This is a genomic window from Pedobacter segetis (assembly GCF_016623585.1).
Lineage (GTDB): Bacteria > Bacteroidota > Bacteroidia > Sphingobacteriales > Sphingobacteriaceae > Pseudopedobacter > Pseudopedobacter segetis.
Window position 1 is genome coordinate 1 of record NZ_JAEHFY010000026.1, and the last position, 48,078, is coordinate 48,078.

At 36.7% G+C, this 48,078-nt stretch carries 36 protein-coding genes and 1 pseudogene; 19 read left to right on the forward strand and 18 right to left on the reverse strand.

Annotated features, from left to right (window positions below):
* Window positions 1-270: 270 nt before the first annotated feature.
* From I5M32_RS14980 to katG, 14 genes are all read left to right on the forward strand, one after another.
* Window positions 271-2,121 carry a glycoside hydrolase family 13 protein gene (locus tag I5M32_RS14980; RefSeq protein ID WP_200587790.1) on the forward strand — a complete coding sequence of 617 codons (1,851 nt, stop codon included), beginning with the start codon at window positions 271-273 and terminating at the stop codon, window positions 2,119-2,121.
* A 20-nt stretch (window positions 2,122-2,141) separates the two neighbouring features.
* Window positions 2,142-2,801 (forward strand): beta-phosphoglucomutase, encoded by a 660-nt coding sequence (gene pgmB, locus I5M32_RS14985; protein ID WP_200587792.1) that lies wholly within the window; start codon window positions 2,142-2,144, stop codon window positions 2,799-2,801.
* Window positions 2,802-2,856: 55 nt separating this feature from the next.
* Window positions 2,857-5,175, forward strand: coding sequence for a glycoside hydrolase family 65 protein (locus tag I5M32_RS14990; protein ID WP_200587793.1), 2,319 nt, complete (start codon window positions 2,857-2,859; stop codon window positions 5,173-5,175).
* Window positions 5,176-5,311: 136 nt separating this feature from the next.
* Window positions 5,312-6,991 carry an alpha-amylase family glycosyl hydrolase gene (locus I5M32_RS14995; RefSeq protein WP_234461981.1) on the forward strand — a complete coding sequence of 560 codons (1,680 nt, stop codon included), beginning with the start codon at window positions 5,312-5,314 and terminating at the stop codon, window positions 6,989-6,991.
* 10 nt (window positions 6,992-7,001) lie between these two features.
* The gene (locus tag I5M32_RS15000) at window positions 7,002-8,378 is read left to right on the forward strand and encodes an MFS transporter (RefSeq protein ID WP_200587795.1); all 1,377 of its coding nucleotides are present in this window, start codon (window positions 7,002-7,004) and stop codon (window positions 8,376-8,378) included.
* Between the two features lie 170 nt (window positions 8,379-8,548).
* Entirely contained in the window at window positions 8,549-10,432 is a 1,884-nt protein-coding gene (locus tag I5M32_RS15005) for an alpha-amylase family glycosyl hydrolase (RefSeq protein ID WP_200587797.1), read from the forward strand.
* Window positions 10,433-10,543: 111 nt separating this feature from the next.
* On the forward strand, window positions 10,544-11,077 hold the full coding sequence (locus tag I5M32_RS15010) for an RNA polymerase sigma factor (RefSeq protein ID WP_200587800.1): 534 nt from the start codon (window positions 10,544-10,546) through the stop codon (window positions 11,075-11,077).
* A 120-nt stretch (window positions 11,078-11,197) separates the two neighbouring features.
* On the forward strand, window positions 11,198-13,159 hold the full coding sequence (locus I5M32_RS15015; protein ID WP_200587802.1) for a T9SS type A sorting domain-containing protein: 1,962 nt from the start codon (window positions 11,198-11,200) through the stop codon (window positions 13,157-13,159).
* A 69-nt stretch (window positions 13,160-13,228) separates the two neighbouring features.
* Window positions 13,229-14,242: a FecR family protein gene (locus I5M32_RS15020; protein WP_200587804.1), complete on the forward strand. Its 1,014-nt coding sequence runs from the start codon at window positions 13,229-13,231 to the stop codon at window positions 14,240-14,242.
* Entirely contained in the window at window positions 14,242-17,505 is a 3,264-nt protein-coding gene (locus I5M32_RS15025; RefSeq protein ID WP_200587806.1) for a SusC/RagA family TonB-linked outer membrane protein, read from the forward strand. The genes I5M32_RS15020 and I5M32_RS15025 overlap by 1 nt, the downstream gene beginning before the upstream one ends.
* 11 nt (window positions 17,506-17,516) lie before the next feature.
* Entirely contained in the window at window positions 17,517-18,947 is a 1,431-nt protein-coding gene (locus I5M32_RS15030) for a RagB/SusD family nutrient uptake outer membrane protein (protein ID WP_200587808.1), read from the forward strand.
* A gap of 10 nt (window positions 18,948-18,957) precedes the next feature.
* The gene (locus I5M32_RS15035; protein WP_200587809.1) at window positions 18,958-19,569 is read left to right on the forward strand and encodes a hypothetical protein; all 612 of its coding nucleotides are present in this window, start codon (window positions 18,958-18,960) and stop codon (window positions 19,567-19,569) included.
* A gap of 3 nt (window positions 19,570-19,572) precedes the next feature.
* Window positions 19,573-20,715: a cytochrome-c peroxidase gene (locus tag I5M32_RS15040; RefSeq protein ID WP_200587810.1), complete on the forward strand. Its 1,143-nt coding sequence runs from the start codon at window positions 19,573-19,575 to the stop codon at window positions 20,713-20,715.
* 146 nt (window positions 20,716-20,861) lie between these two features.
* On the forward strand, window positions 20,862-23,117 hold the full coding sequence (gene katG, locus I5M32_RS15045; RefSeq protein ID WP_317193142.1) for a catalase/peroxidase HPI: 2,256 nt from the start codon (window positions 20,862-20,864) through the stop codon (window positions 23,115-23,117).
* Between the two features lie 171 nt (window positions 23,118-23,288).
* Here the strand turns inward: katG and I5M32_RS15050 are convergent, their stop codons facing one another.
* On the reverse strand, window positions 23,289-24,233 hold the full coding sequence (locus I5M32_RS15050; protein WP_200587811.1) for a Smr/MutS family protein: 945 nt from the start codon (window positions 24,231-24,233) through the stop codon (window positions 23,289-23,291).
* A gap of 279 nt (window positions 24,234-24,512) precedes the next feature.
* Window positions 24,513-26,786, reverse strand: a complete 2,274-nt coding sequence (locus I5M32_RS15055; protein WP_200587812.1) for a PAS domain-containing sensor histidine kinase — start codon at window positions 26,784-26,786, stop codon at window positions 24,513-24,515.
* A gap of 304 nt (window positions 26,787-27,090) precedes the next feature.
* Between I5M32_RS15055 and thrA the strand changes: the two genes are divergently transcribed.
* The 3 genes from thrA (at window position 27,091) to thrC (ending at window position 32,044) form a co-directional block, all read left to right on the forward strand.
* Entirely contained in the window at window positions 27,091-29,547 is a 2,457-nt protein-coding gene (gene thrA, locus I5M32_RS15060; RefSeq protein ID WP_200587813.1) for a bifunctional aspartate kinase/homoserine dehydrogenase I, read from the forward strand.
* Window positions 29,548-29,737: 190 nt separating this feature from the next.
* Window positions 29,738-30,664: a homoserine kinase gene (locus I5M32_RS15065; RefSeq protein ID WP_200587814.1), complete on the forward strand. Its 927-nt coding sequence runs from the start codon at window positions 29,738-29,740 to the stop codon at window positions 30,662-30,664.
* Window positions 30,665-30,736: 72 nt separating this feature from the next.
* Window positions 30,737-32,044, forward strand: a complete 1,308-nt coding sequence (thrC, locus tag I5M32_RS15070; RefSeq protein ID WP_200587815.1) for a threonine synthase — start codon at window positions 30,737-30,739, stop codon at window positions 32,042-32,044.
* A 2-nt stretch (window positions 32,045-32,046) separates the two neighbouring features.
* On the opposite strand, the gene I5M32_RS15075 is transcribed toward thrC, so the two are convergent.
* Window positions 32,047-32,394, reverse strand: coding sequence for a type II toxin-antitoxin system PemK/MazF family toxin (locus I5M32_RS15075; protein ID WP_200587817.1), 348 nt, complete (start codon window positions 32,392-32,394; stop codon window positions 32,047-32,049).
* Window positions 32,384-32,626, reverse strand: coding sequence for a hypothetical protein (locus tag I5M32_RS15080; RefSeq protein ID WP_200587819.1), 243 nt, complete (start codon window positions 32,624-32,626; stop codon window positions 32,384-32,386). Before I5M32_RS15080 ends, I5M32_RS15075 begins: the two co-directional genes overlap by 11 nt.
* A 279-nt stretch (window positions 32,627-32,905) precedes the next feature.
* Here I5M32_RS15080 and I5M32_RS15085 point away from each other — a divergent pair, with 279 nt between their 5' ends.
* Together I5M32_RS15085 and I5M32_RS15090 are read left to right on the forward strand one after the other, a co-directional pair.
* Complete coding sequence (locus I5M32_RS15085) at window positions 32,906-34,657, forward strand: thiamine pyrophosphate-dependent enzyme (protein WP_200587821.1); 1,752 nt, start codon at window positions 32,906-32,908, stop codon at window positions 34,655-34,657.
* 6 nt (window positions 34,658-34,663) lie between these two features.
* A complete protein-coding gene (locus I5M32_RS15090) occupies window positions 34,664-36,163 on the forward strand; it encodes an FMN-binding glutamate synthase family protein (RefSeq protein WP_200587823.1) in 1,500 nt (499 codons plus the stop codon).
* A 364-nt stretch (window positions 36,164-36,527) separates the two neighbouring features.
* Here I5M32_RS15090 and I5M32_RS15095 read toward each other — a convergent pair whose 3' ends face one another.
* The 14 genes and pseudogenes from I5M32_RS15095 to I5M32_RS15160 form a co-directional block, all read right to left on the reverse strand.
* Complete coding sequence (locus I5M32_RS15095; protein WP_200587825.1) at window positions 36,528-36,956, reverse strand: hotdog fold thioesterase; 429 nt, start codon at window positions 36,954-36,956, stop codon at window positions 36,528-36,530.
* Window positions 36,953-37,474: a DinB family protein gene (locus tag I5M32_RS15100; RefSeq protein ID WP_200587827.1), complete on the reverse strand. Its 522-nt coding sequence runs from the start codon at window positions 37,472-37,474 to the stop codon at window positions 36,953-36,955. The genes I5M32_RS15095 and I5M32_RS15100 overlap by 4 nt, the downstream gene beginning before the upstream one ends.
* A complete protein-coding gene (locus tag I5M32_RS15105) occupies window positions 37,455-38,657 on the reverse strand; it encodes a sensor histidine kinase (protein WP_200587829.1) in 1,203 nt (400 codons plus the stop codon). Before I5M32_RS15105 ends, I5M32_RS15100 begins: the two co-directional genes overlap by 20 nt.
* 198 nt (window positions 38,658-38,855) lie before the next feature.
* On the reverse strand, window positions 38,856-39,761 hold the full coding sequence (locus tag I5M32_RS15110) for a prohibitin family protein (protein WP_200587831.1): 906 nt from the start codon (window positions 39,759-39,761) through the stop codon (window positions 38,856-38,858).
* A gap of 12 nt (window positions 39,762-39,773) precedes the next feature.
* Complete coding sequence (locus I5M32_RS15115; protein ID WP_200587832.1) at window positions 39,774-40,007, reverse strand: DUF6358 family protein; 234 nt, start codon at window positions 40,005-40,007, stop codon at window positions 39,774-39,776.
* Window positions 40,007-40,324 carry a rhodanese-like domain-containing protein gene (locus I5M32_RS15120; protein ID WP_200587834.1) on the reverse strand — a complete coding sequence of 106 codons (318 nt, stop codon included), beginning with the start codon at window positions 40,322-40,324 and terminating at the stop codon, window positions 40,007-40,009. The genes I5M32_RS15115 and I5M32_RS15120 overlap by 1 nt, the downstream gene beginning before the upstream one ends.
* 91 nt (window positions 40,325-40,415) lie before the next feature.
* Complete coding sequence (locus I5M32_RS15125) at window positions 40,416-41,831, reverse strand: hypothetical protein (protein ID WP_200587836.1); 1,416 nt, start codon at window positions 41,829-41,831, stop codon at window positions 40,416-40,418.
* Between the two features lie 87 nt (window positions 41,832-41,918).
* Window positions 41,919-43,721 carry an outer membrane protein assembly factor BamB family protein gene (locus I5M32_RS15130; protein ID WP_200587838.1) on the reverse strand — a complete coding sequence of 601 codons (1,803 nt, stop codon included), beginning with the start codon at window positions 43,719-43,721 and terminating at the stop codon, window positions 41,919-41,921.
* 25 nt (window positions 43,722-43,746) lie between these two features.
* Window positions 43,747-44,127, reverse strand: a complete 381-nt coding sequence (locus I5M32_RS15135) for a hypothetical protein (protein ID WP_200587840.1) — start codon at window positions 44,125-44,127, stop codon at window positions 43,747-43,749.
* A 680-nt stretch (window positions 44,128-44,807) separates the two neighbouring features.
* Window positions 44,808-45,249, reverse strand: a pseudogene (tnpA, locus tag I5M32_RS15140) (IS200/IS605 family transposase).
* A 266-nt stretch (window positions 45,250-45,515) separates the two neighbouring features.
* Window positions 45,516-46,427, reverse strand: coding sequence for a hypothetical protein (locus I5M32_RS15145; protein ID WP_200587842.1), 912 nt, complete (start codon window positions 46,425-46,427; stop codon window positions 45,516-45,518).
* Window positions 46,428-46,598: 171 nt separating this feature from the next.
* Window positions 46,599-46,937 carry a HepT-like ribonuclease domain-containing protein gene (locus tag I5M32_RS15150; protein ID WP_200587844.1) on the reverse strand — a complete coding sequence of 113 codons (339 nt, stop codon included), beginning with the start codon at window positions 46,935-46,937 and terminating at the stop codon, window positions 46,599-46,601.
* A complete protein-coding gene (locus I5M32_RS15155) occupies window positions 46,927-47,229 on the reverse strand; it encodes a nucleotidyltransferase family protein (protein ID WP_200587846.1) in 303 nt (100 codons plus the stop codon). The genes I5M32_RS15150 and I5M32_RS15155 overlap by 11 nt, the downstream gene beginning before the upstream one ends.
* Window positions 47,230-47,428: 199 nt before the next feature.
* Window positions 47,429-47,953: a 2'-5' RNA ligase family protein gene (locus tag I5M32_RS15160; protein WP_200587848.1), complete on the reverse strand. Its 525-nt coding sequence runs from the start codon at window positions 47,951-47,953 to the stop codon at window positions 47,429-47,431.
* Between the last annotated feature and the right edge of the window lie 125 nt (window positions 47,954-48,078).

The following is a 48,078-nucleotide window of genomic DNA, read 5'->3' on the forward strand; positions in this document are numbered from 1 at the left end:
GGATCTTACCCTAAGCGGAGTTTAGGGGATGTCACCCTGAGCGAAGTCGAAGGGGCGTTGGGCTTTATGCTTCGACTCCGCTCAGCATTACTACGGCTCTGTTCAGCATGACTTTCGGCTCCGCTCAGCATATCAATCTGAGCGGAGTTTAGGGGATGACCTGCGGCTTTGATGGACAGAATTTAAGATTCCAATAACATGATTTACTGCCTTGTTTAGGAATAAAATGCCTTAGCTAACAAGAAAAAAATATTACAAGAAAATCATTAAATGAAAAAAATATTCATCATTCTATTTCTCTTTATCAGTTATTCTGGCTTCTGTCAGATACCTGATTTAGAGCGAGTAGAACCTATGTTCTGGTTTACTAAAATGCACAATCCAAAATTGCAGCTTTTGGTACACGGAAAAGATATTGCAAGCCACAAAGTAAAACTGAATTACCCGGGAGTGCAGTTGGTAAAGGTTAATAAGGTAGAAAGCCCTAATTACCTTTTCTTAGATTTATTGGTATCCCCATTTGCAAAGGCCGGGGAATTTACCATCAATTTTACCGAAAAGGGTAAAAAAAGCTTGAGCTATAATTACCGATTAAAAGATAAAGAGAACAGCCCCAACCGCATACAAGGCGTTACGCAAAAAGATTTTATTTATTTATTGATGCCAGATCGTTTTAGCAATGGCGATACAAGTAACGATGTTGTTAAGGGTTTAAAAGAAGCTACCGTAAACCGTGATAGTATGTATTACCGCCATGGTGGCGATATACAGGGCGTTATCAATCACTTAGATTATTTGAAAGATTTAGGGGTTACCACCATTTGGATGACACCCGAAATAGAAAACGATATGCCGCAAGCTTCTTATCATGGTTATGCGGTAACCGATCATTATAAAATAGACCCTCGTTTTGGCACCAACCAACTTTATAAAAAGTATGTAGAAGATTGCCATGCAAAGGGTTTAAAAGTGATTAAAGATATTGTTCATAACCATATTGGTTCTAACCATTGGTTTTATAATGATTTACCGATGAAAAATTGGCTAAACCAATGGCCTGTTTATACGCAGACTTCTTATCGTGATCAGCCGGTTATGGATCCACATGCTTCTGAAGCTGATAAAAAGAAAATGCTTGACGGTTGGTTTGTGCCTACCATGCCCGATTTGAACCAACGCAATCCTTATGTTCAAAATTATTTAACGCAAAACCATATCTGGTGGATAGAATATGCCGGGATTGATGGTTTGCGCCTAGATACCTACCCTTATAATGATCCCGAGTTTATGGCAGATTGGGAATTAAAGCTTCATGCAGAGTTCCCTCGTCTATCTATTTTTGGTGAAACGCTGGTTTCTTCTGTTGCCAGTCAAGCATTTTTTACTGGCGGAAATACAGTTAACCGTGGCTTTGATACCCATTTGCCAGGCGTTACCGATGCAGTTTTAAAAGATGCCATTTACGAAGGCTTGAACGGTAAAAACGGTTGGGTAGATGGGATCAATCGCATTTATGCAACCTTGGCGCAAGATTTTCTTTATAAAAACCCAAACAACAATTGCATCTTTTTGGATAACCATGATATGAGCCGCTTTTACGCTATGGTAAACGAAGATTTTGCTAAATATAAAATGGGCATCACAATGCTATTGACCATGAGGGGCATCCCAGAAATGTATTATGGTACAGAGATTTTGATGAAAAATTATGCTAACCCAGATGGTTTGGTTCGTTCTGATTTTATGGGAGGTTGGGCAACTGATAGTTTAGATAAATTTACCGAAAAAGGGCGCACCCCTAAAGAAAACGAAGCATTTGATTACGTGAAAACATTGGCCAATTATCGGCAAAAAAGTGAGGCTTTGCAAAGCGGTAAATTGATGCAATATGTGCCAGAGAACGATTTATATGTGTATTTAAGGTATATCCCAAATCGTCCAAAAGGTACAGTAATGGTTGTTATCAATAATACAGAGAACAATAAAACCTTAGATACCGCAAGATTTGCAGAGCAGTTAAAAGGGATCACAAAAGGCAAGGATATTTTTACCGGTAAGATAGCAAACATCAATCAATTACAAATACCTAAAATGAGCGCAACAGTTTTAGAACTTAATTAATCTAAAACAAACAAGATATAATGGAAAAACATATAGAAATAAAAGCCTTACTGTTTGATTTGGATGGCGTGTTGGTAGATACGGCTGTTTATCATTACCAAGCTTGGCTGCGTTTGGCAAAAACAATGGGTTTTATCTTTACCGAAAAGCAAAACGAAGAACTAAAGGGCATTAGCCGTATGGATAGTTTAGATAAGATTTTACGTTGGGGTAACGTAGCTAAAAGCGATACCGAAAAACAAGAATTAGCCACAAGAAAAAACGATTGGTATGTAGAATTGATCAATAAAATGACCGAGGAAGAATTATTGCCCGGAGCCGTTGATTTTTTGAAAGCGGCACATAAAGAAGGTTATCAGATGGCCTTGGGATCGGCAAGTAAAAACACAAGCATCATTTTAAAGAACACAAAGATTGCCCATTTTTTTGATGCGATAGTGGATGGAAATAGCGTTTCAAAATCTAAACCAAACCCAGAGGTTTTTTTAAAAGGAGCAGAATTGTTGAACGTTAAACCCAATCAATGTATCGTTTTTGAAGATGCCGAAGCAGGAATTGAAGCCGCAAAACGTGGTGGTATGAAAGCGATAGGAATTGGCGATAAAAATATATTATTACGGGCAAATAAAGTGGTTAATGGCTTAAATGAATTAACCATCAAAGATTTAAAAGAATTATAAATGTTTAGGAGATAAGAGGTCTCATATCTCATATCTCACATCTCTATACTAAGCAATGAAAGATTACATTAAAAAACACGAGTGGAACATTATCGAAGAAGGTTTTGATCCACATTTCAATAAAATATCAGAAAGTATTTTTAGTTTGGGAAATGGCCGCATGGGCCAAAGGGCAAATTTTGAAGAAACTTACACTGGCGAAACCCTAAGCGGAAATTACATTGCAGGCGTTTACTATCCAGATAAAACCCGTGTGGGATGGTGGAAAAACGGTTATCCAGAATATTTTGCAAAAGTACTGAACGCTGCCAATTGGATAGGGATTAAAGTGCAAATTGGAGATGAGGTTTTAGATTTGGCAAAAGCAACCGTTAACCAATTTACAAGAGTTTTAAATATGCAAGAAGGCTATTTAGAACGTAGTTTTACCGCAGAACTAGCTAGTGGCAAACAGCTAAAAGTTAAAGCAACACGTTTTTGCAGCATTGCCGATGATGAAATTGCTGCCATAAAATATAGCATAACGCCTTTAAATTTTGATGCCGATTTTACGCTTGTTCCATTTATTGATGGCGATGTAAAAAACGAGGATAGCAATTATGATGAGAAGTTTTGGGATTTTGTTATCGATGAAGTTTCTAACAACGAGGCGTATTTAACCTTGAGAACTAAAAAAACTGATTTTGAGGTTTGTACGGGAAGTTTTATCCAAATATATAATGTAGGTAAACCTGTTGCTTTTAAATCTGAAATTATAAAAAAGGATAAATATGTTGCACAGAAAATAAATATATCGGCAAAGAAAAATCAAGAAATAAGCTTGATCAAGGTTGTCGCAAATCTTTCGTCCCAAAATTACGCTAAAGAAGAGCTTTTAAGCCAAACAAAAATTGCTGTTTCAAAAGCTTCGGCTAAAGGATTTGAGCAATTAAAGCAAGAGCAAAAAGAAGCTTGGGCCAGCAAATGGCAAGAAAGCGATATTGTTATTGATGGGGATGTTGCTGCTCAACAAGCCATTCGTTTCAATATTTTCCAACTTTTTCAAACCTATACTGGTAAAGATGATAGGCTCAATATAGGGCCAAAAGGTTTTACGGGGGAAAAATATGGAGGCTCTACCTATTGGGATACAGAAGCTTATTGTGTGCCTTTTTATTTGGCAACCGCACCGCAGCAAGTCAGCAAAAATTTATTGATCTATCGCTACAAACAATTGGATAAAGCGATTGAAAACGCTCAAAAATTAGGTTTTACAGATGGTGCGGCATTATTCCCGATGGTTACCATGAATGGTGAGGAATGCCATAACGAGTGGGAAATTACCTTCGAGGAAATCCATAGAAACGGGGCAATTGCTTTCGCTATTTATAACTATATACGTTATACTGGCGATGAAAGCTATTTATCAGAATATGGCCTAGAAGTTTTGATTGGTATTGCCCGTTTTTGGAAACAACGTGTAAACTGGAGCAAAGCAAAAAACAAGTTTGTGATGTTGGGTGTTACAGGGCCAAACGAGTACGAAAACAACGTTAATAACAACTGGTACACAAATGTTTTGGCAACTTGGTGTTTAAAATATACCATTAAAGCAGCTCAAATTGTAGAAAAAGCCCGCCCTGCCCTGTATAAAAACATCGTACAAAAATTAAAATTCGATAAGCAAGAATTTTCTGATTGGGCTTCAATTATAGATCACATGTATTACCCAATTGATACCGAAAAAGGGATTTTCTTACAACAAGATGGTTATTTAGATAAAGAACAGGTTTTGGTAAAAGATTTGCCAAAATCGCAAAGGCCGATCAATCAAAAATGGAGTTGGGACCGGATTTTAAGATCTTGCTTTATCAAACAAGCCGATGTTTTACAAGGGATTTATTTCTTTGAGGATGATTATGATCTGGCAACCATCAAACGAAATTTTGATTTTTATGAACCCCGTACCGTTCATGAAAGCTCGCTTTCGCCTTGTGTTCACAGCATTTTGGCTGCCAAACTAAACAACGAAGCAAAAGCTTACGAGTTTTATTTACGCACCGCCCGTTTAGATCTAGACGATTATAACAACGATACCGAAGACGGTTTGCACATTACCTCTATGGCAGGCACATGGATGAGCGTGGTTGAAGGTTTTGCGGGGATGCGTGTAAAAGATGGGCAATTGCATTTCGACCCGTTTTTACCAAGCAATTGGAAATCTTTTTCTTTTAAGGTTAATTTTAGGGGTACAAATCTCAAAATTAAAATCAGCGATAAAAGTTTCCAGATAGAGAACAACCACGATAGGGATTTAAAAATTTCTGTTTATGGGCAAAACCATGTTTTAAAGGGCTTAAAAACTTTAGAAGTAGATAATAGGGAATTAGTTTAATAAGATGTTTTTAAAATCGGTAAAAATGCGGGCAAAAATAATTTCGGCTAAAAATAGTTTCAGCAAAAACTTATCTGCGTTTTTTTTATTGATGATATTACCAACTTTAATTTTCTCTCAAACAAAATCTAAAATAATGGGCGATAAAAAAATAGTGATCTATCAATTGCTCCCACGCCTTTTTGGCAACACAAATACCACCAACAAAACTTACGGCTCTTTAGAAGAAAACGGCACCGGGAAATTTAACGATATTGATGAAAAAGCCCTAAACGGTTTAAAAGAACTAAGCGTAAACTATGTTTGGTACACAGGCATTATTGCCCACGCAAGTTTAACAGACTATTCTAAATTTGGTATCCCTAATAGTGATGCCGATGTGGTTAAGGGCATTGCCGGATCGCCCTATGCCATTAGAGATTATTATGATGTGGATCCAGATCTGGCCGTAAACGTACCTAACAGGATGCAAGAGTTTGAAAACTTAGTTCAAAGAACACATGCAGCCGGCTTAAAGGTAATTATTGATTTTGTACCTAACCACGTGGCCAGAGGTTATCATTCTAACGTAAAGCCAAAAGGTGTTGAAGATTTTGGCGAGAATGATGATACCACAAAAAGCTTTAGCCCAAAGAATGATTTTTACTACCTAAACGGCCAAAATTTTATGGTCCCGGATATTGATAAGGTACCAAACCCAACAGATTCTTTAAAAGATTACCAATTTAACGAGAGCCCTGCAAAGGCAACCGGCAACAATTCTTTTTCGGCAAAACCAAAAGACGATGATTGGTACGAAACCATCAAGCTTAATTATGGGGTAGATTATCAAAACGGAGAAAAAACCTATTTCGATCCTATTCCTCCGGTTTGGGTAAAAATGAAGGATATTTTGGTGTATTGGAGCAAAAAAGGGGTAGATGGTTTCCGTTGTGATGTGGCAGAAATGGTTCCGGTAGAATTTTGGCAATGGATGATACCTCAAGTAAAAAAAGAAAAGCCCGATCTGATTTTTATCGGCGAAGCCTACAACCCCAAAGTTTACAGCCAATATTTAAACCAGGGTGGTTTTGATTATCTGTATGATAAAGTGGGATTGTACGACGCGTTAAAAAAACTCATCAGAAACCAACCTGATGCCGATGTGGCAGCTATTTCACAAGCAAAAAATGAGGTGCAAGGTTTTGATGATAAAATGTTGCGCTTTTTAGAAAACCATGATGAAGAACGCATCGCATCAAAGGGTTTTGCAGGAGATGCCAATTTTGCTTTGCCTGCCATGGTGGTTACCGCAACCTTGGGCAAAAGCCCTGTGATGGTTTATTTTGGGCAAGAAGTTGGCGAGCCGGCAAAAGGGATAGAAGGTTTTGGCAAGGATGATAACAGAACAACGATCTTCGATTATTGGGGAGTTCCAAATCATCAAAAATGGATGAATAATGGTTTGTTTGATGGTGGTCAGCTTGATGAAAATCAAAAAGATTTACGAGAATTTTACAAAAATCTCCTAAAAATAAGTTCACAGAACGAAGCCATATCTAATGGCGATTTTTATGAAGTTCCACAACAAGAAATCAATAATAACAGGGTTTATGCTTATTTCAGATACACCAATGATCAAAGATTGCTGATCATCTCAAATTTTAACAGAACAGAAAGCTTTGAAGGGAAAATTAACCTTCCTTCTATTGTTTTAAATAATAACCAGCCCAAAAACCCAGTTGATTTATTGTCTAATAAAAATTTAGAAATGCCTGCGGGCGATGCTTTGAATATAAAATTAGCACCAAATTCTTCACAGATCATTCAATTTTAAATCGTTAAAGATGAACTTAAAAACCGCCTTTCAAAATCCTAAACTTTCGTTGATACAGATCATCAACATGAGTGTCGGTTTTTTTGGGATCCAATTTGGATGGGATCTGCAAAGGGCAAATATGGGCCGTATCTACGAGGGTTTGGGGGCAAACCCAGATCAAGTGCCGCTTTTGTTTTTGGCCGCACCGCTTACAGGTTTATTGATCCAGCCCATTATCGGGTATTTAAGTGATCATACTTGGCACCCAAAATGGGGCAGAAGAAGACCATATTTTATGGTGGGTGCAATCATTAGCAGTATAGCATTGATATTTATGCCCAATAGTGGCACATTATGGATGGCAGCAGGTTTACTATGGGTTTTAGATGTTTTCGGGAACGTTTCTATGGAGCCTTTTAGGGCATTTGTAACCGATAAATTGCCAGATAGCCAAGTAAACCGTGGTTTTATTATGCAAAGCATGATGATTGGTTTGGGTGGTAGCGTGGCATCTGCATTGCCATGGTTAATGAAGAACGTTTTCCATTTAACAAATACCGCAGCAGAGGGATTCATCCCAGAAAACGTGAAATATTCTTTTTACATCGGTGCTTTTTTCTTCCTTGCGGCCGTTTTATGGACAGTTTTTACCACTAAAGAATATCCTCCCACAGAAGAAGAACTAAATAACCAGAAATTAGAAGGCAAAAAAGGTTTCTTGGGCGGTGCTAAAGATATTTTTAAGGCTTTAGCCGATATGCCAAAGCGGATGCAGATTGTTTCTTTGGTACAGTTTTTTACATGGCCGGGTTTGTTTCTGATGTGGTTTTATTATACCACCGCGGTAGCCGTAAACGTATTTGGCGGCACCAATGCCAGCGATCCAATTTACGCCGCAGGGGCAGATTTTGGAAGTTTAACATTGGCGTATTATAGTGTGGTTACTTTTTTGTTTGCTTTGGTGCTGCCCATTATTGCCGATAAACTGGGAAGAAAAACCACCCATGCCTTATGCTTGCTTTGTGGTGCGATAGGTTTGATAAGTGTGGCTTGGGTAACAGATAAAAATATGCTCTATTTATGTATGACAGGCGTTGGGATTGCTTGGGCAAGCATTTTATCTATGCCTTATGCCATGTTGAGCGGTTCTTTGCCAAAAGCTAAAATTGGCATTTACATGGGGATATTCAATTTCTTTATTGTATTGCCAGAGATCATGGCTTCTTTGGGTTTTGGTTGGCTCATGAGAAATGTGTTAAACAATGATCGACTTTTAGCGGTGCAATTAGGTGGAGCACTAATGGTTTTAGCAGCCTTAATCTGTTTTATTTTTATTAAAGAACCAAAAACGACCGATAAAATAGTAACAGCAGAGCTAGAAATTGAAGAAGGAAGAGCAATCTAGTTTTTTATCGCGTTAACGATAGGAACGACAGCTTTTTTTGCCCTAGCCTTAATGCAGGTAGCAAAAAAACTATAGTGTATAGCGTAGCCTGTCCCGAATTCATTTCGGGATTAAAGCGCCCAGATTTTTTTTAAGAATAGTTGTAATCATCAACCCATAAAATTATAAACATGAAAAAGATATTCTATTTATTTTTGATCAGCATTAGCTTAACCACCGCTTGTAAAAAAGATAATGGAGGGTCTGGAGGGACTTTGCCAAGCCCGCCAACCGCAGATTTACCATCTGGTGCAAAAGACGGTGTAGCCTTTATTAATGGAGGCAAATCTGCAATTATCACTTTGATAGCCCCCAAAAAAACATCTGTTTCTGTAATTGGGGAGTTTAACAATTGGCAAACCAATTTAAACCCGATGCAATTATCAAAAGATGGCAAAACATGGTTTGTGCAGATTGATGGCCTAAACCCCGATACGGAATATGCTTATCAGTTTGAAATTGATAATAAATTACGGGTTGCCGATCCTTATTGCGAAAAGGTTTTAGATCCCGATAACGATAAATATATCGGCACAAGTACCTATCCTAATCTTAAAGCGTACCCAACTGGCAAAACATCTGGTATTGTAAGTGTAATGCAAGCCAACCAACCGGTTTATACCTGGAAGAACACCAATTTTACCCGGCCTGCAAAAAACAACTTGGTTATTTATGAGCTATTGGTTCGCGATTTTACTGCCGATCATAACTACGCATCAACTTTAACTAAATTAGATTATCTAAAAAATATGGGTATAAATGCCATTGAACTGATGCCCGTAAATGAGTTTGAGGGGAATTTAAGTTGGGGCTATAACCCGTCTTTTTACTTTGCGCCAGATAAATATTACGGTACAAAAACTGCGCTCCAAAATTTTATTGATGAATGCCACGGGAAAGGCATAGCCGTAATCTTAGATATGGTTTTAAACCACTCTTTTGGGCAATCGCCAATGGTACAAATGTATTTTAGCAATGGCGCACCAACTGCAGATAGCCCTTGGTTTAACACGGTAGCAAAGCATCCTTATAATGTAGGTTTCGATTTTAATCATGAAAGCCAAGAAACTAAGTACTTCAGTAAAAACGTAATGAAATTTTGGATGCAGCAATACAAAATTGACGGTTTTAGGTTTGATCTTTCCAAGGGCTTTACCCAACACCAATCATCAGACGATGCAGGTTTTGCAGCTTACGATGCCAGCCGTGTAGCTATTTGGAAAGATTATCACAACTTTATAAAAAGCGTGGACGATAATAATTTTTACACCATTTTAGAGCATTTTGCCGATACCAAAGAAGAGACCGAACTCACAAATGACGGGATGATGGTATGGAATAACCTTAATTACAACATGAACGAAGCTACCATGGGCTATTTGGGCAAATCGGATTTTTCTTGGGGTTTTTACACCAACCATGGTTTTGCAAAACCAGAAGGGGCGGTGTCTTACATAGAAAGCCATGATGAGGAGCGTTTAAATTTTAAAAACATTACCTATGGGAATGCAAGCGGCAATTATGTGATCAAGAATAATTTGCCAACTTCGTTAAAGCGAGAAGAATTGGCGGCAGCGTTTTTCTTTGCGATCCCTGGTCCCAAAATGGTTTGGCAATTTGGCGAGCTAGGTTACGATATCAGCATAGATCAAAACGGGAGAACAGGGGAAAAACCCATTAAATGGGAATATTTTCAAGACCCCAACAGAAAGGCTCTTTACGATGTTTATAGTAAAATGATCAGTCTGAAAGAAAACAATGCCATTTTTAACACTACTGATTTTAATTCTAACCTAAGCGGAGCGGTAAAATATATTAAACTAAACAGTGCGGATAATAACGTAATTGTTGTAGGCAACTTTGATGTTGTGCCACAAAAGGCTTTGGTAGATTTTGGTTCTTCTGGTAGTTGGATAGATGCTTTTGGCAACGCTATCAATCTAAATACCAATATCTACGATGTAACTTTAGCACCCGGAGAATACCATGTTTACAGTAAAACAGCTTTAAAATAGAAATAGCGATATTTTTTAGGTTTTTATTTTATTGAATTGATAAAAATAGATTTGTATTGTTGTAATTTTTTAAATGATTAGCTACATTGCATTTTACTGTTTTATATTTCGATGGATTCCTCACTTTGGAAGCAAATTAAATCTGGCAATGCAATAGCTTTTAAAACCGTTTACCAAAACAGTTATCAGGATTTGTACGCTTTTGGATTTAGGGTTACCGCCGATAAAGAAAAGGTAAAAGACTGCATCCATGAAATGTTTTGCGAGATCTGGCAAAAAAGAAATACCATTAGCGATGTAGAGAACATCAGAAGTTACCTAAAAACCTATTTAAAAAGAAAGCTTTTAAAAGATTTGGTAAATGATCATCAAAGCTTAGAAATATCAGATTTTGATCAATTGCCAATTGGGCAGCAACATTCTTACGAGTATCTGTTGATACAAAGCCAAACAGACTCAGAATCTAAGGATAAAATTTACCACGCCCTCAATCAACTCACTTCCTCCCAAAAAGAAATCATCAACCTAAAGTATTTTGAAGGTTTTTCTTATGAGCAAATTGCAGATTTATTAGAATTAAGCACCCGCACCATATATAATCATGTTTATGAGGCCTTGTGCAAACTTAAAAAACACCTTAAATAAGTAATCCCACTTCTCTTTTAATCGTTTTTTTAAAAAAAGTGAAATTTCTCTGGTAAAAACAAAGGTTTTTCTGCACTACTGTTTAAACACCTTCAATTTTAACTTTTAAATAGAACTTTAATGAAAAAACTACTACTTTCTTTAATTTTGGTTACCGTTTTTGTACACGCAAAAGCCCAATGGGCTGGCGAAACCCCAATTGTAACTTCGAGTAATACCACTTCTAAAACTGGTTTAATCTCTATAAACGATGGGAGCAATAACATGATCATTGCTTGGGTTGATGCCAGAAACTCTGCAACCACAGGTAACGATATTTATATACAAAAAATCAATAACGATGGTACATTGCCATGGGGAACAGAAAAAGTTGTATGTAATGCCATTGGATCACAAACCAATATGAACTTGATCAGTGATGGTGCAGGTGGCGCAATAGTAGTTTGGGAAGATCCAGTAACCAGTTCTACAAATAAAGATATTTATGGGCAGCATATTACTGCTTCTGGTGCTACAGGTTGGGCAGCTAACGGTGTGATTTTAACCAATAACACAGGTAATACCACTAAAAAATTTAGCCCCATTGCAGAGAAAGTTTCGGCTACAGAGTTTATGGTAGTTTGGAAAGATGATAGGGATGGTACACAAGATCTATATGCACAAAAATGTTTAATAAGTACAGGCGCACCACAATGGGCTGCAGATGTTTCTATTCATGGCAACCAAGCAAATATCCAAACCGGTCAAGTTTTACTTAAAGATGGTTTAGGTGGTTGTTTTGTTGTTTGGGCAGATCCTAGGTTAGCCACAAATAATTCAGATATATACGCACAAAGAATAAAAAATGATGGTACGTTGTTATGGGGCGCTTCTGGTACGTTAATTTGCGGATCTACTTCTAATCAGCTAAATTCTTCAATATCAACTGATAACAAAGGAGGGTTTATAGTAACTTGGGGCGATTTAAGAGCAGGAAGTACAGATGGCAATATATACGCACAAAGACTTAATAGTAATGGTGTAGCAGGATGGGCTACAAATGGAGTTCTTATATGTTCAGCTGCTAATTCTCAATTATACCCAAAAATTGTTACTGTTGATTCTAGCTTTGTAATTGCTTGGACAGACCCAAGAATTAGTAATTCAGATAATAACATTTATGCACAAAAGATTGATACATCAGGCGTAACAAAATGGGATGCAACCGCTACTGCAGAAGGTGTTCCCGTAGTTACTGCAACCGGCAATCAAGGTATTACCGGCGATTTTACTTTGGATACAGCAGGTAACGGAAAGGTAATTATATCTTTTTCTGATAAAAGGGGAGGTACCGATTATGATATATATGCCCAAGAGTTAAAAGCTGATGGTTCTTCTGTTTTTGGTACAAATGGCGTAATTGTTTCAAGTGCAACAGGGGATCAACGTTACCCAACCTCAATCGTTAATGGAAATGGGGGCCTATTAATGGCTTGGGGAGATTCAAGAAATTCATCGAACGGAGATATTTATGCTGCCAACTTAAAATCAGACGGTACACTACCCGTAAAATTCACAACGATCACCGCTTCTTTAAACAGCAACCAAACTGTTCTGGTTAAATGGGGAATCGCATCTGAGATAAATACCCAAAAATATATCGTTGAAAGAAGAAACGATAAAGCAGATTTCCAACAGATTGGCGAAGTGGCCGCCAAAAATCTATCAAATTATCAGTTTACAGATCATAACCCTTTATTGGGCACAAATTATTATAGAATCAAAGCGGTAGATTTTGATGCCACGCTCTCATTATCCGCTATCGCTACTATCAAAACATCAAGTTTAGCACAAACATTGGCAACCGTTTATCCCAATCCAATCGCAAACGTTTTAAATATCTCCTTATCGGGAGCAACATCAAATAACTATCATTTAAAGATATTTGATTTAAAAGGAGCGATCAAGCTGGATAAAAACGTTGACGTTGATAACGGAAACATCACACTAAAAGTAGATGGTTTAGAGACTGGCGTATTTACCCTTCAACTATTGGGTAATGATGGAAATGTTAAATTGGTGCAAAAAATTGTGAAGCTTTAAAAAGGATTTTAATTAAAAGAGCAGGAATTTTTCTGCTCTTTTACCAATAAATTTAAACATTATCATACTTTGGATTACAAACACTACACCGCAGAAGATTTTGCTTCTGACGAGTCTTTTATCAATTACTTCTTAAGCCAAAACGCCGAAGATGTAGAATTTTGGGAGGCCTGGAAAAGCCATCACCCAGAAAAACTGGATGAGGTTTATAATGCCCATCAATTATTGGAAGTATTAAAGTTTAATCTGCCAGAAGCAGAGCTAGAACAAGAATTTCTAAAAATGGATCAATTTTTATCGGTCCCAAACCAAAGTGCAGATTTTACCAAAAATTATCATTTTAACCAATTTAAAGTTTTCTTGGTGCTATTGGCGGGTTTTGTTTTGATGGTTGCCAGCTGGGAAATCTTTAGATGGAACAAAGAGAATACCATTATGCGTACAGAAATGATAGTGCGGCATAATCCTTTTGGGCAACGAAGCATTATCCAGTTGAGTGATGGTACACAGGTTTCTTTAAATGCAAATAGTACGCTCACCTTCCCAAAAGAATTTGGAAATAATAGCAGGAAGGTAGAGCTTGACGGGGAGGCTTTCTTTGAGGTTAGCAAAGATAAATCTAGGCCATTTACCGTAAAAACAGCCAATTTGTTTACTACGGTTTTAGGCACCAAGTTTAATGTAAACAGTCATGATATTAACGGAACAATACAAGTTGCATTGGTAGAGGGAAAAGTTAAGATTACCGAGGATAAAAAAAATGGGAGCATTTTACTGCTGCCCAACCACAAAATAAGCTATTCTAAAAAAGCTAAAACCTTTGCCAAATCGGGCTTTGATATAGAACAAACGGTAGCATGGAAAAACGGAGAGATCGTTTTCAAAAATTCTTCTTTTGAAGATGTTGCGCAAAAATTATATCAGGCCTATGGCATTAATCTACAAAAAGAACAATTAGATCAAAATTGGCATTTTACCGGGAAATTTATAAATACAGACTATCTGAGTATTATAAAAAGTATATGCTATGCAAAAAAATTAAACTATCAGGTCCAAAACGATACCATCATCATCAAAAGATAATGAGAAAAAAAAGTACATACAGTACCACTATGTTTGTGGTCTTATTTTTATTAATGGCTTTTGTACTTCCTTCTTTTGCACAAAAGAAAATAAGGATAAACGTTAGGCAAGCAACGCTAAATAATATTTTTTCTTTGGTAGAAGATCAAAGCAACCTGGCCTTTGCTTATGATCCCTCAGATATAAACGTAAACCAAAAATTAAGTATTGATTATGGTGGAGAGTTGAATGGGTTTTTAACGCTGTTGAGCGCTAAAACAGAATTGGATTTTAAGATCGTAGGTAAAACTATTTCGGTAAGAAAATCAACTACCAAAAATCTACCAACAAGGATCATCACGGGGATCGTAACGGATAAAACCGATAACGAAACCATACCGGGCGTAAATGTTTTTATAAAGGATACAAAAAAGGGAGCTGTTACAAATATAAACGGAGAATTTACTTTAAAGATTACCGATAATAATATAGATAATACGGTTTTGGCTTTTAACTTTTTAGGGATGAAGCCAAAAGAAGTCTTATTGGGCAAACAAAGCTTTTTAAGGGTCGAGCTAGAAAGGGATGCCATTATGATGAACGATGTAGTGGTAACATCTTCTTATACAAAAGATAAAAGGAGGGAAGAAGTAGTAGGCAGCATATCACAGCTAAACGCCACACAATTACAAACTACCCGCCCTATAGAAAGTTTTGATAAAATGATGGAAGGCTTAATTGCCGGTGTACAAGTAGAAACCAATACCGAACTGGGTACACCGGTAAAGGTAAACATCAGGGGGATAGGATCATTGCCAAGTTTCGGTAATTCTACCGGCACATCTTCACAGCCATTGTATGTGATAGATGGTATTCCCTTGTATGAGCAGCAAAGAAAAAACGAATCGGGTACGTTTAACAACGAAACTTATCTAAACCCTTTATCCAACATCAACCCCGATGATATTCAGAGTATTTCTGTTTTAAAGGATGCAACGGCTTCTGCGCTATATGGTGCAAATGCCGCCAATGGCGTGATCATTATCACTACAAAATCTGGCGTGGCAGGCAATACTAAATTAAGTTTCGGTTTTGATGCCGGTACTACCCAATTTATAAACCAATATAAATGGTTAAGCGGAAACCAATATTATCGTTTATTGAGAGAAGCATACATAAACGATGGCAGATCTTATGCCCAAGCCACGCAATTGGCAGGCAGCCCTGATATCAATACCGATTGGTTTGGCTTAACCACCCGTAATGCGGCATATCAAAATGCCACATTAGATATTTCTGGTGGTAATGAGGGAACTACTTTTAGGTTATCAACAGGTTATAGAAAAGAACAGGCAAGTTCTTATGGTAATGATCTAGAAAAAATATACGCCCGTTTAAAGTTAGATCATCAGTTTAACCATAAATTTAGTTTGGGCGTTTCTTTAAGCCCCACCTTTACCAAAAAGAACGATCTATCTAATTATGGTGGCGTAATTTTAGCACCAAATGTTGCCCCAATAAATCCGGATGGTACTTATCCAGATATTTTAGGCGTACCCAACCCCCTTGCCATTTTAGCACAGAACCAAGATTTTCATAAAGGTTTTGAATTATTGGGTAATGTAAACGCCAGTTATAAAATAAATAAAGAAATTACGCTTTCTGGTACTTTGGGTACAGATTTTTACCAAAACAGAGAAACGGTTTTTAAATCGGCTAAAAATGCAACGGGCAGAAACGCTAACGGAAATTTGATCATTTACAACAGAAACTACGTTAGCCTAACCGGTTTTGCACAGGCCACTTACGATAAAACTTTTGCAAATAAACACACCGTAAACTTTTTGATAGGCTCACAGGTAGAAAACAAAGAAACCAATTTATTGAGGGGATCTGGTACAGGTTTTAACTTTGATAGGTTAAGGGTTTTAAACGCCGCCCAAAAGCAAACCTCTTCTTCTTCTAGGGCAGAAGATGCTACGGTTTCTTATTATTCTCAATTGGGTTATGATATTTTCAAAAAGTATTTTTTTAACCTAAACGGGCGTGTTGATGAATCTTCGGTTTTTGGTGGCGATAAGCAAGTTGCCTTAAATGGATCTATTGGGGCATCATGGATAATTTCAAAAGAAAATTTCTTGAAAGATAACAAAACCATTAACTCATTAAGATTGAGAACAACCTATGGTTCTACCGGTAACTCAAGGATTGGCACTTATGCCGCTAGGGGATTATATAGTTTTAGCACCTCATCAGGTAATTTATACAACGGCAATATTGCATCAACGCCAGATGGTAGTGCTGCACCAAACCCCAATCTAGGTTGGGAAAAGAACTATAAATTTAATGTAGGGCTAGATTTAACGCTATTTAATAAAATACAGATCACAACAGAATATTATAACAACACCATTGTAGATTTGATATCTAGCGTTGCCGTACCCTATGAAACCGGTTTTACCACTATTTTGGCCAATACCAGTAAGATGCGAAATAAGGGGATAGAGCTTACTATCAATTCAGAAAACATCCGTAAAACCAATTTCGGTTGGAACACCGCGTTTAATTTTGGGAAAAACAAAAACACATTGCTATCTTTTAATAAAGGTTTTGGGGCACTCTATTCTCCAGTTTTAGATGCCTCGGCATTAAAGGTTGGGCAAAGCGTTACAGCTATTTATGGTTTTAATTGGGTGGGGGTAGATCCACAAACCGGTTTAGAACAGTTTAATGTTGGCGGCAATATTTTAGGCGCAAGTGAAGTTAACAAACTTGATATTTTTCAAACTTCAGTATTGGGCGATAGGAACCCCAACTTTCAGGGTGGGATAGTAAACAGCTTTAGGGTTTATGATTTTGATCTTTCCTTTAATATACTTTATAGTTATGGTGCAGATAAATTTATCAATTATGCCGATGAGGCTGATGGGAGGAACCTTGCCAACCGTAACCAAAGCATTAATCTATTAGATCGTTGGCAAAGGCCGGGCGATGTTACCAATATTCCTCGATTGGATATTATAAGGGCCGTAGTAAGCAATTCATCTAGGTATGTGTTAGATGCTTCTTATTTAAAATTTTCTAACGTAAACCTTTCTTACAGATTGCCCGATGCTTTAAATAAAAGGTTGCATCTTTCTAAAGCAACAATAAATGCCAATGTTACAAACTTGTTCTACATCTATAAAGATCAAGGTACAAAAGGCAGAAATGGGATAGCAGAAAAAAGATTTGTTTTCCCAGAAACAAGGGCTTTTGTATTGGGCTTAAAAGTAGGATTATAATTAAAAAACAAATGAAAACAATAACCAAATATATAAGCTTTTTAGTTTTAATGGCCTTGGTGCTAACATCATCTTGCGAAAAGATCTTGAATAAAGAACCAACAGACAAATTATCCCTAGAAGATCTTTTTAAAGATACCCAAGGTGCAAAAACCGCTTTAGCAGGTGCTTACAAATCTTTATTGAGTTCTGATACCTACCAAAAAAACCTGATGATCTATCCCGATATAATGGGCGGTAACATCAAGTATTTTAAAACAAGCAACACCATATTTGATGATATTTATAACCTTATCCAAAGCAGGAATGATTGTACCTTAAACAGCACTTATCAAGAGCTTTATAGCCAGCTCAATAATGTGAACAACATCATAAAATACACACCTTCGGCAAGCGGGCCGGCAGCAGAAAAAAACAGGTTAGTTGCAGAAGCAACTTGTATTAGGGCGCTTTTGCATTTCAATTTATTGAAGATTTTTGCCCGTCCTTATCAATATACCTCAGATGCTTCTCATGTAGGTATAGTGATCAACCTTAAGCCTCAGTTATATGGCGATCCTAGCCCACAAAGATCAAGCGTTGCACAAAGCTATTTGGCAATCGTAACGGATCTTAAAAGCGCCATAAATGGTTTAGAAGGAAACCCCGTGTTTACAACTGGTTACCAGGTAAATTACTTTAACAAAACCGCTGCAAAAGCATTGTTGAGCAAAGTTTATCTTTATAGTGATGATTTTGCAGATGCCTTTGCTTTGGCAGATGAAGTGATTAAAGACCCTAATTATAGGTTGCTAAACAACAACGAATATGTTGCCAGTTGGGTGGGGCGCAAACCATCCGCAGAGTCTATTTTTGAATTGGCAATAGAAAATGATTTTAGCGGGAATTCCATAGGCAATTATTATGATCTTAACGATGCCATGTATGGGCAGTTTGCGGCCACCAATGATCTTTTGAACTTGTATAGCACCACTGATGTGAGAGGGAAAAACACCATGTTCAATTCTAAAACCATCAATTCCACCACCTTTTATGCAACCAAAAAATACGCACAGGGTTCTTTAAATGCTACACCTGTAAAAGTTTTAAGATTATCTGAGATTTATTTGATAAGGGCAGAGTGTTATGCACAAGCCAATAATTTCACTTTGGCTAACGCCGATTTGAACACCATAAGAAAAAGGGCAGATCCTGCCGCAACAGACCTGGGTTTAAGCAATAAAACAGACCTGTTAAACGCTATATATATAGAAAGAAGAAAAGAACTGGATTTTGAAGGTAACCTACTTTTCGATTTATTAAGAACCAAGCAAGGCATCAATAGAACAGATTGCAATGCACAAACCTGTACCTTACCATTTACAGATTACCGTTTAATTATGCCTTTACCCGCGGCAACCGTAAATGCAAACAATGTTATTATCCAAAACGAAGGCTATTAAATCTAAAATCATGAAACATACTTTTTATCTCTTGCTCATTTTAATTATTAGTTTTACCGCTTGTAAAAAAGATGCTCCACCTACAAAAGATGATCTCTACCCAGATAAACCGATACAAGCATCAGCTTCGGCAATAAATACTTTTCAAAAACCAGATCCTTTTTATCAGTTATATGTTTACAGGTACGATCCCGATACGCAATCTTGGACAAAAAGGATAGGAGGGCATTTCTCAACTATTTCTCTTACCGATAGCACCTATCTTGGTTTCACAAATCCTTATGTAGCAGATAGCGGGGTAGCCATGTTTGATATGGTTAAATTATATGGGGATGTGATCGGTAGTACCGCTATCAAAACAGCACAAATTAATGTAGATCAAGTTTTGCAGTTTGTGCCTTATACCCCAGGTGCCAAAAAAGGCGATGTAAAAGTAAAAGCACAAGATGTTACCGTTACCAAAAAAGACGGCACCACATTTAAGGTAGGCATCAGCGGAAGCGGCACTTATGATGAAACTACACAGCTGATAGATTTAGAGATTAAGTTTGATAATTCTAGGATAAACTTACCCAACACCTCTTATAAATATAAACTGAGTGTTACCGCATTAACATTGTAGCAAATGAAAAGAAACTTAATTATCCTTTCTGGATTAAGCATCATTATTTTTGGATGTGCTTTTTTACAAGGGCAGCCTAGGGTATATACCATTGATGAATTAAGAGCAATATATAGCAGTGGCGATGTTTCTAAATGGCCAAAACCCAATTTAGACGATGAGGCAAAAAAGGATTTTAAAGATATAGGATACTTAGGCCGGCCTAGCTACCCAGCCGATAACCCCTTTAACGATGACAAAGAAAAATTGGGCAAAACCCTTTTTTTTGATCCACGTTTATCAGCCTCTAAACAAATAGCTTGCGCCTCTTGCCATGATCCAGAATTGGGTTGGGGCGATGGTAGGAGATTGGCATACGGCCATGATCGGCAAAATGGCAAACGTAATGCTATGACAATCATCAACTCTGCCTTTTATAAAAAATTGTTTTGGGACGGAAGGGCAAAAAGCCTAGAAGATCAATCGGGTTTCCCGGTACAAGATCATTTAGAGATGAACCAAGATTTAACAAGCATGGTTAAAAACGTGAGCGATATCAAGGGTTATGCACCCATGTTTGAAAAAGCCTTCGGTGATAAAGATGTTACCCTAGATAAGATACAAAAAGCGATAGCCACTTTTGAGCGATCTATTGTTAGCACCAATTCACGTTTTGATTCTTTTGTTAAAGGTAACCCCAAAGCATTAAAAGATAATGAAATTGAAGGGATGCACTTATTTAGAACCAAGGCCAGGTGTATCAATTGCCATAACACGCCATTATTTAGCGATAATCTATTCCATAACGATGGGCAAGCCTTGTTAGGATCTAAAATGCAAGATCTGGGCAGGTATAATGTAACAAAAAACCTAGCCGATGTGGGTAAATTCAGAACGCCATCTTTAAGAGAAACCAGCATTACAGGGCCTTGGATGCACCATGGTAATTTCCCGTCTTTAAAAGATGTAATAGAGTTTTATAATTTTGGAAACCCCATTGCAACTCCCAAGAACGCCGTAATTCCAGATTCACTTCTAATTGCAAAAAAATCGCCAATGTTACAGAAGCTAAACCTTACTTTAGAAGAGCAAGAAGATTTAGAAGCTTTTTTAAGGGCTATCAGCACAAGGGTAAGTAAAATCAATGCGCCCACATTACCACAATAATTTAATGATTTTTTTATTGTTCAAATAATTGATAGGTATAACATTCTGGTTAGATTATAGATTTTATAAATAAGCATATTGTATTTTACGATTAAAATTTTGCCGTAAAATAACTTACCTTGTAAACACAACCAAATTACAAGGAAATGGAAAGTAATAATAATAGCCACTCTAACCCCGCACATGATGCAAAGGTTGGAGACATGAACACAGAAAACGGAAAATGCCCATTTAGTGGTGGTAGCTTGCATCAAGTTGCCGGAGGCGGCACATCTAACCGTGAGTGGTGGCCAAACCAATTAAAACTGAACATTCTTCGCCAAAATTCCGATTTATCCAACCCAATGGATCCTAATTTTAATTATGCCGAAGCTTTCAATAGTTTAGATTTAAAAGAAGTAAAGCAAGATTTATTTGAAATGATGACCACCTCGCAAGATTGGTGGCCTGCAGATTATGGCCATTACGGGCCATTTTTGATAAGGATGGCATGGCATAGCGCTGGAACCTACCGAATTAGCGATGGAAGGGGCGGGGCAAGCTCTGGTTCACAGCGTTTTGCACCTTTAAACAGTTGGCCGGATAATGCCAATTTAGATAAAGCCCGATTGTTGTTATGGCCTATCAAACAAAAATATGGTAAAAAAATATCTTGGGCAGATTTGATGGTGCTTGCCGGTAACTGTGCTTTAGAATCTATGGGCTTGCAAACTTTTGGTTTTGCAGGCGGCCGAGAAGATATTTGGGAACCAGAGCAAGATGTTTATTGGGGATCAGAAAAAGAATGGTTGGGCGATGAAAGATATACAGGCGATAGAGAATTAGAAAATCCTTTGGCAGCGGTACAAATGGGTTTGATTTATGTAAACCCCGAAGGTCCAAACGGAGAACCAAATCCATTAAAATCTGCAAGAGACATTAGAGAAACTTTCGGTCGTATGGCCATGAACGACGAAGAGACGGTAGCTTTAATTGCCGGAGGACATACCTTTGGTAAAACACATGGTGCGGGCGATCCATCAAAATATATTGGTAAAGAACCCGCCGGTGCAGGAATTGAGGAGCAAGGCTTGGGTTGGAAAAACTCTTATGGTACCGGAAACGCAGATTATACCATTACCAGCGGTTTAGAAGGTGCTTGGACATCTACTCCCGCTAAATGGAGTCATGATTATTTTAAAAATTTGTTTGAATACGATTGGGAATTAACAAAAAGCCCTGCCGGTGCACACCAATGGAAACCAAAAAATGGCGGGGGAGAAGGTACCGTACCCGATGCACACGATCCAAAAAAGAAACACGCTCCTTTTATGCTGACTACAGATTTAGCATTAAAAGCAGATCCAATTTATGAACCTATTTCTAGGCGTTTTTATGAAAACCCAGAAGATTTTGCTAAAGCATTTGCTAAAGCTTGGTATAAATTAACGCACAGGGACATGGGGCCGATAGAGAGATACTTAGGGCCAGAGGTACCTAAAGAAGAATTGCTTTGGCAAGATCCCATACCTGCCTTAGATCATCATTTAATAAACGGACAGGATGTTAAAGCTCTAAAGAAATCTATACTTGATACAGGCTTAACAGTTTCTGAAATGGTTTCTACGGCCTGGGCTTCAGCAGCAACTTACCGTAATTCTGATAAACGTGGTGGTACAAATGGTGGGAGGTTGCGTTTGGCCCCTCAAAAAGATTGGGAGGTAAATAATCCCAAGCAACTTTCTAAGGTGTTATCTAAATTAGAAGAGATCAAAAAGAATTTTGAAGCAACTGATAAAAAAGTTTCAATGGCAGATTTAATTGTTTTAGCGGGATGTGTAGGAGTGGAGAAAGCAATTGAAAAAGCAGGACATCAATTAGAAGTTCCGTTTATACCGGGAAGAACAGATGCTTCTGCAGAACAGACCGATGTAGCGTCTTTTGCAGTTTTAGAGCCAGCAGCAGATGGTTTTAGAAATTATTCTAAAGGCATACACAAAACATCTGCCGAAGAAATGTTGATTGATAAGGCACAATTGATGACTTTAACGGCTCCAGAAATGACCGTTTTAATTGGTGGTTTGCGGATGATCAACATCAATTTTGATGGCTCTGATGCAGGAGTCTTTACCAAAAACGAAGGCGCCCTTACCAATGATTTCTTTATGAATCTATTGGATATGACCACCACTTGGAAAGCAAAAACAGATGCTCAAAAAGAATTTGAAGGTAAAGACCGTAAAACAGGAGATAAAAAATGGAACGCTAGTAGGGTAGATCTAATTTTTGGATCAAACTCAGAATTGAGGGCACTTGCCGAGGTTTATGCTTGTGCAGACGCTAAAGAGAAATTTGTAAAAGATTTTATCGCTGCTTTTACCAAAGTGATGGATTTAGGAAGGTTTGATCTAAAAAAAGATTAAGGCTTTCTAATCACATGAAATTTAAAACCTAACCATCTTTAATACTTTATTAAAAATGGTTAGGGTTAATAAACCATCACTATGTTATAGCAGAAAAAAACGTATTAAACCAATTTTTCTAATGATCAAAAAAACATTTGCAAACCGATAATTATTCTGGTTTTTGCCATATTACTTTAAAACAACTTCCGTGGCACCATAACCAAATTTTTCTTTTTGGGCATCCATATAAGTTCTTACCTGAGGGTGTTTGCTTACAATTTTGTGTATCTCATGCTGTAAAGTCTTGTTGCCTATACCGTGTATAAATACTATTTTCTCAAATTGATGAACTATTGCGGCATCTAAACCTTCTTCAAATTTGGCCATCTGTATAGCCAACATTTCTTGCTTTTTCAAAAAATGGTAATCCTCCCTTAATTTTTCTATATGGAGGTCTATTTCTTTAGCAAGTTTTGCAACCTGTTTTTTCTCTTCTTTAGGTTTAAAAAAAGCCTCCTTTAATTTTTGGGCATCAATTAAAACTTCTGCTTGATCCATCCTAAAAAGCCAACCGTTCTCGTTCAAGATAGCTATCTGGGATTTACTGCCTGCAAAATCTTTGGCTTTAAAACCTATATCAAAACTTATAGGCTTTAATTGCGGTCTGTTTTGATGAGTAAAAAATAGAGCCTCAAAATAAAATTGAGGCCAAATATCCAATTCTGCCAAAGAAGCAGAATACATTTTGACGGTCGATTTTGCGCCCAATTTATCAGCAAACTCTCCCTTAAAAATCTGTTTTGCCGATGTTTTAAAAGTAACTAATATTTGGTAAGAAGTTTGGTTAACTAAATGGAAATGCACAATAGATCCTTTATTCTTATCCGTAACTGCTGCCAAAAAAATGCCCTTTTCTACAAAATCTTGCTCATTGTTTTCTATTCTCGTATTTGATATTGTGCTTTCTAAATTTGTTTCATGACCATGTACTCTTGTTAAATTGCTTATCATCACAGGAATTTCAAAATCATCTTCCCCTGTTACGCCAACCACCTGGTCGTTTATTATTTTGGTAATATACCCTTCACGTTTTTCATCTACAAAGCGTACAAATTCTCCTAACTGGTATTTCATAAGGTAAAGATAACATAAAACCTATTGCAAAATGCTTAAGGTGGAAGGCAAAAAGCCCGTGTTTATGTTTTATTTTCTATGTGGTTTTTGGTTTAAGCCTTCTGCTTAATATAGCAATGGCTTTTATACCTAAACCCCATTGGCAGCGGTATGTTTTTTGCGCAATTCGTCTTTGCTCTGGCAAAAAAAACATTTAGCAGAAAGTCCCAAAGGGATGGCTTTGCCAAGGGACTACCATTAATAAATGCGAATGGCTTTGCTTTTCAAATCTATTTAAAACTATGCTTCTATGGGCAGTTCAAAATAGAATGTAGAACCCTCTCCTATTTTACTATCTACCCAAATTTTACCATTATGCTTTCTAATGATCTCTGAAGCGATAAATAGCCCTATACCAAATCCGGGAAATGTTTTTTCGTTTTTCCCCTCTACCCTATAAAAGCGCTCAAAAACTTTTTTCCTGTCTTCTTCTTTAAGTCCAATGCCTTTGTCTTTAACAGATATTCTAACCCTATTATTTATAACACTAGATTTAACCTCAACATTTAAAGAACCTGGTGAATATTTCACGGCATTTGTTAAAAAGTTGACCAAAACTTGAGCAATATTTTCTCTATCAGCAAATACTTTACTGTTGGCCTCCTTGCAAAAAATGATTTGATGTTTTTGATTGATATGTTGAATTTCTTCAATCACATCTTCTACCAGATCATTTATCGCAAATTTTGTTTTTCTTAATAAAAGGCTGCCCATATTAATCTTGGAAACATCTAATAAATCTGATACTAAGGTTGTTAACGTAACCACTTGTTTATTAAGAATGTTTAATGCATTGTTTAAAAAGGCATCGTTGCTATTCTTATATTTATTGCTTAGCAGTTGTACATAACCCTTTACAGAGGTTATAGGTGTTTTAAGCTCATGGCTAGCCATACTGATAAAAAAATCTTTTTGTTGATCAAGCTCCTTAATATCATGAATATCTGTACTGGTTCCAACCCACATTTTGATATTTCCTTGATCGTCCTTAAAGGGTTTGGCCCTACTCAACTGCCAACGGTATTGCCCATCTTTTCTCACAAACCTATGCTCGCACAAGAAATCATTCCCAGTTTTAACGGCATCTTTCCAAAGTTTAAAGTTTATTTCGCGATCATCGGGATGTACAATTTCTGCCCAACCGTTATTTTCTAAAATACTTTCATCTAAACCTGTGTACTTATAAACGGATTTGTTGAAATAAGTAAGGATGCCCTTGGTATTCCCTATCCAAACAAATTGTGGCATTTCGTTTGCCAAAAGTCTAAACTTCTCCTCTCTTTCAACTAAATCTTTCTCGTACTTTTTCTCATTGGTAATATCTTTTATGGTGCCGATCATTTTTGCAGGATTATTATCTTCATCATAAAACAATTTCCCGTTAGCTTCTATCCAATGGATAGAACCATCTTCCCAAAAAATCTTGGTTTCATAATTCAAATAACCCGTTTCAATTACTTTATTATTGGCCGCACTTCTAATAGCTTCCTCATCAGGATGAAGGAGCTTGATAATCTTTGTGCTGTCTAATTTATCCCTGTTTTCAAACCCGAAAATTTGGGCATATCTATCAGAAAAAATCCCTTTCTTTTCTTTGACATCGTATTCCCAAACCCCTAGCCTGCTCGCATCAATCACTATTTTAAGTCTATCTTCACTTTCTATAATCTTTTGTTTTGATAATACTTGAGGAGTTAAATCTGTTGCCATAGCAAAAATACTGATTACCTTACCCTCCTCATCTTTTACTGGCTGATAAACAAAATTTAGATAAAAAGTTTCTAAAACACCGTTTCGAGGTAATAATACAGGTCTTTCAAATGCTTCAAATTTTATACCCGTGGTAAAAACTTGATTCATTAAATCTTCTAGCCCTTGGTCTTTCGCTTCTGGTAGTCCCTCAAAGATAGGTTTGTTTAATACTTCGCTTGCGTTCTTACCCCATAATTCCAACATCATCTCGTTGGCAATCTCTACGATATAATCTCTTCCCTTAAAAATGCACATGGCAACTGGGGCCTGCATAATATTCTCGTAATATTGTTTATTTGCCCTTTCTAATTGTCTTCGGGCATAAACATCTTTAGTGGTTTCTACACAAGTGGTTAAAACGCCCGCAATAGAATCAGATTCGTCAAAAATGGGGCTGTAACTAAAGGTCCAATAAACATCTTCTATTTTACCGTTTCGGTAAATTGGGATGAGCTGGTCTTCGCTCCAAGTTGATAGACCAGTTATAAATACTTGATTTATAAGCGGGTAAATAATATCCCAAATTTCTGGCCAGGCATCTTTGCCCATTTGTCCTAAAATATTTGGATGTTTTCCCTCATTTCCTAAACTTGGGCGATAAGCGTCGTTATAAAAACATAAATGATCTTTACCCCAAAAAATAAACCCGGGAAACTTTGAACTCAATACGATACTTAAAGCAGTCCGCAAACTTTGGGGCCAACCCACCGGATTACCTACCGAGGTCTTTGACCAATCCTTTTCCCGAATAAGCCTTTCCATTTCTCCACCTTTTGAGAGGAATTTTAACTGATGCATAGGTGTTATATAGATTTAAAAAACTTTGTTTTTCTAGGGCAATTTATTAAATAATTTGATTCAAATATTAAATTTATGAGATAAAAATTTGCATTTAAAATTGTAAAGCTTAGTTTTGGCAGCAGAAATAACACAAGCAAATGATTTTAACAAACACATACACTACAACAACCACTACGCTTATTGCGTAATGGAAGGTAGTTTATGGTTTAAACATACAAAAGCGCCTTCCGAATAATCGGTGGGCGCTTTTTTTATATCAATTAAAATGAAAATCTTAAAGTTCGGAGGCACTTCCGTTGGTTCTATAGAATCGTTAAAAGCTTTAAAAAAGGTAGTAGAAAACAACCTTTTACAAAAGAACAAAATCATATTGGTGGTTTCAGCCATGGGCGGTGTAACCAATAATTTGCTAAAAATGGCAGAAGAGGCCGTTAATGGAACAGATTTTTCTTTGGCTTTGGCCGATTTGGAAAAGCGACATTTTGCCGTGGTAAAAGAATTAGTGCCTTTACAACAGCAAAACCAAGTAATAACCAAGTTAAAACTTTACTTCCAAGAGTTAGAAGATATTCTACAAGGTATAACATCACTTAAAGAATTGAGCATCAAAACCAAGGATATGGTTTTAAGCTTTGGCGAAAAAAGCGCCGCTTTGATGATCAGTAGAATTTTAGGCCCTGTATTTGAAAATACCGAGTTTTTAGATGCCAGCCAAATTATCAAAACAGATAGCAGTTTTGGAAATGCAAAGGTAAATTTTGGCCAAACTAATTTATTAATCCAAGATTATTTTAGCCAGCATCAGAACCACTTAATTGTTGCCACAGGCTTTATTGCAAGCGATAATGAAAACAGGATTACCACTTTGGGCCGCGGTGGTAGCGATTATACCGCAGCCATTTTAGGTGCAGCTTTAAATGTTTCGCAAATAGAAATTTGGACAGACGTTAACGGAATGATGACGGCTGATCCCCGCAGGGTAAAGAAGGCTTTTTCTATGGAAGAACTTTCTTACACCGAGGCCATGGAACTTTCTTTTTTTGGTGCAAAGGTGATTTATCCGCCCACCATGATCCCTGCTTTTTTAAAGAAAATCCCTATCGTAATAAAAAATACTTTTGAGCCAGATTTTGCTGGCACTTTTATTAAACATGATTTAAAACCATCAAATACTACCATTAGAGGTATCTCTTCTGTTGATCATATCAGTATTATAAATATTGAAGGCAGCGGGATGGTTGGTAAAGCAGGCTTTAGCGGCAGGTTATTCTCATTGCTATCGCGAGAGCAAGTAAACGTGATTTTAATTACGCAATCATCTTCAGAACATTCTATCACGTTTGCGGTAAATCCGGATGATGCGGTAAAGGCAAAAGTTTTGATTGAGCAGGAATTTGAATTGGAACTTTTAGCAGGGAAATTAGAACCCGTTAAAGTAGAAAACAACCTTTCTATTTTGGCAATTGTGGGCGAGAATATGAAAAAAACGCCAGGGATTTCTGGTAAACTTTTTTATTCTTTAGGCAGAAATGGCGTAAACGTTGTTGCCATTGCGCAAGGGTCATCAGAATACAATATCTCTGTAATTATTTATAATTCAGATTTATCCAAAGCTTTAAATGCCGTACATGATGCTTTTTTTGCCGAATTACAAAAAACATTGAACGTTTTTATGGTTGGCGTTGGTAATATCGGTAAAGAATTGTTGAGCCAAATAAAGGGACATAAAGACTTTTTAGCTAAGAATAATTTAATCAACATTCAAATTTTGGGCTTATCCAACTCACGCAAAATGTTGGTAGATGCGGAAGGAATTGATTTGAACAATTGGCAACAAAGTTTAGAGCAATCATCAGCGGAAGCTAATTTGGAAGGCTTTATTAACCAAATGAAAACCTTAAATTTACCTAACTGCGTTTTTATAGATAATACGGCAAGCCCTTATCCTTCAAAGTTTTACAAACAAGCTTTTGAAGCCAATATTTCTGTAGTAACCTGTAACAAAATAGCCAACTCTGCCGAGTATGCCCAATTTGCAGACTTAAAAGAAACGGCTCAAAAACATGGTGTCGATTTTTATTATGAAACCAATGTTGGTGCAGGTTTGCCAATTATTAAAACGTTGAATGATTTGATGATCAGTGGAGATAAAATTTCCAAGATTGAAGCCATTTTATCTGGAACCATCTCATTTATCTTCAACAATTTTAAAGGTGATGCTAATTTTCATGATGTTGTTAAATTGGCGCAAGAAAAAGGTTTTACAGAACCTGATCCAAGGGACGATTTGGGAGGCGTAGATTTTATGCGCAAAATGCTGATCTTGGCTAGAAATGCAGGTTTTGCTTTAGAAGCAAATGATGTAAAATTAGGAGCAATCATCCCTGATGCCGCAGCGAAGGCAGCCAGTGTTGCCGATTTTTATAAAGAACTTCAAAATGAAAACAAGTACTTTGAAAAGCTTAAAAACGATGCTGAAGCCAGTGGAAAAGTATTGCGTTATATAGGTAAATTAGAAAATGGCAAAGTAGAAATCAGCTTACAATCTGTTGGTGCTGATCATCCATTTTATGCACTATCAGGAAGTGATAATATTATTGCGTTCACTACAGATAGATATAATGAGACGCAAATGGTAGTAAAAGGCCCTGGCGCAGGTGCAGCGGTAACAGCAGCAGGGGTTTTTGCAGATTTGGTTAAGGTGGGTGCGAGTAAAGCTTAAAGCCGAAAATAAGTTGAGATAAAAGGGGGTTTAATAAGCAATGATGCTGACCAAAATAAAGTGTCATTCTGTTAGCCAACTGGCTAATCAGAATCTCATTCAAAAAGTTCTCTCCATAAAAAGAGACCTGCAAATGAGATGTTGAAACAAGTTCAACATGACAAAATAAATTAATTTAGGATAAGACTAAATGAAATCAATAAAAGTTTTTGCTCCGGCAACCGTGGCCAATGTAGTTTGCGGATTTGATATTTTAGGTTTTGCCGTAAACGAACCGGGCGATGAGTTGGAAATGGAAATGACCGAGACTCCCGGAGTTAAGATCGTTTCTATTGAAGGTGATGAAGGTAAATTGCCCTTAGACCCTTTAAAAAACACTGTTAGTGCAAGCGTAATCAGTCTATTAAAAAAATTAGGGCGTGAAGATGTTGGTCTTAACATCAAACTGAAAAAGAAAATGCCAATGGGCAGCGGTTTGGGATCTAGCTCTGCAAGTGCCGTTGCAGGTTTATTTGCAGCTAATGAACTATTGGGAAAGCCATTAACAAAATTAGAGTTACTGCCCTTTGCCATGGAAGGCGAAGCTTTAGCTTGCGGACATGGCCATGCAGATAACGTTGCCCCAGCGCTGTTTGGTGGTTTTACACTCATAAAAAGCTACGATCCTTTAGAGGTTATCCAACTTCCTGTTCCTAAATTGTTTTGTGCCCTTTTATATCCTCATGTAGATGTTCCCACTCGCGATGCCCGTCAAATTATCCGTTCTAAGGTGCTCTTAAAAGATGCAGTTACCCAATGGGGAAATATTGCTGGCTTAATTAGTGCGCTTTATACCCAAGATCATGATTTATTGGGCAGGTGCATGAAAGATGTGATTATTGAGCCAATTAGGTCTATTTTAATTCCAGAATTTGACAACATGAAAGAGTTATCAATGGGAAATGGAGCTTTAGGATTTGGTATCTCTGGATCTGGGCCAACAGTTTTTTCTTTGTTTAAATCAGAAGAAAATGCACAAAAATCATTAATCGAAATGCAACAAATGCTTAATAAATTAGGCATAGATAGCAATATATACTTATCAGAAATTAACGAAAAAGGACCAATTGTTTTGTAGGTAGGAGAAGCTAGGCACAAGAAGCTAGAACTTAAGAAAGTCTCACATCTCAAATCTCAAATCCCACAAAAAATGAAATTATACTCCACCAATAACAAAAGCTTATCTGTCGATTTTGAGACAGCGGTTTTCAATAGCCTTCCGGCCGATAAAGGCTTATACATGCCATCGGTTTTCCCTCAGATAGATAAAGATTTGATAGCAAATTGGGATAAAAAGACATTCCCAGAAATAGCTTTAGATATTGCTTATACTTTGTTAAAAGACGATATTTCTAAAGAAGCTTTAAAAGCTATTGTTGATGAGGCAATTGATTTTGATGCTCCTTTAAATCAGTTAGAAAGGGGCCTTTATATTTTAGAACTTTTTCATGGCCCTTCTTTAGCTTTTAAAGATTTTGGCGCAAGGTTTATGAGCAGGATAATGGCTCATTTTCTTAAAAGACAGAAAAGAGAGATCACAATTTTAGTAGCTACTTCTGGCGATACCGGTGGGGCAGTTGCATTGGGTTTCTTAAACGTTGAGGGAATTAAGGTCACTATTTTGTACCCAAAAGGAAAAGTGAGCCCTATACAAGAATTGCAATTGACTACAAATGGGAATAACATTGAAGCAATTGCCATTGATGGTACTTTTGATGATTGCCAAGCTTTGGTTAAAAAGGCATTTCATGATGAAGATTTGAACAAAAAGTTGAATTTAACATCTGCCAACTCTATAAACATCAGCAGATTGATACCCCAAATGTTTTACTACGCAAATACTTACAGCAAATTAAAAAACAAGTACAAGAATTTGATATTTGCCACCCCAAGCGGAAATTTTGGGAATATTGCAGCCGGGATGATGGCCCATAAAATGGGTTTGCCAATTACCAGGTTTATTGCAGCTACAAATAGCAATGATATTGTGCCAGAATATTTAGAAACGGGCATTTATACCGCCCGCCCTTCTGTACAAACCTTGGCAAATGCCATGGATGTTGGCAATCCTAGCAATTTTGTACGTATTTTAGATATGTTTGATCACGATTTAGGAAAGCTAAAAACCAAACTAAGTGGTTATGCCTATACAGATGAGGAGATAAGATCTGCCATTAACTATGTTTATAAAACCAATACTTATTTAGTTTGCCCACATACGGCAACCGGTTGTTTGGCCGTAGCTTCGGATAAACTGATACATACAGATATTGAAGTAGATGAAACCGCCTATATTGTTCTTGCAACGGCACATCCTTGCAAATTTCCTGATGTTTTTGATGAATTAAGGATACATATTGATGAGCCAGAAAAAGTTAAAGAACTTTATAATAAAGAAAACAAAAGCTTAGATATGAATAATAGTTTTAATGATTTTAAAGCTTATTTGATGAAATAGGTTTATAGAGCTAATACATTAGTAATCGCTTTTTTTATTTTTTGATGTAATGAGTTATCGATTATCCCAATTTTCTGAATTAATTTTTTGTTATCGATTGACCTAATTTGGTCTATTAAAATTGCTGATTCATTTTCTAATCCGTTCAAATAATCGGGTTCTAAGTTAATTCTCAATAATGTTGCTTTCTCATGAACTTTTGAAGTAATAGGCAAAATAAGTGTTGAAGGATGATTAACATTGTTTAGATAATCTGTTTGGATAATAACCACGGGGCGAATTTTTCCTGGAACGGTGCCTCCAGCAGGATTAAGATTGGCAAGCCATATTTCAAATTGTCTAATTATCATTTAAGCCGTCTAATAAAGTGATTTCAAATTCTTTATTGATATTCATAGAATCTTCTCTAACCATTAGTGATTCTCTTGCGAATTGTTTACTTAACTTAATCTCCTCAATTTTTTTTTGATACGAAATAATGGCTTTTTTTATAAAGCCAGTTTTGGTTGTTTTGGTTTCTTTACAAACCTCTTCCAACTCTTCAAAAAGCTCATCATCTATTTTTAACAATATACTTTTCATGCCATATAAATTTTATATGCAAATGTATATATTTTAATTTATGCTTTTAGTTTTTTTTGCAATAGGGATGTGAAGGGCTTGGTACATTTTTATTGGTGCAAGCACACCAATAAAAATTACGGAACCCCATAACAGCCCGGCCCGTGTGAGGGTTTGTGAATTGACAAGGGGATTGCCCTAAATATTTATTATAAAACGTTTATATGGTACGTTTCTTGATTTAAAAAGGCAACTCATCTATTGATAAAAATCTTATTATCAGAATTTAATTATACAGTTATGAAAAAAAATGTTGCCGAATATATTACCCATAAATTAAAAGAAATTGGCGTAAAAAGAATATGGGCCGTTACCGGCGATGCCTTGAATGCCTTTGCAGATGCGGTGCAAAAAGATGATGAATTGCAATGGATGGCGATGCGGCATGAAGAAAATGCGGCTTTTGCCTGTTATGGTTCGGCACAATTAACAGAAGACATTGCAGTTTGTGCGGGGACGGTTGGGCCGGGTGCTTTGCATTTAATCAATGGTTTATATAACGCAAAAAAAGCCAGGGTTCCTGTTTTGGCCATTACTGGGCAAGTGCCAACCTTAGAGATAGGTACCGGCTATTTCCAAGAGGTAGATTTAAAAAAAACGTTTGATGATATTTGTGGCTATCAGGCAATTATCCACTCTCCGGAGCAAGCTCCAAGGATGTTGAATAAGGCTTTACAGGTTGCCCTCTGGGACAGAACCGTTGTGCGTTTAGAAATTCCGCATGATGTAACCACGCAAACGATAGATGATATGTATTTTGACCATCCGGTGGTGGTTTCAAAATCTAAATTGATTTGCCCAGATGAAGATATTCTTAAAGCTGTAGATTTGATTGATAGTGGAAAGAAAATCAGCATTTTAGCCGGTTGTGGTGCAAGAGAAGCCAAGGAAGAGGTAATTTTGCTTTCTGAAAAACTTAACGCACCAATTGTACATTCTTTAAAAGGATCGGATGTTTTTAGCGAGGATATTGAAAACGTGGTTGGTTTAACTGGTTTGATAGGTAACCATCCTGGTTATAGTGCCGTGATGCACTGCGATGTACTTTTAATGATTGGCACAGACTTCCCTTACACCAATTTTTTGCCACAAGATAAAAAAGTGATCCAAATTGATATACGCCCAGAAAATTTAGGGAATAGGGTTAGTATTAACCATGGTATTATTGGCGATGCAAAGGATACCGTGAGGAGGATCATAGAAAAGGTTTCTCCGAAAAAAGAAAACGATTTTTTGAAAGACCACCAAAAGGCCCATAAAAAATGGCGAGAGCAAATGACCAAAGAAAGCGCTTTAGAAAACGATAATATCCCTCTATTACCAAGCTTATTTGCTTCAGAATTAAATAAACAAGCATCTAACGATGCGATATTCGCTTTAGAAACTGGGGAATCTGCCGTTTGGGGCGCAAGATATATGGTTTACCATGGGCAACGAAGGATCATAGGTTCTTTTAACCACGGCTCTATGGCAGTTGGTTTGCCAGCTTGTTTAGGTGCACAGGCTGCTTACCCCAACAGGCAGGTTTGGGGGCTTTTAGGTGATGGAGCTTTTGTGATGGCGATGCAAGATCTAGTAACCGCTGTTAGGTATAAATTACCCATTAAATTGATTGTTTTTAACAATAAAGAATTGGGCTTTGTGAAAATGGAAATGGAGGAGGCCGGTTTGGCGAAAAGCAGCGAAGCTTTGAAACTTCAAAACCCAGATTTTGTAGCTTATGCAAAAGCTTGTGGTGCAGATGGGATCAAAGTAGAAAAGGCAGGGGATATTCCGGCCGCAATAAAGACAGCAATTGCGTCTCCATTACCATTTATCATTGATGCGGTTGTTACTTCAGGCGTTTTAACGCTGCCCCCAAAAATCACTTTAGAAGAAGCTTACGGATTTAGCAGGTCAAAAGCAAAAGAAGCTATTCTTTCTATTAAGGGAGATGAAAGCCAATGGGAAAACATAAAATCGGAAATAAAAGCTTATTTCACAAAAATCTAAAAAAGGATGACTAAAAAAACATTTATTCTCGCCAGCATTATTTTTATCGGTTTAATTATAGTGCTGATGGAATCGGCTAGCTTAAATTGGGCTTGGAGCTTGGTAATTCTTGTCCCGTTGATACTATTAGGGATTTACGATTTATTACAAACAAAAAATAGCATTTTAAGAAACTATCCAATAGTTGGCCATATGCGGTATCTATTAAAAGATATTGGGCCAGAATTGCATCAGTATTTTGTAGAGAACAATACCGATGGAAAACCTTTTAGCGCAAATAGAAGAAATTATATTGAGAGCCATGCTACTTTAACTGCTGAAAACCATCCTTTTGGTACAGAGTTAAACATTTACAAAAACAATTACGATTGGATGGAGCATAGTATTTATGCTGCCGAAAGATTAAAAGAAGTACCACGTGTAAATATTGGTGGCATAGATTGTAAACAGCCTTACTCAGCAAGTATTTTTAATATTTCTGCCATGAGCTATGGTTCTTTATCGCCAAATGCGGTAGAGGCTTTAAATATAGCGGCAAGGGAAGGCAATTTCTTTCACGATACCGGGGAAGGCGGCATTTCTCCTTACCATAGAAAAGGAGGGGACCTTGTTTGGGAAATAGGGACTGCTTATTTTGGTTGTAGAACAGATGATGGTGGTTTTGACAGAGAAAAATTTAAAGAAAAAGCCAATTGGCCAGAGGTTAAAATGATCGAGATTAAAATCAGTCAAGGAGCAAAGCCGGGGCATGGCGGTGTTTTGCCGGCCGCTAAAAACAATCAAGAAATTGCGGATATACGTGGGGTAGAGCCTCACAAAGATATTATTTCGCCACCTTCTCATAAGACTTTTAAAAATGCTAAGGAGCTTTGCTTCTGGATCAAAGATCTAAGGGAAATGAGCAATGGAAAACCCATAGGTTTTAAATTGTGCATTGGTAGCCAACAAGAGTTTATAGACATCTGCGAGCAAATGGTAGAAACTGGGATCAAGCCAGATTTTATTACTGTTGATGGTGCCGAGGGAGGAACGGGAGCCGCCCCGATAGATTTTTCTGATTCGGTTGGGATGCCTTGGGAACCCGCATTGATTTTTGTTTGCGATACCTTAAAGAAATATGGCTTAAAAGATGAAATCAAAATCATCACGGCCTCTAAAATAGTTTCTGCATTTGATATTTTTAAAGCGATTTGCATCGGGGCAGATCTGTGCAACTCTGCAAGGGGGATGATGTTTGCCTTGGGATGTATACAATCTTTGAGGTGCCATACCAATACTTGTCCAACGGGTGTTGCTACGCAAAATAAGAATTTGGTAAAGGGTTTGGTGGTTGCAGAAAAATGGAAACGCGTTAAAAATTACCATCAAGAAGTAACCAAAAGCTTTTTAGATTTATTAGCTGCTGCCGGATGTACCGAATTAAATCAATTAAACAGAGCAATGATACACAAACAAATGGGTGTGGAAGAAAAAACGATCAGCGAGGTTTATGAAAGCAAATATTAATCTGATTGGGGTTTATTTCTATTTGCAGCTGTAAATTAACTATCTATAGTTTTGAGATAGTTAAATCATGAATAAGTGATCAAAAAAAAATTGGGCGTTTTAACACTCTGCCAAGTGGTGGATATATCTCTTTTGTTATCCTTCGTATTCTATTCCCTCTTCGACTTCCTCTTCGACTCCCTCTTCGACTTCGCTCAGAGTGACAATGCTTAGCGTTACATTGCTTAATGTTACATTGATCAGAGAGAGACAATGTTCAGGAAGACAATGTTCAGAAAGACAATGCTCTGGATGACAGCAAAAAAGCCTGCCCGAATTACAGGCGGGGATGTGGCTGCAATAATTAACCGCAAAACGGAATAATTCATGTTTTCACAACCGGCACAATTGCGGTTGTTAACCTACTGATACAGGTTATTTTACCTTTATCGTTATATAGTTTAATATCCCAAACATGGGTTTTGCCACCAATATGGATTGGGGTACAAATGCCGGTTACAAAGCCAGATTTTACCGGACGTAGATGATTGGCGTTAACCTCTAAACCTACGCCCATCTTAAAATTGGTATCCAAAACCAAATTACTGGCCACGCTGCCCAAAGTTTCTGTTAAAACTACAGAAGCACCACCGTGTAAAATGCCATAGGGCTGACGGGTTCTCTCATCAACCGGCATTGTGGCTTTGATGTAATCATCGCCAATTTCAATAAATTCTATACCCAATAAGCCTCCAATGTTATTTTTTGGTCGGTTGTTTAGTTCTTCTAAATCGGGCTTGGCAAACCAGATCATTTTTTGAGGTATAATTCTTTCATCACATTAAAATGATGTTCTATGTGTCCAAAAATGATAAATAACAATGCGCCCACAGAAATGCTATTTCCGTTTGCCGTTCCCTTTTTTTTCATATCCTCATCAGATAAAGATTTAAAGAAAAACAGGTTTGCCTGGCGAAGCATTACCAATTCATCCACCAAATCGCTATAAGTATATCTATCTATCGGTGTGTTTACAACAATCTCATCTTGATCGTAGCCCGGTAAATCGGTCTGGTCATTTCTGGCAATCCGCATGGCCCTGTATGTCATTACTCGTTCTGTATCAATTAAATGAGAGATTACTTCTTTAACTGTCCATTTTCCTTCGGCGTAAGCAAAATCATATTTTTTTTCTGGGATGTCTGCCAAAAAATCATCTATGCTGTTCAATTGATTTTTTAATCTCCGTAAAATAGGTTGGTTGCCTGCCGTTGCCAGCTTGATATATCCTTCATAAAATGGTGCGTATTCGTTACTTAGGGGTTGGTACATAATTTAAACTGCTTTTAATAATTATTCTAAAGGTTGTTCCTTTACCTATTTCAGAATCTTTCACAAAGATTTGTCCTTTGTGATAATTCTCTACAATTCTTTTTGTTAATGATAATCCTAAACCCCATCCTCTTTTTCTGGTGGTAAAACCGGGCTGAAATACCGCTTCAAATTTAGAACGTGGAATCCCTTTGCCAGTATCTGTAATATCTACAAATATCTGTTCTTTTGCTAGGTTTTCAATTATATTTACAGAAATTTTACCGCTGCCATCAATCGCATTTACTGCATTTTTAAGAATGTTCTCTATTACCCAATCAAATAGGGGGATATTGATCAATGCTTCTTGTTGCTCATCTCCGGTTACGGTAAACTCTATTTTATCGCTTACCCTAACGCTAAAATAATCTACAAAATCTTTTATGGTTTCATAAACAGAATGGCTGGTTAAGATAGGCATAGAGCCTATTTTTGAGAACCTATCCGCAACGATCTCTAATCTTTTCACATCGTTTTCCATCTGGATGATGAGCGGGTCTTGTTCTGCATTAAACTTATCTTTCAAAAGTTCTACCCAAGCCATTAAAGATGATATTGGGGTGCCTAATTGATGGGCTGTTTCTTTTGCCAAACCTACCCAAACCTGGTTTTGCTCTGCCCGCCGAGAAGAATTAAAAGTAGTATAGGCGATTAATAAAAAAACCGCGATTACAGAAAGTTGGATGTAAGGGAATACCCTTAATTGGCTCAAAAGATTGCTATCTTTATAATAAACATAGTTTTTCTTGCCGTTCATTTCTATAACGATGGCCTCATGTTGTGATTTCATGATCCTCAGCTGTCTTTGAAAATAGCTTGGGTCATAAACCTTGTCTTTTTCTATCTTATAATATGTTTTTGTGGTGTCTAAAGCTGTGTAAACCGTGATCGAGTCTTTATCGTTTGTTACGATCGCAGGCACTACCAAACTATCTTTAACGGTAAAAAGATAGTTCATCATTTCATCGTTATCGGTCTCGAACAATTTTTTTAAACTTTGGCTCCAAACTTCTGCTCTGGTGCGTTCTGATTTGGAAATCCCTTGAACTAAAAAATCTGTGTACCAAAGGGAAGAAGTGGCAATGATCACTGCAAAAAACAGCAAAAGGTATTTCCAGCGTTTCTTATTTTGGTATGGATTCATTTGTAAAGCTTGGTACTATAGCTTAAAGTTAGCTGCCAAGATAAATATTTAAAACTAAACGGTAGTTTTAGAGATTTGTTGAGTTAGGCCCAGATTTAACTAAAAAGCGAATTTTGTAACCACAGATTTTCAAACATAAAAATGTGGAAATTTTCTCCGTATTTAAGAGGATGAACGCAGATTACATTAAGATAAAAACTAATTCCCGCCAATAATTACCGGGTTTTTACCACTTCCCATTATGATCACTTTTGCGTTTGCCGATGTTGCGATAGCTTGTTGCGCTTTGATACTCTCATATTGCAATTGCTTATCAGACAAACCGGTGGATAATATTTTTTGATAATCTGCAATACCCTGCGCTTCTACTCTTTTACGTTCTGCTTCTTGTTTTTCTTTTTGGAGAACGAATGTCATTTTCTGGGCATCTTGTTCTGCATTAATCTTTGATTCTATTGATGCTTTTACGGATGCCGGCAATGTGATATTCCTTATCAACAATTGTTGTAGTTGCAATCCTCTTTTTGCGAAGCTTGTTTCGATGGTATTGTAGATTTTATTCTGAAATTCATCTCTTTTGGAAGAATACAAGGCAACGGCATCATAAGAAACGGCATTGTCTCTAATTGCGGTACGTGAAACCGGGCGTACTATTTTATCTAAATAATCGGTTCCTATTTGCTGTAAGATCCGGGGTGCTTCGCTGCTTTTTACGTTAAAAAGAACAGAAAGGTCTATTACCACTTCTAAACCATCGGCGGTTAAGATACGAATGGCATCATCGCCTTTAACCGTACCTTCTTCATGATCGGCAGACATGGTGTAAGTTTGCGTTCTTACATCAAAGTCTGTAACTTCTACCAAAGGGTTTACAAAATTCAATCCGCTGTAAAGCACCTCATTATCTACCTTCCCAAATAGAGATTTTACGCCTACCTGTCCGGGTTCAATCGTTTTAAAACAAGAAGTAAAAACACCTAGTAAAATGAATATGGGCGAGATTACATATAAAATACGCCCTAGCTTATCTGCTTGGTCATTAGGTTGCTTTGATAATACAAAACCGATAATTAGCGCAATAATTCCTAAAACAATTAATACCATGGTTTGGGTTTATTAAAATTTATTTCTTTTCTTATTTTTTTGTTGAACCTTATTTTCTGCCATTTTCTTAAGTTCTGTTTGTACACTTTTAGTGTGCTTGATCTTATAAAACAATGTTAAACCAAAGGCGGCCGCACATAAGATAACAATAAAATAGTTATGGTGCTTTACCCCGTAATAACCAATGATAACCGATGCAATTAGAAGAATGTTTAAAATAACGCTAAAAACGATGTGCTTACCCATTAGTAAACCTGAATGCTATCATCAATTTCTGCCGCCCATGCCAAAATACCACCTTTTAGATTATATAAATTTGAGTAACCTAAGTTTTGCTCTAATTGGTTGATCGCTGCGGCACTTCTTGCCCCGCTTCTGCATTGCATTACTACGGGTTTTTCTTTTGAAATCTTATCCGCCTCTATCACTACCCCTGCCAAAGGGATGTTTTCTCCTTGGATATTAGACATTTCATATTCAAATGGTTCTCTCACATCTATCAACTGGAAATCTTTGCCTTCTTCTTTCCATTGTTGCAATTCTGATACTGATATCTCTTTCATACTGACATTTTTTATCAAAGCTATAAAAATTTTGTATCGATAATAGTTGTGCGCTATTGAAATGAGAAATACTTACAATTATTTTATAATACTAATTAGGTGTTAAGTAACTTTTGGGCAATTTGATTTTTAGCAGTTGGCAGTTATCATCTTTAAAAGAGGTAAAATATAAAATTTCATTTTTAGTATCATAAACTGCCGAAACTTGCGAATTAAAATCGTTTATTTTTGGGCCTAAATTAATTGGTTCGCTCCAGTTTTTCCAAGTATCATCTAATCTTATGGTAAAATATAAATCCATGCTCCCATAACTGCTTCTTCCATTGCTGGCAAAAATTAAGGTTTTTTCATCATCACATAAAAACGGATTTACTTCATCGTTGGCAGAATTAACAACCTTCCCCAAATTTTGTAGATAAGAATAAGTACCGTCTTCTTTAACCTTAGAATAATAAACATCTACTCCACCTTGTGTAATATCAGACTCTATAGTCATTAAAATGGTACTTGCATCTTTGTTTGCACACAAACCTGCTGTCGTATCAAAATTGCTGTAAGCTGCAATTTCTAAAGGTTTTTCGTAGCCAAAGTTAGCTCCATTTAATTTAAAGAATTTAAACCCACTTTCACTTGTCCCTTTTTTATAATTTGATCCGCCTGTTATAAATTTATCGCCTATTATGGCAACTATATAATTGTAATTTTCATTGATATTGATTGATGGGGATAATAAATTGGGTTCGCTTAATTTATCTCCTTCAAAATTCAAAGCGTAAATATTGCTATGGTCTTCATCATTATCTATATTGACGTAAATCTTATCTTTTGTTAGGGCATTTATCGTAAAAGATTGTTTTGAGGAGTAAAGTAATTGTGCATTATAGGGCGAGTTTTCTAAGTCTTTTTTAGTGTTGATTTCTGGAAGTATAGGCTGATCTGTATCTGAAATTCCGATAGCATCTATTTGTTTATCGCCGCTGGTTTTTTTGAAATTAAAAACTACTCTTAATGCTTTTATGTTTTCTAAAGGTTCTTCTAAAACAGCATATTCAATACCTGGATTAACATTTACTTCTGGCGCTGCCACAACTTTTCTTCTCTTTCTACTAAAATAATATCCGCGATTATATTCGGCATATTTTGCCTTCCAATTTTCTATATCTATCTTATTTCTAAAAACTTCTTTGTATTTCCCATCACCAGTACCGGCCATCACCTTTACCAAACAGCCTGCATTCAAATTCTCAAAAATGGCTATTTGCTTTACCGTTTGTGCTTTGGCAAATTCTACTTCAATAAAATCATGGCCATCTTGTGCATCTTTTGGTGCCCAAGCATTTGGACTGTCTCCACCTTGTGGAAATACATCGGGACGGCCAATTACCCTACGAGAACTATATTGCTTACCCCCTAAATCTGATGAGCTTTTTATAACTTTTGCAACCCACTGCACCTGTTGGCAAAAGCCGAAGATGGGGCAAAAAAGCAGGATCAATAATTTTTTCATGATTTGATAATAATTCTTTTAATAAAAAACGGTTACAACCTAGGTTGCAACCGTACCACAAACAATTGCTACTAGTAGCAATAGATTTTAATTATTTACCTTAATTTTTTCTACCTTTTTGTTTTTGAAAGCGTAAATAAACTCTCCATCGTCAGATATATCTATGCCGTTGCCAAACTTTGGGCTGCCGCCTTTACCTTTAGATTCTACCGACCCCTTAGTTTCACCAGTTTCCATATTGATACCATAAATAATGTTTTTGCTGTTTGTTTGATTTCTTAAGAAGAAATTACCTCCAATATCATACGAATAATCAATCCCCTTTAATTTATCGGTTGCGTAATTTCTTTTGCCATCAGCTTTTTTATAGCTAGCCAAACCTTTTTCAGAAACTACTACCACGTTATCTCCATAATCCAATACATCAAAAGCTTTTCCCACATTTGCACTGCTATGTTTTACGTCAAAAAGTTGTTTTCCAGAAGCAATATCATAAGAGTAAAATTCATCACCATCTCCAATAAAAACAGTTTTATCTTTATCGATGATCATATCTGTAATACGCTTATCAAATCTTTCTGACCGCCATGCAGTAGTTCCATCTTTATCGTTTAACGCCAATAAGCTGTTTTTTTGGTTCACATAATCAAAGTAAATCTTATAAGTTAATCCACCATCAGTAGATTTTTCTATTTCTTGAACCTGCACCTTACCGCCTATTTGCAATAAAATTTTATCTCCGGATTTGTATATTTTTGGCATAGAAAAAGCACCTGTAATTTTTTCTGAAGCCCACAATAATTTACCTGTTTGTATATCATGTTTTTCTACATACTTAGTTTTGTTACGGGTGGCAAAAATCACAAGATAAACAGCATCATCTGTAAATAGCGGATCGGCCAGGGTTCTGTATGTTTCTTTTCTTGATCCACCACCAAATGGTACTTTGCTCGATTTTGCCATGTCGTTTTCATAATCTACCTCCCATAATTTTTGTCCGCTATTTAGGTTATAAACCTGAATTCCATCGAGCCATAAATATACTTTGTCTCCTTTTACCCAAAGATCTATAATCGGTTTACGAGTAACCAATTCCTTTTCAATTGTACCTCTAAAAGACGCATCCCATACGATTTCGCCATTGGAAGCATTCACTTTTAAAAGCTGATTTTTAAAGCCACTAAGTAACGCCCCTAAAGCCGTAGGCTTATAGTTAAGCATTACGATCTCGTTTTTTTCCTTATCGTAACGGTATTCGGCAACAGCACCCTTAATCAATTTAGTTTCCCAAATTTTTTCGCCGGTTTTGGCTTTTACCAAGTTCATTCCATCTTTTTGAGCAATTAAAAAAGCATCTAATTCATCAATATATTTTACGGTCTCTACATCCTCACTGCTGCTCCCTAATTGTCCGTGATCTTTTGGCAACAAGTTTTGGTAATTTTCACTGTTCCATAACTCTTTCCCGGTTGCCATGTCTAAAACGGCAATCCTATCAGTACCTAATTTCCTAGAATCAAAAAGAAAAAGATAACCACCCTTTCCGTTTTCTTTCCAAATAGAGTATTGGTAATCGCATTTATTGGTTTTATTGGTGGTGATGTTTTTAAAATCGCCCGCCCAAATTTGTTTTCCTTCGCCATCAAGAACCGAAGCCGAATTATCATCTGTACCTAAAATATAAGAATCGCCAGAAGAACCAGTAACCGCTAAAACAGTTGCTTTGTTAGAAAATTCCGACTCCCATACCGATTTAAAGTTTCCGGAAGCTTTAGCTCCTTTACCTGAAACCATACCGCCTAATTTATCTTTTAATTTGCCAAATTGAGCGTTGGCCGCAAACCCGCTACTAACCAGCAGCAGAGAAAGCGCAATAATTTTTTTGTTCATGTTTGTGTGTTTGAGTTTGTGTGTTTTAGATTTCTATTGTTTGTCTGATTTTATATTTCTGTTGTTTGGGTAACTTGAAATTGAACTTATAGCTAAATAAATAGTCTGATAAAAAATCGAAGAAATCGTTATTTATAATATCAGAATCCACTTTGAAGAAAGTACCAATTTTACCGTTTTGCACTACGGAAATATCCGTAACGATATAACCTTTAAGTGCGGCAAATTTTTTGTTTTTCTTTTTCAAGAAAGCATCGCTTTTAAAAATCGCTTCTACTTCTTTGCTCACTTCTTCTTGCACTTGCTCTTCATCTGTAAGCGTGGCTCTTTTTTGTGCAGAAGCATTAAAACTTATTGCCATTATAAAAGAGAGAAAAAATAAACTGAAATAATTTTTTGTGCTCATGGTTTAATAATTTGTTAAACAAATGTACTACGGGAGAAATTTTTTTTAAATACGATGAATTACGTATTTTTTAATACCCACCACTACGTAGTACACCATTTAGAAATTGATCTTGATATTAATTTTGAAGAATAAGGGTTTTTTGTAAGGGAACTATTCTAGCCCCTAAATCACTTTACAAAATAGAGGCTTTGTTTTATCCAATTCTTACTTTTGTCGCAGGATTATTAAGTTCAATAACAAATTGATTTATAGTTGGTTGATTATTACTAAAAAGTTTTTTGTAGGCATTAATTTGTGTTGTTACAATTACACCTAATTACGGTTCGGTATATGAAAATTTGTGGATAAATAAACATAAATTTTCGGTTTAGTATTGAGCTTAAAAACACAAAAATACCTTTAAATTAAGCACTTAAAAGTAATTTTTATATAAGATGTTATGTGGTGTATTTAAAATGGTTTCCAATTAATGCCATCAGGCTTATCAATTCCTATTGATTTTACTGACCATTCCAATTCAATTAATATAGGTTTTCTGAAAATATTTTTTAGCCAATAAGGCGGATTTTTGTTTTTTAGTCGTTCTACATTACTTCCACATACAGAGATTACTTCATTGGTCTCATTCGTTAGTTAAAACTATGCGCTTTAGTGAAAGACTTTCAGTTTCTGGAATTTTATTGTTCTAGAATAATTACATCACTGTGGTTGTTGTCAGGAGCTCTGTGATATACAAGGTATCGTTGCACCATTTCGTCTGTAATATTTGCCGTACTCTAGACCCCCATCACCGATAGCCCAGAAGTGCCTTCCCCAATATTTTTTGCTAATATGTGGGAACTCTTCTTGAATACTCCTAGATGTCCGTCCTTTAACCTTTTTGACAATATCACTTATGTTTTTGCCGGGTGGATATTCTATGTGTAGATGTACATGGTCCGAACTCACAACACCAGATAAGATCACAACGTCTTCGGCTTCGCAAATCTGTTTTACCAGAGTTCTGCACCTAGTTTTTATATCTCCTTCAAGAACTTTATAGCGATATTTTGTTACCCAAACAATGTGCGCTGTCAGTCTGGAAATCGTATGTCCGTTATGCCTTTGTTTGTTTTCCACATATCAAAATTAGCCTTTTGCGTCCAGTGAGAAGAATTCCATTCTTCTTTCCTCAAAACCTATGCACTTTCAGTGCATAGTGGTTTAGTGGTGTTTCATATTATGGCGGTTTTTTAGCATTGCCACTAACGTTTTGCGGCTACCCGAAGGGCGGGACTTTTACCACAAAACTTGATTTGAAATACAGATGTTTGATTAATCACAAAACTGCCTTTGAAACACGGAACCCCGCCTTTTGGGGTGCTGTTATAGGGCGTTTTTTTCTGTCAATTAACCCTGATTCCATGTTTTAATAAATATTTTTGAAGCGAATCCTCTATGTTTTTGATGTCAGCGTCATTAAGTTGGATAAGACTTAAACCAAGTTGATTATAAATTTCAATTTTCTTGTTCTTACGCTGATTATATTTTTCGTCATTTTCCATTCCCCAATATTCAATGTAAACAGCTTTAGGTCTTCCATTTCCTGAGGGTATATGAAAGTCTGAATAAACATTTTCTGTAGTGTTCGGAAGTTTCTTTTCATATGCGTGTGCAATACCCCACAAATAAAGAGAGTCGTCAATTGTCAACTCCGCTTTAGAACGAACATAATGTCCGTCTTTAGTTCTGTATTCGGCAGGATATTTTTTCCTAAAGTCGTCAACAGTTTCAGTGTCCGATTTGCTAATGATTGTGTTTTCTTCTTTAGATGCGGGTTTCTCTTTCGGTGTTTCTTGGAATTGCTCAAGCAAGTCTTTGTTTTGAAGAACATTGTCAGGCCACAAAACATAAGAACCTCCAGACGTTTCGTGTTCAAATTGTTTGCCTCCTAAAGTTTCGCCAAGCTTAGTTAGTCCCCAGCCAGCTACTGTTTTTTCAATCCAGCCAAGTTCGTTTAACAGTAGGTTAAGTCGTTGAGATGAAATGTCAAAGTGCTTACCGATTGTAGTAGCATTGAGTAGTTTCGGTTTTTCTTTTTGTTGTCCACCATCAAGTGATATGTTTTCTGGCCAAACAACAAACTCTCCGAACTTCGGGTTGTTTCGTGTCTGTCCGCCTTTTTGCTTTCCAAGTTCTGTTAAAACCCACTTTTCATTTTTTCTTTCAATCCAACCAAATGTTTTCAGTTTGTCAAACAGGTCGGTTGATTTAATGTCGAGTTCGTTTGCAAGTGCTGATGTCGAAATGTATTCCATATTTTCTTGTCGTTGTGTCGTCTTAAAATGCCCTGTAACGGTTTGCAGCTACCCGAAGGGCGGGACTTATACCACAAAACTTGATTTGAAAAACTAATGTTTGATTAACCACAAAACTGTCTTTGGAACACGAAACCCCGCCTTTTGGGTAGGTGCTGTTATGGCCAGTAATTATTCTTCAGTAATTAATTCGTCAACTTGCTTTTTCAAAAGCGGCAGCTCCCGAACTATAATTGTCCATATAACTTCGTCTGAAATGTTGTCGTACGAATGAATTATTCGATTTCTTGTCCCAACTATATTTTTTGCATTGTCAAGCGGAAAATTTGCGTCAACCTTTAAAATTCGATTCATAGCTTCACCAATTATTTCCAAGTTTCTTTCAATGGCTTTCTTTTTCATCTTGTCGTTTTGATACGCAATGAAATCTCGTCTGTCGCCCAAAAAGTCAAATATTTCTTCGATGCAAACTTTAATATCTAACAACCAAACTTGAATTTTAATATCCATAAATTTTCACTTTGGTGTTGTCAAGTTCACGTCTGAAAAGTCTGTTTTTGATAGCTCTTTCTTCGAGTAAGTCAACTTGTCGTTTGAAAATGTCTTCGAGTTTTGACTTGAGGTTGAAGTAAATATCTGTGTATATAAACGGGTCTTTCTCGTCAATGTCAACAAGCAAGTCAATGTCTGATGTGTCGTTAAAGTCGTCCCTTGTCACTGAGCCAAAAGCAAATAAGGTCTTTACTTTGTTTATTTTACAAAGTTCCTGAATCTCGTCTATTTTAGGTTGCTCAATTTTCATAAGTCAAAAATAACCTTTTTCAAGGCAGTCCGCCAAAATATTATTGGCCATAACGGTTTACGTATTGGCGATGGTGGGGCATTTGAAAGACATCAGCTCAACCTTTGTACAAATGCCCAATAGAATTACAAATGTTGAGTTTACAACTGTCAGCCCCACTATTGCCAATACGATGTTGGTGGCTGGCGTTCTTTCGCTTTTAGTCTTGAATTCTGTTTGTCAAATTAAATTCTTGCAAAATTTTCCACTGTCCACCGTTTTCTTGTTCAATGACGCTAATTCGTTTAAACTTTAACTTTGTCGGCAAGTTTATTTCTAAAACTTGCTCAAATATTTTGTCGGTGCAGATTGAATTTCTTGGGTGCAATAAAGTTATGTGTGCCTCTTGTTTTCTTGGATTGTCAATAAGCCCACTTAAAACTTGTCTGCGTAAATTATAATATTCTTTGTTGTCATTTGTTGCTGGCAGTAACAGCCCTTTCTTGTTGTCAAACCTTGCAACTTTACCAAACTTAATAAAAATGCTTTGTTGTGTCTGTGTCAGCATAGACAAGTTTGATATTACTTGTTCAAGATTTTCTATTTCTTCTTCTCTACACAAAGTAACATGAGCTTTTATTATTGCAAATTGTCGTGGATTAAATTCTTGTCTTATTTGCTCAATTGTTACAGCGTCAGTTGGCTCTACAAATAAAGTTAATTGTCTGCGAATGTTAGAGGTCAATTTTGTCAGGCTTTAAATTGTTAGAGTGTGTCGCTTTACGCTTGCCACTAACGGTTTGCTAATTTGTACTGAAATGGCATTGCTTGCAAAACCATTGTCGTACCGCACTAAATTAAGTAAATAAT

Excerpts from the sequence above, each read along its gene's own strand:
- pgmB (WP_200587792.1), top strand. The coding sequence starts at position 2,142 with ATGGAAAAACATATAGAAATAAAAGCCTTACTGTTTGATTTGGATGGC.
- I5M32_RS15025 (WP_200587806.1), top strand. The coding sequence starts at position 14,242 with ATGAGAAAAAAAAGTACATACAGTACCACTATGTTTGTGGTCTTATTT.
- thrA (WP_200587813.1), top strand. The coding sequence starts at position 27,091 with ATGAAAATCTTAAAGTTCGGAGGCACTTCCGTTGGTTCTATAGAATCG.
- katG (WP_317193142.1), top strand. The coding sequence starts at position 20,862 with ATGGAAAGTAATAATAATAGCCACTCTAACCCCGCACATGATGCAAAG.
- I5M32_RS14995 (WP_234461981.1), top strand. The coding sequence starts at position 5,312 with ATGGGCGATAAAAAAATAGTGATCTATCAATTGCTCCCACGCCTTTTT.
- I5M32_RS15065 (WP_200587814.1), top strand. The coding sequence starts at position 29,738 with ATGAAATCAATAAAAGTTTTTGCTCCGGCAACCGTGGCCAATGTAGTT.
- I5M32_RS15050 (WP_200587811.1), bottom strand. The coding sequence starts at position 24,233 with ATGAAATACCAGTTAGGAGAATTTGTACGCTTTGTAGATGAAAAACGT.
- I5M32_RS15015 (WP_200587802.1), top strand. The coding sequence starts at position 11,198 with ATGAAAAAACTACTACTTTCTTTAATTTTGGTTACCGTTTTTGTACAC.
- I5M32_RS14980 (WP_200587790.1), top strand. The coding sequence starts at position 271 with ATGAAAAAAATATTCATCATTCTATTTCTCTTTATCAGTTATTCTGGC.
- I5M32_RS15000 (WP_200587795.1), top strand. The coding sequence starts at position 7,002 with ATGAACTTAAAAACCGCCTTTCAAAATCCTAAACTTTCGTTGATACAG.
- thrC (WP_200587815.1), top strand. The coding sequence starts at position 30,737 with ATGAAATTATACTCCACCAATAACAAAAGCTTATCTGTCGATTTTGAG.
- I5M32_RS15005 (WP_200587797.1), top strand. The coding sequence starts at position 8,549 with ATGAAAAAGATATTCTATTTATTTTTGATCAGCATTAGCTTAACCACC.
- I5M32_RS15135 (WP_200587840.1), bottom strand. The coding sequence starts at position 44,127 with ATGAGCACAAAAAATTATTTCAGTTTATTTTTTCTCTCTTTTATAATG.
- I5M32_RS15150 (WP_200587844.1), bottom strand. The coding sequence starts at position 46,937 with ATGGATATTAAAATTCAAGTTTGGTTGTTAGATATTAAAGTTTGCATC.
- I5M32_RS15085 (WP_200587821.1), top strand. The coding sequence starts at position 32,906 with ATGAAAAAAAATGTTGCCGAATATATTACCCATAAATTAAAAGAAATT.
- I5M32_RS15010 (WP_200587800.1), top strand. The coding sequence starts at position 10,544 with ATGGATTCCTCACTTTGGAAGCAAATTAAATCTGGCAATGCAATAGCT.
- I5M32_RS15075 (WP_200587817.1), bottom strand. The coding sequence starts at position 32,394 with ATGATAATTAGACAATTTGAAATATGGCTTGCCAATCTTAATCCTGCT.
- I5M32_RS15040 (WP_200587810.1), top strand. The coding sequence starts at position 19,573 with ATGAAAAGAAACTTAATTATCCTTTCTGGATTAAGCATCATTATTTTT.
- I5M32_RS15105 (WP_200587829.1), bottom strand. The coding sequence starts at position 38,657 with ATGAATCCATACCAAAATAAGAAACGCTGGAAATACCTTTTGCTGTTT.
- I5M32_RS15090 (WP_200587823.1), top strand. The coding sequence starts at position 34,664 with ATGACTAAAAAAACATTTATTCTCGCCAGCATTATTTTTATCGGTTTA.
- I5M32_RS14990 (WP_200587793.1), top strand. The coding sequence starts at position 2,857 with ATGAAAGATTACATTAAAAAACACGAGTGGAACATTATCGAAGAAGGT.
- I5M32_RS15115 (WP_200587832.1), bottom strand. The coding sequence starts at position 40,007 with ATGGGTAAGCACATCGTTTTTAGCGTTATTTTAAACATTCTTCTAATT.
- I5M32_RS15125 (WP_200587836.1), bottom strand. The coding sequence starts at position 41,831 with ATGAAAAAATTATTGATCCTGCTTTTTTGCCCCATCTTCGGCTTTTGC.
- I5M32_RS15145 (WP_200587842.1), bottom strand. The coding sequence starts at position 46,427 with ATGGAATACATTTCGACATCAGCACTTGCAAACGAACTCGACATTAAA.
- I5M32_RS15130 (WP_200587838.1), bottom strand. The coding sequence starts at position 43,721 with ATGAACAAAAAAATTATTGCGCTTTCTCTGCTGCTGGTTAGTAGCGGG.
- I5M32_RS15035 (WP_200587809.1), top strand. The coding sequence starts at position 18,958 with ATGAAACATACTTTTTATCTCTTGCTCATTTTAATTATTAGTTTTACC.
- I5M32_RS15120 (WP_200587834.1), bottom strand. The coding sequence starts at position 40,324 with ATGAAAGAGATATCAGTATCAGAATTGCAACAATGGAAAGAAGAAGGC.
- I5M32_RS15155 (WP_200587846.1), bottom strand. The coding sequence starts at position 47,229 with ATGAAAATTGAGCAACCTAAAATAGACGAGATTCAGGAACTTTGTAAA.
- I5M32_RS15030 (WP_200587808.1), top strand. The coding sequence starts at position 17,517 with ATGAAAACAATAACCAAATATATAAGCTTTTTAGTTTTAATGGCCTTG.
- I5M32_RS15110 (WP_200587831.1), bottom strand. The coding sequence starts at position 39,761 with ATGGTATTAATTGTTTTAGGAATTATTGCGCTAATTATCGGTTTTGTA.
- I5M32_RS15100 (WP_200587827.1), bottom strand. The coding sequence starts at position 37,474 with ATGTACCAACCCCTAAGTAACGAATACGCACCATTTTATGAAGGATAT.
- I5M32_RS15080 (WP_200587819.1), bottom strand. The coding sequence starts at position 32,626 with ATGAAAAGTATATTGTTAAAAATAGATGATGAGCTTTTTGAAGAGTTG.
- I5M32_RS15095 (WP_200587825.1), bottom strand. The coding sequence starts at position 36,956 with ATGATCTGGTTTGCCAAGCCCGATTTAGAAGAACTAAACAACCGACCA.
- I5M32_RS15055 (WP_200587812.1), bottom strand. The coding sequence starts at position 26,786 with ATGGAAAGGCTTATTCGGGAAAAGGATTGGTCAAAGACCTCGGTAGGT.